The sequence below is a fragment of the Hephaestia sp. MAHUQ-44 genome, assembly GCF_023806085.1.
GTDB lineage: Bacteria > Pseudomonadota > Alphaproteobacteria > Sphingomonadales > Sphingomonadaceae > Sphingomonas.
The window spans coordinates 55,786-96,895 of record NZ_JAMSLX010000012.1; the positions used below are offsets into that span (position 1 = coordinate 55,786).

Consider the following 41,110-nt stretch of genomic DNA (forward strand, 5'->3'; position numbering starts at 1 on the left):
GCTTCGACGAGGAACTCGCCGCCGAGCTGCAGAGCCGCGCGGCCGAGGCGCTCGAACGCCGCGAGGCCGCCGCACGCGAGGAACGCAAAAGCCTCGGCGTCGAGGATGCGCTGATCGACATGCCGTATCTGACCGAGCCGATGCTCGTCACGCTCGGCAAGGCGGGCATCCGCACGCTCGACGACCTCGCCGATCTCGCGACCGACGAACTCGTCCAGAAAAAGCGCGTCGAGCCGCGCCGCCGCCAGGAAACGCGCGAGCGTACCGAGGACAAGGGCGGCGTGCTCGCCGAATACGGCCTGAGCGACGAGCAGGGCAACGAGATCATCATGGCCGCCCGCGCGCACTGGTTCGAGGACGAAGCCCCCGCCGCCGAGGCGGATGCACCGGCTGGCCCGGCATCCGACAATGGGGAGGACGCGAATGCGGAACCTTCCCAATGAGACGCTAAGGCGTAACGCGACCGCAATCGGGCCGTTTCCTACGCCTCCCTGCATCGGGAGGCGTGGATGAACGCCCCTGTCCGCAAGTGCATCCTCTCCGGCGATCGCGAGCCGCGCGGCGAGCTGATCCGACTAGCGCTCGGCCCTGACGGCCGGATATTGCCCGACGTCCGCGCCAAGGCGCCGGGGCGCGGCGCGTGGATCGGGGTGACCCGGCGCGAGCTTGAGCAAGCGATGGCCAAGGGGCGTCTGCGTGGCGCGCTGGCGCGCGCGTTCAAGACCGGCGCCCTCACCATCCCCGACGATCTGCCCGCGCGGATCGCCGATGCCCTGCACAAGACCACGCTCGATCGGCTGGGGCTCGAGGCACGCGCCGGCCATCTCGTGATCGGCAGCGAGCGGATCGAGGCCGCCGCCCGATCGGGCAAGCTCCACCTGCTGTTCCACGCCGCCGATGCGAGTGTCGACGGCAACCGCAAACTCGATTCCGCATGGCGGGTCGGCCGCGATGCCGAAGGAAGTGATTTGCGGGGGTTGGTTCTTCCGCTTGGACGCGCCATATTGTCTTTGGCCCTTGGCCGCGAAAATGTGGTACATGGCGGCCTGACCGACCCCGATGCCGCCCGGCGATTGCGCGCAACGCTCGACCGCTGGCTGTATTTTATCGGACCCGACGAACACGCGGTAACTTGCGAAACGATCTCGCAAGAGCCATCGGCGTTTGAAACAGGCGGGTCCGCACCGGCCGACGATACGACACGAGGATTTTGAGTGAGCGATACGGACAACGACAAGCCGAAACTGGGCGCCCGCGCGCCGCTGGGCCTCAAGCGCACGGTCGAGACAGGCAAGGTGAAGCAGAGCTTCAGCCATGGCCGCTCGAACACCGTGGTGGTTGAGGTCAAGCGTCGTCGCATCCTGGGCAAGCCCGGCGAGGCAGAGGCGCCGCGGGTCGAGGCCGAGGCCGAGGTCGCCCCACCGCCGCCGCCCGCTCCCAGGCCCGTACCGGTACGCCCCGCGCCATCGAACGAGACGCCGCGCGAGCGCCAGGAGCGGATGCTGCGCGAGGCCGAAGAACAGCGCATGACCGCGCTCGAGGAAGCCCGTCGTCGCGAAGATCGCGAAAAGGCCGAGGCGGCCGAGGAAGAGCAGCGCCGCATCGAGCGCAACAAGCGCGAGGCCGAAGCCAAATCGGCAGAACCCGAAGCGCCGGCCGAGCCGACGCCGCTGGCCGCGCCGGTCGCTGAAACGCCCAAGCCGACCCCCGCCCCCGCGCCGGCGCCCACCCCGGCGCCTGTCGTGCGGCGCGAGTTGCAGCTCGACGATTCGCTGCCGGCCCCGCGTCGGTTCACGCCCGTTCAGCGCCCCGAGCGCCCGCAGCCGGCCCCCGCGCGCCGGGCCGAACCCGACGTTTCGGGGCCGCCCTCGGCGAGCAAGCGGCAGGAACAACCCGCCAGCAAGCCTGCGCGGGATCAGCGCAAGGAACGTGACGATCAGCGTCGCTCCGGCAAGCTCACCGTCAACCGCGCGCTCGGTGGTGACGACGGCGCGCGCGCGCGCAGTCTCGCCGCGCTCAAGCGCGCGCGAGAGAAGGAACGCCGCAGCCATTCCGGCCCGCGCGAGGCGCAGGCCAAGCAGGTCCGCGACGTCGTCGTGCCCGAAGCGATCACCGTTCAGGAACTCGCCAATCGCATGGCCGAGAAGGGCGCCGACCTGGTGAAGGCGCTGTTCAAGATGGGCATGCCCGTCACGGTCAACCAGTCGATCGATCAGGACACCGCCGAACTGCTGGTGACCGAATTCGGCCACAACGTGAAGCGCGTGTCCGAATCGGATATCGATCTGTCGCTCGACACCGTCGATGACGCCGACGAGGCGCTCGAGCCGCGTGCCCCGGTCGTCACGATCATGGGCCATGTCGATCACGGCAAGACGAGCCTGCTCGATGCGCTGCGCGGCACCGGCGTCGCCTCGGGCGAGGCCGGCGGCATCACGCAGCATATCGGCGCCTATCAGGTGACGCTGAAGGACAAGTCGAAGATCACCTTCCTCGACACGCCGGGCCACGAGGCCTTTACCGAGATGCGCGCCCGCGGCGCGGGCATCACCGATATCGTCATCCTGGTGGTGGCGGCCGATGACGGGCTGATGCCGCAGACGATCGAGGCGATCAACCACACCAAGGCGGCCGGCGTGCCGATGATCGTGGCGATCAACAAGATCGACAAGGAAGAAGCCAATCCGCAGCGCGTGCGCGAACGTCTGCTCGAACACGAAGTGATCGTCGAGGCCATGTCGGGCGACGTGCAGGATGTCGAGGTTTCGGCGCTCAAGAAGACCGGGCTCGATCAGTTGATCGAGAAGATCCAGCTTCAGGCCGAATTGCTCGAACTCAAGGCCAATCCGAACCGCGACGCCGAAGGCACCGTGATCGAGGCCAAGCTCGACAAGGGCCGCGGGCCGGTGGCGACCGTGCTCGTCAACCGCGGCACGCTCAGGGTCGGCGACGTGTTCGTGGTCGGCGCCGAAAGCGGCAAGGTTCGCGCGCTGATCGACGACAAGGGGCGTCAGGTGAAGGAAGCCGGCCCCTCGGTGCCGGTCGAAGTGCTCGGGCTGTCGGGCGTGCCGTCGGCCGGCGATCCGCTCCAGGTCGTCGAAAACGAAGCGCGTGCCCGCGAGGTCGCCGAATATCGCCAGAGCGTGCTGCTGCAAAAGCGGACCGCGCAGGCGCCGGCGAGCCTCGAGACCATGTTCAGTGCGCTCAAGGACAAGAAGGCGATCGAATATCCGCTCGTCATCAAGGGCGATACGCAAGGCACGGTCGAGGCGATCGTGAGCAGCCTCAACAAGCTGTCGACCGACGATATCAAGGTGCGCATCCTGCACTCGGGTGTCGGCGGCATCACCGAGAGCGACGTGACGCTGGCCGGGGCCTCGGGCGCACCGATCATCGGCTTCAACGTCCGTGCCAACGCCAAGGCGCGCGAGATCGCCACGCGGCAAGGCGTCGCGCTCAAATATTACGACATCATCTACGATCTGATCGACGAGATCAGGGCCGGGATGGCGGGCGAACTCGGCCCCGAAGCGTTCGAGACGGTGGTCGGTCGCGCCGAAATCCGCGAGGTGTTCTCGGCCGGCAAGCACGGCAAGGCGGCGGGTCTGCTGGTCACCGAAGGCGCGATCCGCAAGGCCTTGAAGGCACGCATCACCCGTGAGGATGTCATCATCTATCAGGGCGAGATCGCGTCGCTCCGGCGCTTCAAGGATGATGTCGCCGAAGTCCGCGCCGGGCTCGAATGCGGTGTCACCTTCACGCAGAACTTCACCGACATCAAACCGGGCGACTTCCTCGAAACGTTCGAAGTCGAGCTGCGCGAACGGACGCTGTAGCAAACCATCGTCATGCCGGCGAACGCCGGCATCTCGCGCCGCGGGAGCGCTTTCACCATCGCTCCCGCGGCCTGAGGCTCCGGCCCGCGCCGGGGTGATGCCGTCTTGGAGGGCGCGCCATGCGAAACGAAACCCCCGAAACCCAATCGATCCGCACGCTGCGCGTCGGCGAACAGGTGCGCCACGTGCTGTCGGACATCCTCCAGCGCGGCGACGTGCATGACGAGACGCTGGCGAAGCATCTGGTGAGCATCACCGAGGTGCGCATGTCGCCCGATCTGCGCCATGCAACGGTGTTCGTAAAACCGCTGCTCGGCAAGGACGAAGCGATAGTGCTCAAGGCGCTGCGCACCAACACCGCCTATCTCCAGCGCGAGGTTGCCCACCGCGTGCAGCAGAAATACGCCGCCAGACTCAAATTCCTCGTCGACGACAGTTTCGACGAGGGCAGCCATATCGACGCGCTGCTGCGCTCGCCCAACATCGCCCGCGACCTCGGCGAGGACTGACACCCCCTCCCCCGGCGGCAATTGACCGGGGCGCGGCGCAGCGCCATGCCGATGCGCATGGCCAAGCTCTATTTCTACTACGCCTCGATGAACGCAGGGAAATCGACCACCTTGCTCCAGGCCGATTTCAACTATCGCGAGCGCGGCATGGCGACGATGCTGTTCACCGCCGCGGTCCACGATCGCGGTGGCGCAGGCGTGATCGATTCACGGATCGGCCTGTCGACTCCGGCCACGCCCTTCGCTCCCGATACCGACATCGCCGGGCTCGTCGCCGATCGTCACGCGCACGAGCGCATCGCCTGCGTGCTGATCGACGAGGCACAATTCCTCACCGCCGCGCAGGTCGCCCAGCTCGCGCACATCGCCGACGTGATGGGCATCCCCGTGCTCGCCTACGGCCTGCGCACCGATTTTCAGGGCGAGCTGTTCGAAGGCGCCGCCCGCCTGCTCGCGATCGCCGACGCGCTCATCGAACTCAAATCGGTGTGCGCGTGCGGACGCAAGGCGACGATGAACCTGCGCGTCGATGCCGAAGGGCGCGCGGTGCGCCAGGGCGCGCAGACCGAGATCGGCGGCAACGACCGGTACGTCGCGATGTGCCGGCGGCATTTCACCGAAGCGCTGGGCGCGGCCACAGCGCTCAGCACAGGTTCAGCCGAGCCCTGCTAAGAGGTGGCGCAAGGAGACCGGCAATGCGCATCCCTGCCATCGTCATCACACTCGCGGCCACCGTCGCCGCCGCCAGCGCGCTTGCTGCGCCGACGCCTGCGGAGCGCAAGATCGGCGTCGAGACCCGGATCACCTTCGCGAGCGGCGGCGGCATCCGCAACTGGCAGGCGGGCCCGCCCGAAAGCGGCATCCTCTACATGCAGGATCGCACGCTCAAATGGTACAAGGTCACGCTGTCGGGCCCGTGCATCGAGACGCGCGTCGGCCCGATGACGGTGGTCTACACCACCGACAGTACGGGCACGTTCGATACCTTTTCCCGGCTCACCTTCCCCGATTATCCCGGCCGCGTCTGCGGGGTGAAAAGCATCCGGACCAGCCTGCCCCCTGCCGGACAGCCCGGGGCCCCCAAGCCGGCGAAGTGATCGCGCTTGGGTTCGCAGGCGCGCGCCGCTAAGCCCCGCGCGATGCATGGCTGGATCATTCTCGACAAACCCGTGGGGCTGGGCTCCACCCAGGCGGTCGCCGCGGTCAAACGCGCGCTGCGCACGGGCGGCTACCCCAAGCGCAAGGTGGGGCACGGCGGCACGCTCGATCCGCTGGCGTCGGGGGTGCTCCCGATCGCGGTCGGCGAGGCCACCAAACTGGCCGGACGGATGCTCGTCAGCGACAAGATCTATGCCTTCACGATCACCTTCGGCGAAGAGACCGACTCGCTCGACGCCGAGGGCACGGTAGTCGAGACCAGTTCAATACGCCCCACGACCGCCGCGATCGAGCAGATCCTGCCGCGCTTCACCGGCGCGATCGAACAAGTGCCGCCCGCTTTCTCCGCGCTCAAGGTCGACGGCAAGCGGGCCTATGATCTGGCGCGCGCGGGCGAGGACGTGACGCTCGCGACGCGGGCGGTCACGATCCATGCCCTCACGCGCGAGGACGCCCCCGCGAGCGCGCCCGACGCGCCGGTCGATACCGTGACGCTGACCGCGCATGTCTCCAAGGGCACCTATATCCGCAGCCTCGCGCGTGACATCGCCCATGCGCTCGGAACGGTGGGTCATGTCACCATGTTGCGGCGCCTGAAGGCCGGCCCGTTCGCACTCGAACCGGCGATTTCGCTGGACAAATTGGACCAGGTCGCTATGGCCCGCGCGCTTGAGGACATCCTCCTGCCATTGAGCACGGCGCTGGACGACATCCCGGCTCTCGCGCTCACCCCCGACCAGGCAGGGTCGCTCCGTCAGGGGCGAGTCCTGGTCGGGATCGCCGCTCACGATGGCCAACACCTTGCGATTGAAGGCGGAATGCCGGTCGCTTTGGTCGAGGTTCTGAACCGCGAGGTTCGCGTCGTGCGCGGGTTCAACCTTACCCCCGATGTCGAAGGAAAGTGAATGTCGATCACGCAGGAGCGCAAGGATGCGCTCGTCAAGGAACATGGCCGCGCCGAAGGCGACACCGGCTCGACCGAAGTGCAGGTTGCGATCCTCACCGAGCGCATCCGCAACCTGACCGAGCATTTCAAGACCCATGCGAAGGACAACCATTCGCGCCGCGGCCTGCTGATGCTCGTCAACAAGCGCCGGTCGCTGCTGGATTACCTCCGTCACAAGGACGGCCAGCGCTACCTCGATCTGATCGCGAAGCTCGGGCTTCGCAAGTAACCGGGACGGCCCCTTTGAGGGGCCGTTTCATTTTTCGGGAGCGGGCAATTCGGCACCGCGCCCGATCAAAAGCTCTCCCGTTCGCCCTGAGCTTGTCGAAGGGCTGCACTTCTTCATTCGGAAGCAAGGAAGCGAGAACGGGGCTTCGACAAGCTCAGCCCGAACGGGTGTGGAGAGCATTTCGCAAGAGCCGTCAGGGCTCACACAGGCCCCGGTGGGATAGGCCCGCCGGTGTAAAGGAAATCAGATGTTCGATACGAAAACTGTAAGCATCGAGTGGGGCGGCAAGACCCTCACGCTCGAAACGGGCCGCGTTGCCCGCCAGGCCAACGGCGCGGTGCTCGCGACGCTCGGTGAAACCGTGGTGCTGTGCGCCGTCACGGCCGCCAAGTCGGTGAAGGAAGGCCAGGATTTCTTCCCGCTGACCGTGCACTATCAGGAAAAATTCTCGTCGGCCGGGCGCATCCCGGGCGGCTTCTTCAAGCGCGAGCGTGGGGCGACCGAAAAGGAGACGCTGACCAGCCGTCTGATCGACCGCCCGGTCCGCCCGCTCTTTCCCGAGGGCTTCTACAACGAGATCAACGTCATCGCCCAGGTGATGAGCTATGACGGCGAGAACGAGCCCGACATCCTGGCGATGATCGCCGCGTCGGCCGCGCTCACCATCTCGGGCGTGCCCTTCATGGGCCCGATCGCCGGCGCGCGCGTCGGCTATGTCGATGGCGAGTTCGTCCTCAACCCGACGATCGAAGAGACCAAAAGCGGCGATCTCGACCTCGTCGTCGCGGGCACCTCGAACGCCGTGATGATGGTCGAATCCGAAGCCGCCGAACTGTCGGAAGACACGATGCTCGGCGCCGTGATGTTCGCGCACCGCGCGTGCCAGCCGGTGATCGACGCGATCATCGATCTCGCCGAGCAGGCCGCCAAGGAGCCTTGGGAACTCGCGCCGCAAGCCGATGTGTCGGCGACGAAGAAGAAGCTGAAGAGCCTGATCGGCAAGGATATCGCCGCAGCCTATAAGCTGACCAACAAGTCGGCCCGTTCGGACGCGCTCAACGCGGCACGCGCCAAGGCGAAGGAGGCGTTCGCCGACGCCAGCCCGCAGGACCAGATGGCCGCGATCAAGCTCGTCAAGAAGCTCGAAGCGGAAATCGTGCGCGGCGCGATCCTCAAGGACGGCCACCGGATCGACGGGCGCAACACCAAGCAGATCCGCCCGATCGAAGGCATGGTCCGCTTCCTGCCGCGCACCCATGGTTCGGCGCTGTTCACCCGCGGCGAAACGCAGGCGATCTGCACCACCACGCTGGGCACCAAGGACAGCGAGCAGATGATCGACGGGCTGACCGGCCTGTCGTACGAGCGCTTCATGCTGCACTATAACTTCCCGCCCTATTCGGTCGGTGAAGTGGGCCGCTTCGGCGCGCCCGGCCGTCGCGAAATCGGCCATGGCAAGCTGGCGTGGCGCGCGCTGCACCGCGTGCTGCCGACGGTGGAAGAATTCCCGTATACGATCCGCGTCCTCTCCGACATCACCGAATCGAACGGCTCGTCGTCGATGGCGACGGTGTGCGGCGGTTCGCTGGCGATGATGGATGCCGGCGTGCCGCTCAAGCGGCCGGTGTCGGGCATTGCGATGGGCCTCATCCTCGAAGGCAAGGACTTTGCGGTCCTCTCCGACATCCTCGGCGACGAGGATCACCTCGGCGACATGGATTTCAAGGTCGCGGGCACCAGCGAGGGCATCACGTCCTTGCAGATGGACATCAAGATCGCCGGGATCACCGAGGAGATCATGAAGGTCGCGCTGGCGCAGGCGCATGAGGGCCGCGCGCACATCCTCGGCGAAATGGCCAAGGCGCTCGATCACACGCGCGAAGAACTCTCGGCGCACGCCCCGCGCATCGAGACGATGCAGATCGACAAGTCGAAGATTCGCGACGTCATCGGCACCGGCGGCAAGGTGATCCGCGAGATCGTCGCCACCACCGGCGCCAAGGTCGACATCGATGACGAGGGCGTGATCAAGATCTCGTCGTCCGACGTCAGCCAGATCGAGGCCGCGCGCGTCTGGATTCAGGGCATCGTCGAAGAGGCCGAAGTCGGCAAGATCTACACCGGCAAGGTCGTCAACATCGTCGATTTCGGCGCGTTCGTGAACTTCATGGGCGGCAAGGACGGCCTCGTCCACGTCTCCGAGATGAAGAACGAGCGGGTCGAAAAGCCCACCGATGTCGTCTCCGAAGGCCAGGAAGTGAAGGTCAAGGTGCTCGAGATCGATCCGCGCGGCAAGGTTCGCCTGTCGATGCGCGTCGTCGATCAGGAAACCGGCGCCGAGCTGGAAGACACCCGCCCGCCGCGCGAGCCGCGTGAGCGTGGTGACCGCGGCGATCGCGGTGGCCGGGGCGGTGATCGCGGCCCGCGCCGTGATCGCGGCCCGCGCCGCGACGACGATCGCGGCCCGCGTCGCGGTGGCGGCGGCGGACACAGCGACGGCGCCAAGGATGAGGGCGATGCCCCCGCCTTCGCGCCCGCTTTCCTGACCGGCGATCGCGACTGAGCGATCCCGACCAACCGATGAAACGGGGCCCGGCGAGCGATTGCCGGGCCCTTTTTCGTTACCCGGACCCCGCATGCTGACGGCTCGGGCAGGCGCGCTCGTGCCGCGAGCACCGGGGCGCCGACGCCGGCGTCCGGGGCTGTCCTACAGGCCGTGTTCTGGGATAGAATGCTGCCGCTCTTTCTCATCGGCAGCCGACAGTGGATCGATTCCGGCGTACCGGGCGGGACCGGCCGCGACAGGTGCCAGACTGTCAACTTTGTCAACTTCGCGGTCGGCAAGACCATGTTTTGCGGCGCGGCCTCGGGAATGGAGATGCCACGCTCTCTCGGGGTCCCGGCGCGCGATCATGTCATAAGTCCAGGGGGTTCTGTTGCCCGGCCCCCCTGGCGGCCGCTGGAATCGCTTCTGTTGCCCGGTGCGGTCCAACCGCGCTTTCGTCGTTCTAACCTAGACCGTGAGGTCTTGGGTTAGGCCGCAATTGCGAGCGCCTCGTTATCGTTGGCACTTGTGTTATGGGCCGTCGCGGTGGTCCCATTCCGGGTGAAAACAGCGCTTTTCAACACACGTCGATCCTGGTTCGGCCCCGTCAGGTGGCTCCGCGAGCAGGAGGAGCCATCTGGTGGAGCCGCCGGGTACTGCCCCCGGGTCCGCTGCGCCTATTGTACGCCGCAGTTTATCACCATAGCCGACCCGAAAGCCGACACGGCTCATATAGGCGGCCGACGCGCGAAAGAAAAGGCGTCCCGACTGGGCGTCACGCCCTTGAAGCGCCATAATGCGGGCGCATAGCCCGATCATGTTGACGCAGCGTTCCCGTTATGCGCTCCGCGCGATGCTCTATCTTGCCCAAGCACCCGTAGGCGGCCCACCGATCGCGATGCACCGCATCGCCACCCACGCCAATGTGCCGCGCAAGTTTCTCGAACTGATCCTTGCCGACCTGCGCGACGCCGGGCTGCTCGTCAGCCGGCGCGGCAAATTGGGCGGCTATTACCTGTCCAAGCCCACCCATCTGGTGTCGCTGGGCGAGATCATCCGCGTGATCGAAGGCCCGCTCGCGCTGGTACCGTGCGTCAGCCGCACCGCGTACAAGCGCTGCAAGGATTGCGAGGACGAAGCCACGTGCGCGATCCGCCATGCGATGATGCGCGTACGCGACGAAACCGCGCGCATCCTCGACGGCACCAGCCTTGCGGATGCCACCGCCGAGGATCTGGCGGCGGCCTGACGCGCAGGCCGTCGGCCACCCCCCTTATTTTTCCCCGCGCTGGGCCTTCAGCTCATCGCGGATTTCGCGCAACAGCACGATATCGGCGGCTTCCGCCTCGGGTGCGGGGTTCTGCGCGTCGAAGCGCGCCATCATCTTGTTCGCCGACCGGACGAGCATGAAGATGATGAACGCCAGGATCAGGAAGTTGATCACCACGGTGATGAACTCGCCATAACCGAGCAACGGCACCCCCGCTTCCTTGAGCGCGGCATAATTGGTGGCCGAACCGGCATAATTCTCGGGGATCGGCCCGAGGCGGATGAAATAGCTCGAAAAGTCGAACCCGCCGAACAACCAGCCGACCACCGGCATGATCAGATCGTCGGTCAACGACTTGGTGATGGTCGCAAAAGCGCCGCCGATAATCACCGCGATGGCGAGATCAAGCACGTTGCCGCGCATGACGAAGGCTTTGAATTCGTTAAACATCCCTGAAATCTCCCTGGGCGCGCACCGATTTCGGTTTCGCCTTCTATCCTGCTTCGCCTAGAATGAGGAGACAAGGGACTAGAGGAACAAAACGCATGAAATACCGTGCCCCGATCATGATCGCCGCCGCGATGACCGTGAGCGCCTGCGGAATCAATTCGGTCCCCACCGCCGAAGAGAATGTCAACGCGCGCTGGGCCGACGTCCAGGCCGATTACCAGCGCCGCGCCAACCTGATCCCCAACCTCGTCAACACGGTGAAAGCCTCGGTCGCCGCCGAGGACAAGATCCTGACCGACGTGATCAGCGCGCGCGCCAAGGCGACCGCAATCCAGGTCAATGCCGACGATCTCTCCGACCCCGCCAAGATGCAGCAATTCGCGGCCGCACAGGGCCAGTTGGGTGGCACGCTGAGCCGCCTGCTCGCGACCGTCGAGGCCTATCCCGAGATCAAGAGCCAGACCAATTTCCCGACGCTGATGAGCCAGCTCGAAGGCACCGAGAACCGCATCACGATCGCGATCCGCGACTATAACAGCGCGGTGCAGGAGTATAACACCCGCATCCGCACCTTCCCCGACGCGGTCGGCGCCAAGATCTTCTACGGCGCCAAGGCCAAGGTGCCCTATCAGGCGACGACGCCGGGCGCCGAAAACGCACCGACGGTCGATTTCGGGAACATGAACTGATCGCTATCGCGCCTTTCCTCGTTTCGGAGGCTCGTTGATGATCGCCCGCGAAATGAACCGCTTCAACCGCGCATGGATGCCCGCTTTGCTGCTGTTGCTGGCGATGGCGCTGGCGGTGCCCGCGTTCGCCCAGACCTTCCCCGCGCTCTCGGGCCGGGTGGTCGATGCCGCCGATCTGCTCGATCCCGCGCAGGAAGCGCAACTCACCCAGCTTTCCGAACAGATCGAACAGGCCTCGTCGCGGCAGTTCGTGGTCGCGACGGTGCTCGATCTCCAAGGCTATCCGATCGAGGATTACGGCTACAAGCTCGGCCGCGACTGGAAGATCGGGCAGGCGGGCGCCAATAACGGCATTCTCCTGCTGGTCGCGCCCAACGAGCGCAAGGTGCGGATCGAGGTCGGCTATGGGCTCGAACCGATCATGACCGACGCGCTGTCGAGCATCATCATCAACCAGACGATCCTGCCCCGATTCCGCGACGGCGACATGGCAGGGGGGATCATCGCCGGCGCCGGTGCGATCGGCGAACAGATGAAGCTGCCGCTCGAAGCCGCCGAGCAGCGTGCGCAGCAAGTGGCGAGCGAGAACAAGCAAAGCGATGACGGCGGCCTGTTCGTTGGAATCTTCTGGTTGTGCGTGCTGGGCTTCGTCATCCTGCGCCTGGTCGCGCGCCGTGGCCACGGACGGCGCTATCGCCGCGGGCTCGGCCCCGTGGTGCTGTGGGGGTCGGGATCGGGCGGCGACTGGGGCGGCGGCTCGAGTGGCGGGTCAGGCTGGGGCGGCTTTTCCGGTGGCGGCGGTGGCTTTTCGGGCGGCGGCGGCTCGTTTGGGGGCGGTGGCGCCTCGGGGGGCTGGTAGATGCGCATCTCCCGCCTGACCGAGGCCGAGCATAGCCGCGTCACCGATGCGGTACGCGACGCCGAACACGGTACCGATGGTGAGATCGTGACGATCGTGACCGCGCGGTCGGACGAGTATCACGATATCGCGCTCCATTATGCGGTCGGCGCCATGTTGCTGGTGGTCGCGGGCACGGCCTTGTGCCCCGGCGCGATCGACGCCGCCATCGCCCGGCTTTCGGGCGGCTGGGCGGGCGATCCCGTGCCGTGGCGCAGCTTCGTTGCGCTGATGGTGGCCGAGGCGATCGTTTTCCTCGTCGTGCGCTCTGCGCTGGTCTGGATGCCGCTGCGGATGGCGCTGACCCCCAAGGCCGTGCGCGCGCGGCGGGTGCGGCGGCGCGCGATCGACTATTTCAGGGTCGGTGCCGAGCGGCGGACGACCGCACGAGTCGGCATCCTGCTCTATCTGTCGCTCGACGAGCACAATGCCGAGATCATCGCCGACGAGGCGATCCACCGCCAAGTCCCCGCCGAGCGCTGGGGCGACGCGATGGCAGCGCTGGTCGATGAGGTCCGTGCCGGGCGGCCCGGCGAGGGCATGGCGGCAGCGGTAACCCAGATCGGCATGCTCCTCGCCGAGACCTTCCCCAAGACCGAGGCCGACACCAACGAACTTCCCGACCGGCTGATCGAATTGTGAGCGGCACGCCGACGGACATGGGGCCGGTCGAGACCGTCTGGCAGGGCCGGTTCATCGCCGCCAGGCGCCAGGGAAAGTGGGAATATGCGGCGCGGGCGCGGGGGATACAGGCGGCGGTGATCCTGGCGATCGACGCGGGCGACGTGATCCTGGTCGAGCAATATCGCGTGCCGCTGGGGCGCCAGTGCCTCGAACTGCCCGCCGGACTGGTGGGCGACGAAACCGCGGGGGAATCGGCTGAAACATCGGCGGCGCGCGAGTTGGAGGAAGAGACCGGTTACCGGGCGGCACGCATCGAGAAGCTCGGCTTCTTCTATGCCTCGCCGGGGATGGTCTCGGAAGGATTCACGCTGGTGCGCGCGCACGGGCTGACCAAGGTCGGCCCCGGCGGCGGCGATGGTGACGAGCAGATCATCGTCCATCGCGTGCCGCTGGCCACAATCGCCGATTTCGTGGCCACGAAGCGCGCCGAGGGGCTGGCGATCGACGTCAAGCTGCTGTTGCTGCTGGCGCCGTCGATCTTGGGATAGTGCCCACACGAACCCGATCCGTTCGCCCTGAGCTTGTCGAAGGGCCGCTCTTTTCTTCGCGACCGGGTGAAGAACGGTGCTTCGACAGGCTCAGCACGAACGGAAAGCCGTGGTCTGCTTACCGGAAATTGTCGGCATAGGCCTGGAGCTTGAGCGTCCTGGTGGGCGCGGGCGTCACCGTGAAGGGCAGCCCCTCGCGATCGGCATAGGCTTTGGCAGCCTCCAGACTCGCGAAGCTCATCAGCACCTGCTCGCGCGTATCGCCCGAGCCGGCCCAGCCGGTGAGCGGATCGGGGCGCTTGGCCTCGGCAGGCTCGAATTCGACCACCCAGCTATCGGTGCGAAATTTGCCCGACTGCATCGCATTCTTGGGACGCTGGTAAATCCGTACGCTCGGCATTGTAGCTCCTTGGTTCGGCCAAAGCCTTAGCGCGGTTGCTTGCCCCTTGCATCCGCCTTTTTGGTCCTGAGGGTTGCCGCAGCGGCGGCAGGGTCGTCGGGCCAGGGGTGCCGGGGGTAGCGCCCGCGCATCTCCTTGGCCACCGCGCCCCAGCTTCCGGCCCAGAAACCGGGCAGATCGCGTGTCGTCTGGATCGGGCGGCCCGCCGGCGAGGTGAGGCTGAGCACCAGCGGCACGCGCCCGCCCCCGACATTCGGATGTGTGGCCAACCCGAACAGCGCCTGCACGCGCAGATCGACGCGCGGGCCACCCTCGGCTCCATAATCGATCGCATGACTGCTGCCCGCGGGCGATTCGAAGCGCGGCGGCGCGAGCCGGTCGATCGCCTGCAACGCCTCCCAGCCGATGACCCCGCGCAGCGCATCGGTGAGCGCACCGGAATCGACCTGATCGAGCCGGCGCTTGCCGGTGAGGAGCGGCGTAAGCCATTGGTCGGCACGATCGAGCAGCGACGCGTCGTCGAGCCGGAGATCGGCGCCCCCGTGCTGCGCGGCGAACTGCGCGCGCGCACGCAACGCCAGCGCGGTATCGCTCCACGGGAGAAGATCGAGGCCGTGAGCGCGGACGCCGTCGAGCAGTGCGGCGGCGATCTCGTCGGATCTGGCGTCCGAATCGGGGCCGCTGGCCAGCCGGATCGCGCCGAGCCGGCGTTCGCGCAGCGCCTTTACCCCGCCTGTCGCCGGATCGAAGGTGACGCTGCGTCGGACCTCGATCCGGGCGCCGAACAACGCCTCGACCGTCGCGGCATCGATCGGTGCGGCCGAGAGAATGCGCGCGCCCGATGCCATCCCCTGCGTCTCGGCGACCGCGAGCCATTCGTGGCGGGCGAGCGATGCGGCGGGATCGAGCCGGAACCCCCGGCCGCCGACCGACGCCCAGGTCTCACCCGACGAATCGCGGCGGCGCGCGACGCGATCGGGGAAGGCGAGGGCAATGCAGGTGGCGACATCATCTCCCCTCCCTCGAAGGGAGGGGCTGGGGGTGGGTTGATCCTTGCGAAGGTCTCGTGGGCGGCCACCCACCCCCAACCCCTCCCTTCCAGGGAGGGGAGCCAGATGTGCCCACCGCTTGGCCAGTGCCCGCCCGGCCTCGGCGCGCTTGCCCTTTTCGGTGCGCCAGCGGCGCAGGCGGGTGTCGAGATCGGGGTCGGGGCCGCCCAACCCGCGCTCACCGAGCAGGACGGCGACCTCGGCGGCGGTACGCGTGAGGCCGAGGTCGGCGGTAGCGACGAGCATATGGCCGAGCCGCGGCGGCAGCGGCAGCGCAGCGATCGCGCGGCCGTGCGCGGTCGGGCGGCCATCGGTGTCGATCGCGCCCAAGCTCGCAAGGCGGGTTCGGGCCTCGGCGATCGCGGCCTCGGGCGGCGGATCGATCCAGTGGAGAACGCGCGGATCGGCGACGCCCCACAAGGCGCAATCGAGCGTCAGCGCCGACAGATCGGCTTCGAGGATCTGCGGCGGATCGAAGCGCGGCAACCCCGCCGTCGCGGCTTCTTCCCACAAGCGGTACGCGATCCCCGGCCCCTGTCGCGCGGCGCGGCCCGCGCGCTGGGTGACCGCGGCCTGGCTCGCGCGTTCGGTGACGAGCCGTGTCATCCCCGCCGCGCGATCGTAGCGCGGGCGCCGCGCGAGCCCCGAATCGACAACGATGCGGATACCGTCGAGCGTCAGGCTGGTCTCGGCGATCGCGGTCGCGAGCACGACCTTGCGGGTGCCGGGGGCGGGCGCGATCGCCGCGCGCTGGGCGGCGGGATCGAGGCTGCCGTGGAGCTTGTGGACGACCACGCCTTGTCCCAGCCCCTCAAGCCGTTCGGCGGTGCGCTCGATCTCGGCGACGCCCGGCAGGAACGCGAGCACCCCGCCCTCCCCCTCGGCCAGCGCGGTGCGCACGGCAGCGGCGACCGATTCCTCGATCCGGGCTTCGGCGCGGCGGCCGAGATAGCGGCATTCCAGCGGGTACGAGCGGCCCTCGCTCTCGACCACCGGACAATCGCCCATCAACGTGGCGAAGCGCGCGCCATCGAGCGTCGCCGACATCGCGACCAGCCGCAGATCGGGGCGCAATGCGGCCTGCGCGTCGAGCGCGAGCGCCAACCCGAAATCGCTGTCGAGGCTGCGTTCATGGACTTCATCGAACAGCACCGCCGAGACCCCGGCCAGTTCGGGATCGGCCTGGATACGGTTGACGAAAATGCCCTCGGTGACGACCGTGACGCGCGTTTTCGCCGAGCGCTTGCTATCCATCCGCGTCGCATAGCCGAAGGTCTCGCCGGCGCGCTCGCCCGCCTGGCCAGCCATCCGTTCGGCAGCGGCGCGCGCGGCGAGGCGGCGCGGGCTGAGCAGGAGGATCTCGCCGGTGCACCAGGGCTGACCGATCAAGACGGGGGCGACCGCGGTGGTCTTGCCCGCGCCCGGCGGCGCGACCAGCACCGCGTTCGCGCGCTGGGCGAGCGTCGCGAGCAGATCGGGCAAGACGGCCTGAATCGGCAGCATCGTCATCGGCTAAGTTGACAAAGTTGACGGTTGCGAAGGGGTAGCGCGGCCCCCGCCGCCAGCTGGCGATCAGGCAAGAGAAAGGGGGCGCACCACATGGACCCGCCTGTGCCACACATGGCCGCTTGTAGGACAGCGCGAATGATCCGGAATCGCACGCGACGACCGGAGAAGCGGCGACAGGATGGTATTTCCCTCGCCCCCATTCCGGTCTAGCGGTTCGCCCATGGCCACGCCCCTGCCCGCAACCGACGACACCGCCACAGCCGAACTCGAACGGCTGGCGATCGAGATCGCGCGTCACAGCGCGCTGTATCATACCGACGACGCGCCCGAGATTTCGGATGCCGATTATGACGCGCTCGTGCGCCGTAACAGCGCGATCGAACAGGCGTTCCCGCACCTGATCCGCGCCGATTCGCCAAGCCGTCTGGTGGGCGCGGCGCCCGCGGGGCATCTGACCAAGGTGGCGCATGCGCGGCCGATGATGAGCCTCGACAACGCCTTTTCCGACGCGGAGGTCGAGGATTTCGTCGCGCGCGTGCGCCGCTTCCTGCGGCTGGCGGACGATGCGACGGTGGCGCTGGTCGCCGAGCCCAAGATCGACGGGCTGTCGTGCTCGCTGCGCTACGAAGGCCGGCGGCTGGTGCAGGCGCTGACGCGCGGCGACGGTCAGGTCGGCGAGGACGTGACCGCCAACGTGCGCACGATCGGCGACATTCCCGCGCAACTTCCTGCCGATGCGCCCGAAACGTTCGAGGTGCGCGGCGAGGTCTATATGGGCAAGGCCGATTTCGCGGCGCTCAACGCGCGGCTGCTGGCCGAGGCCGAAGCAACAGGCGACACCGGCAAGGCGCGGCAATTCGCCAACCCGCGCAACGCCGCCGCCGGATCGCTGCGCCAGAAGGATGCGAGCGTCACCGCGGCACGGCCGCTGCGCTTCCTCGTCCATGGTTGGGGCGAGGCCAGCGCGCTGCCCGGCGACACGCAAGCGCAGGTGATCGGCACGATCGGGCGCTGGGGCTTTCCGATCGCGCAAGGGTTGCGCCGGGTCGAGAGCGTCGCGGACGCGCTGGACGTTTATCGGGCGATCGAGGCAGCGCGCGCCGATTTGCCGTTCGATATCGACGGCGTGGTCTACAAGGTCGATCGGCTCGACTGGCAGGCACGGCTGGGGCAGGTCGCCAAGGCGCCGCGCTGGGCGATCGCGCACAAATTCCCCGCCGAGCGCGCGCAGACCACGCTCGAGCGGATCGACATTCAGGTCGGCCGCACCGGCAAGCTCACCCCGGTCGCGCGGCTCGAGCCCGTCACCGTGGGCGGCGTGGTCGTCACCAACGCGACGCTCCATAATGCTGACGAGATCGGCCGGCTCGGCGTGCGGCCCGGCGACCGCGTCGTCATCCAGCGCGCGGGCGACGTGATCCCGCAGATCGTCGAGAATCTGACGCGCGACATCGCGCGGCCAGCCTGGCATTTCCCGACGCACTGCCCCGAATGCGGATCGGCCGCCGAACGCGAGGTGGACGAGGTCGACTGGCGGTGCTCGGGCGGGTTGATCTGCCCCGCGCAGCGCGTCGAACGGCTGCGGCATTTCGCGTCGCGCAACGCGCTCGATATTCGCGGGCTCGGCGCGCAGCAGATCGAGGATTTCTATCGCGACGGGCTGATCCACAGCCCGGCCGACATCTTCCGCCTGTCCGAGGACGCCTTGCGCGCACGCAAGAAGAGCGGCGAGGTGTGGGCCGAGAATTTGCTCCAGGCGATCGACGAGCGGCGCACCCCGCCACTCGACCGGTTTCTGTTCGCCCTGGGCATTCGCCACGTCGGTGAAGTGACCGCGCGCGATCTCGCCCGACGCTACGGAAGCTGGGGGTCGTTTCGGTCGATGATCGATCGCGCCCTTCGCAAGTGCACAACGATTGTTCCCGCGCTTGGGGAGAGCGACGACAAGCTGGCGGCGCGCCTCGCCAAGGAACTGGTCGCGATCGTCGAAACCCCCGGCGTGGGCCCCGAAGTGGCCCGTGCGCTGGTCGATTTTTTCGCCGAGCCGCACAACGATGCGGTGGTGGCGGATCTGCTCGGCCAACTGACCCCCGCCGATGTTATCCATGAGACTCGCGCATCCGAAGTATCAGGGAAGATTCTAGTTTTTACCGGCAGCCTCGAGTCGCTGAGTCGCGACGAGGCGAAGGCCCAAGCCGAAAAGCTGGGCGCACGCATCGCCGGATCGGTCTCTGCCAGGACCGATCTGGTGATCGCCGGACCGGGCGCCGGATCGAAGCTGAAAAAGGCTGCAGAGCTTGGGATTCGCGTGATCGACGAGGCCGAATGGGCCGCGATCGTGGCCGCTGCACAGTGATGCAATTTTGCAACGCAACATAACTATGGGACGAACCGACCCCGGGGTGGATTGACTGTCACCCAAAGGAAATATTTCGAAGGCAGGGGCTCATCCGTGATGTCGGGTGACGAGGGCCCGCCACGAAAAACAACTCCTTACTCCTCGGGGGATTTGACCAAGATGCGTATGACCTTTCTCACCGGTGTGGCGTTTGCCGCGCTGACCGTTCCGGGCGCGGCCCTGGCCCAGTCGACCGGATCGGTGGATTTCGACAATGAGATCGTCGTGACCGGCGAGCGCGCCAGCGATGTCGGCGGCGTCAAGGTTCCCGACACCACCAAGGCCAAGGCGGTGCTGACGCAGGAATTCATCGAGCGTCAGGTGCCCGGCCAGACCGTCAACGACATCATCAACATGGTGCCCGGCGTCAGCTTCCAGAACAACGATCCGTTCGGATCGGCGGGCGGCAAGATGTACATCCGCGGTTTCGACAACAGCCGCATCAACCAGACGTTCGACGGCGTGCCGCTCAACGATTCGGGCAATTACGCGCTCTATTCGAACCAGCAGCTCGACCCCGAACTGATCGAGCAGGTCAACGTCAATCTGGGCTCGACCGATGTCGACAGCCCGACCGCCGCCGCGTCGGGCTCGACCGTCAACTACCGCACGCGCAACCCGAGCGAGGAATTCGGCGCCAAGCTGGTCGGCTCGGTCGGCGATTTCAGCTTCTTCCGCATTTTCGGCATGGTCGATACCGGCGTCTTCACCCCCTGGGGCACGCGCGCTTTCTTCTCGGCGAGCAGCGCCACCAACGACACGGTTTACGGCAATGTCGATCAGCCGACCTTCAAATCGCGTAAGGGCGGGATCAACAAGCAGCAATATAACGCCAAAATCTATCAGCCGCTGGGCAACAATGGCGACTTCGTGTCGGTGGCGGGCCATTATAACGAGAACCGCAACAATTTCTTCGGTTCGGTATCGCTGCGCACCGATCGTGCCGTGCCCGGCGGCTTCCCGCAGACCCGCGACGCGCGCGATTACGGCATCGCGCGCTGCCAGATCAACAATACCGCCACCCCCGGCGTCGCCGACGCGGCGAATAGCTGCGGCTCGGCGTTCGACGAGCGGTTCAACCCGTCCAACACCGGCAATATCCGCATCAATTCGCGCTTCACGCTGACCGACGGGCTCGTGCTGACGGTCGACCCGAGCTATCAATATACCAAGGCCAATGGCGGCGGCACCGTGGTGGCGCAGGAAGGTTTCCGCGACGTCGATCCGGGCGCCGGCACCTCGCTGCAAACCGGCTATATGAGCGGCGCCCCCTATTTCGGGCGCGACCTCAACCGCGACGGCGATATCCTCGACACGGTGCGTCTGCTCGCGCCGAGCCAGACCCAGACCCACCGTTACGGGCTGATCGCGGGGCTTCGCTACGAGATCAACGCCGATCACACGCTGCGCGCTTTCTACAGCTACGAACGCGCGCGCCACCGGCAGACCGGCCAGGTCGGCCGGCTCAAGGCCGATGGCTCGCCGGTCGATGTCTTCCCGGTCAACGATCCGATGGTTGATGTGAACGGCAACGTCCTGCAGAAGCGCGACCGCAAGTCGATCGCCAGCCTGAACATGTTCGGCGGCGAATATCGCGGCGAATTCGGGGCGCTGACGGTGCAGGTCGGCGGCGCGTACAAGATGTTCAAGCGCGACCTGAACAATTATTGCGCGACCTCGAGTGTGACCGGCTTCGTCGAATGTTTCGGCACCAACGACGCGGGCCTTGCCGCGTGGCTGGCTGCCAACCCGACGGTGACGACCGGCCCCGGCGTCATCTCGCCGGTGCAGGGCCCGCAGCAGCGCATCCGCAAGTACAACAAGTTCACGCCCAACGCCGGCGTGACCTTCGATTTCACCAACGCGCTCAGCATGTTCGCCAATTATTCGAAGGGCGTGCAGGTGCCGGGCACCGACAATCTCTACAACGCCTTCTATTTCCCGGCGAACACACCGTCGGCCAACCCGGTTCCCGAGACGACCGACAATTTCGACGGCGGCCTGCGCTATCGCAGCAGCAAGGTGCAGGCGCAGCTCGGGCTGTGGTACACGATCTTCAAGAACCGGCTGGCGTCGTCCTTCGACCCCGAAACCGAGCGCAACGTCTATCGCAACCTCGGCCGCGTCGACAAATACGGGATCGATGCCAGCATCGCGTATCAGCCGATCCCCGAATTCCAGATCTACGTCTTCGGTTCGTACCTGAAGTCGAAGATCAAGGACGACGTGCTCAACGGGACCGACGCCAATGGCGATCCGATCTTCGCGCTGACCGAGGGCAAGCGTGAATCGGGCTCGCCGGTCTATACGATCGGCGGCCGCGCGCAGGGGCGGCTCGGCCCGATCGAACTGGGCGCGCAGGTCAAGCGCACCGGCCAGCGCTACGTCAACGACCAGAACCTGCCGCTGACGATCGGCGGCGTCGAGGTCTACGGGGCCAAGGCACCGGCCTATACGCTGGTCGATCTCGACGCGCGCGTCGGGCTCGACTGGGCCGGGCTGGGCGACAAGACCTATCTCCAGCTCAACGTCGTCAACCTGTTCGACAAATTGTACGTCGGCGGTTTCGACGGCCAGCTTGCCGTCAATACCGCGCCCAACGTGCAGATCGGGTCGCCGCGGACGTTCATCGGATCGATCGTCGTCAGCTTCTGATCGCCGCGCACCAGCACAAGAGAGCCGCCTCCGGAACCATCTGGGGGCGGCTTTTCTTTTGAGGCGATCAGGCGGCGCCGAGCCCGAGCCAGCGGCGCGGACCGGGGACGCGGCGCAGCAGCGTCCGTTCGACGACCAGCACCGCGATCAGCGTCACGCCGAACAGCGGCAGCGCGATGCCGAGCAGGCCGATGCCGCCCACCAGCGCCCAGCCGAAGCGCGGGCGGGACAGCGGCAGCGGCGCGCCGAGCAGCCCGGCGGGGCGGCGCCGCCACCACATCACCGCGCCCGACACCGCGAGCGTGACGAGCAGCAGCGCGGTGAGCGTGCCCGCGATCTGGTTGGCGATCCCGAAATACGCGCCTTCGTGGATCGCGATGCCATAGCCGACCAGCCGATCGATCCAATGGCGCTCGGCGAAATCCTTGCGCGCGAGCACCGCCCCGGTGGTGCCGTCGACGATCACCTGCGCGCGCAGCGGGCGGTTGGCGGCATCGGACGACACCGTCCAGCCGGGCTTGCCCGCAAGCGGCGGCGCGATCAGCACCGGCGGCGCGAGCGCGAGCGGACGCGCGGTGTGGATGACGCGCGCGAGATCGCCGGGCGCGGGCGCGCGGTGCGCCATCGCCATGCCCATATGCTCGGCATGATCGCCGAGCATCGGATCACTCGCCGGGGTTTCGGGGGCCTTGCCGCCGATCGTCCAGTCGATCGGACCATCGGTGGCGCCCGCCATCGTGCGGATTTCGCCGAGATAGCTGCCCCATGCCTGCGCCCAGGGCAGCCCCGTCACGATCAGGAAGCACGCCGCGACCGCGACCCAGATCCCGGCGACGGCGTGAAGATCGCGCCAGAATACCCGGCCACCGCGCTTGAGCCGCGGATAGACCACCCCGGCGAGCCCGCGCCGTCCGCGCGGCCACCACAGATAGAGGCCGGTGAGCAGCATCACGATCGCCCAGCACGCCGCGATTTCGACCAATACACTCCCGAGCGGCCCTGCAAGCAATTCGCCGTGGAGGTGGAAGACGAGCCTGAGCGGGCGCTGCTCCTCAACCGCGACCTTGAGCACCTGTGCATTGGCGGGGTGCACATAGACGCGGCGCTCGATGCCCTGCTTGCCGACCAATATCTGCACGGCCTGATCGGGGGTGTCGGGAAGCTGGTATTTGTGCAGGCTCGCCCCCGGCACCGCCCCCAATGCGGCGGCGATCTGCGCATCGGGTGTGACCGAGGGCGCACCGGCGGCGACATGCGCATAGGGCCGATCGAGCCACGCCTCGATCTGCGGCCCCCAGGTATAGATCGTGCCCGTCAGCGCGAGCCAGATCACGAACGGAATGCAGAACAGCCCGGCATAGAAATGCCAGCGCCACACCGCATTGTACCAGCGCGTGCCGGGGGCATGGACGCTCATAATTTCACCCCCGCTTCGACGAAGAAGGTGCGCTGCGGATAAGGGTGGAACACCCAGGCACGATCGTTGGTGAGATTGTTGACCCCGCCCGAGAAGCGCAGCCGCTCGGTCACGTCGAGATTGGCCTTGAGATCGAGCGCGAACAGTTCCGAGGTATAGCCATAGGTGTCGCCGCGCAGCAGCCCGTCGAGATCAGTATTGGGGCGGCTCGCATAGCGCGCGCCGACCACGGCCTGCACATTCGGCAGCAGCCGCCAGCGCAGATTGCCGTTCAGCCGCCAGCGCGGGATGCGCGGGAACTGGACCCCGACCGAGGCGGGATCGGCGCGGTTCTTCGCGGTGATCGCATCGATCCACGCCGCATTGGCATCCACATCGAGCCCATCGAGCGGCCAGTTGCGCGCCTCGGCGATCAGTTCGACACCGATCTGGCGGGTGGCGTCGATATTCTTGAAGCTCGCGGTCGAGACGCCGTTCTGGTTGAAGCCGATGAAACTGAAGATCGCATCGCGCACCCGCTGGTAGAACAGGCTCGCGGTCAGCGTGACCGGGCCGATCGGGTGGCGGACGAGCAGATTGGCGTCGCGGCTCTTCTCGGGCTTCAGATCGGGATCGAAGCTGTTCTGGTTGAAGCTGCCGTCGCCGTTGAGCGAGCCCTGAAACAGTTCGCCCACGGTCGGGAAACGGGTCGCGGTCGCAAGGCTCAATTCGGCCACCCAATCGGGCGTAAAAGCGTGGCGCAGCGACAGCTTGGGGCTGAACGCCGATTGCGCGCGCGTGGCATACAGGCGGGTGGCATAATCGGCCCCTGCCCTTCCGGTGAGCCCGCCATCGAAGGCGCGCCACCAATCCACGCGGGCCCCCAGCGTGAGCAGCGTATCCGCGCCGAGTTGGATCGCATCCTCACCGAACATTCCGATCATGCGCGTGCGGCCGAAGGTACGGGTGCGCAGCACGCGCCCGGTCGCGGCGCGCCAATCGTCGGTGGCGAACACGCTCTGGTCGGTTTCGTAGCGATTGGCGTTGAGCCCGACCGCGATATCGTGCGCACCAAGGCGGCGCGCCGCGACCAGATCGCCGGTCAACCAGCCGGTCGGCCCCTGATCGGTGAGTTGCCCCGCGCCGTTGGTGACGCCCGCCTGCCAGCCGTTCGACGTCCGGCTCGACTGGTTGGCAAAACGCAATGTCGAGAGATTGGCGCGCACCGTGAAGCCCGCGACCGGCGCCTCGATCCGCACGCCCGCGAGCCATTCATCCTTGTCGGCAATGCCGAGCCGGAAGGTCGTGGCGGGATCGAACGTCCAGCTATGGCCGCCGGTGCTGACGACACGCACGGCGTCGCCGTAAAAGGGCGCCCCGGTCGCATCGCGCAGATAGGTTTGCGGATCGAGCATGGTTTCGCGGTTCCACCAATAAGCGACCAGCGCCTCGGCATGGAAGCCGCCGCGATCGTAACGCAGTTGCGCACGCGCCTGATCGTGCCGTGCCGTGACGGGCGAATAATCGCCCGCGACAGGCGCGACGATGGCCCCCGTGCCGCTGATCGGCACGCCCGCGGGATCAGCGATCGCGCCGGTGATCGGGGTGCCCGCAGCGGGATCGCCGTAGAGCGCCGCCGCATAGCCGAGCTGATAGAATTGCTGCGGCTGGCCGGTATTCTCTAGCTGGCGCACCGACACGCGCAGCCCCCACGGGCTGTCCGCCGGTTTGAGCACGAACCCCGCCTCGGCCGCATAACCGTAATAGGTGTCGCGGGTGGCATATTGGCGATAGGGCTGTGCGAAGCCCTGCACCGTGCCGAAGGCCGAGGTTTCGGTGGGCGCGCGGGTGGTGATGTTGACGATGCCGCCCATCGAATTGCCCGCATAGCGCGCCGAATAGGGGCCGTAGACGACATCGAACTGCGCGACCTCGGTGGGCGAGACGATTCCCCAGGCCGGCGGATAGCTGAACGAATTGCCGAGGAAGTTCGACACTACGAAACCGTCGACCATCACCAGGCTGCGCGCCGATTGGGTCGAATGCGTGCCGCGAAAGCCCGGCACCGCATTGTTGTCGCCAATGAAGCGCGTGCGCACGAAGAAATCGGGCGCGTATTTGATCAGATCCTCGGTGTTGGCGGCGTTGACTCCGGCGAACTGGGCGTCGCCAAGGCTGACCGACAGCCCACGCGGGACAATCGTGATCGGCATGTTCTTCTGCCCGACGACGAGGATGTCGCGGCCGGGATCGGCGGGCGCATCCTGCGCGTGGACGGGTGCCGCGGCGAGCGCCGACAGCAGGACGAGCGCGCTGAAGTGCGCGCGGTAACGAATATTCATGAGGACTCCTTGCTCAACCAGCAACGGACGCGCGGGAGGCGCGCCCGGACGGTCAGGCGAGAAGCGGTGGCCCGGTGGGCGGCGGGGGCGGCGCGGCGAGCCCGTGGCCAACGGTCGTGACCGCCCGCACCGGCGCGCGGGGTTGTACCATCGCCGGGACAACAGCGGGAGCAAGCACCAGATCGGGGAGCGACGCGGCAAGCCCAAGCCCGGCAAAGGTGCACGGATGGCTGCCGTGATCGTAGAGCGATGCGTGATCGTGCGATGCGTCGACGGTGGCGGCGCCAGCGTGATCGCCATGCGTCACCGCCGGTTCGGTGTGGGCGGTCGCGTGATCGCCATGGCCGGTGGCATGGTGTGCGCCATCATGATCGTGCCCGGCCGGCGCGGCGACCGGATCGAGCGGCCCGGTGCCCGAGCAGAGCGTGAGCCGCACCGTGCCCGCGGTATCGGTGATCGGCATCCAGCCTTCGGGCACGCCCATGCGCACCAGCACCGCGCAGGCGAACAGCACGATCATCAGGTGGCGCTGGAACGCCGTTACGGGCCGAAACGCCTGCATGTCCGCGCCATGCCATTGTGGCGGCGCCACCGCAATCGGCCCGATTGTCCCGCCCCGCGCGGCGCGTGCCCCTTCCCGCCGCGCGGCGAGCCGTTATATGCAAGCGTTACCATGCGCGCGCCCCGCCCCATCCTTCCCGAGTTGAAGCCCGGCACGACGCCGGGGATCTTCTCGCGGCCGTTCTTCGAGGACAAGAACCGCGCGTTTTGGATCCTCCAGGGCGCGGGGTGGCTGGGCTATCTGCTGCTGCGCACCGTCGTGAGCATTTCCAACGGCTTCGACCTCAAGATCATCGTCAATGCGGTGATCGAGGCGATCATCGGTTATTGCATCACATTGCTGCTTTCGACGCTGTTCGGTTTCTATCGTCGTCGGCTGCCGCAGATCACGGGCATTTTGCTCTCGCTGGCGACGCTGGCGGCGGCGACAATGCTGTTCGCGGTGCTCGACGCGTTCAATTTCTCGCTGTCGAGCGACCAGCCCGGCGTGACGCTGACGCGCGCGATCGGGGCAACCTATATCGCCTTCATTTCGCTGACCGGCTGGTCGGCACTCTATTTCGGGATCAATTACTATCTGATCGTCGAGGATCAGATCGACCAGCTTTCCAAGCTCGAGACGCAGGCCTCGACCGCGCAGCTCGCGATGTTGCGCTATCAGCTCAACCCGCATTTCCTGTTCAACACGCTCAATTCGATCTCGACGCTGGTGCTGCTCAAGCAGACCGAGCGGGCGAACGCGATGCTGAGCCGGTTATCGTCGTTCCTGCGTTATACCCTGGCCAACGAACCGACCGCGAACGTGACGCTGGCGCAGGAGGTGGAGACGCTCAAACTCTATCTCGAGATCGAAAAGATGCGGTTCGAGGAACGATTGCGCCCGCAATTCGATATCGACCCCAAGGTAGAGAAAGCACGGCTGCCGTCGCTGCTGCTCCAGCCGCTGGTGGAGAATGCGATCAAATATGCGGTAACCCCCAAGGAAGAAGGCGCCGAAATCGTCGTCAAGGCGCGGCTGGCCGGAGACAGAGTGCAGATCACCGTGACCGACACCGGTCCGGGGTTGCGCGAAACGAAAACACGCCCAAGCCTTTCGACCGGGGTTGGGCTGACCAATATCAGGGACAGGCTGGCGCAGGCATTCGGGCCTGACCACCGATTTGAGACGAGATCGAACCGCGGGGGAGGGTTCGGGGTGGACATTGAAATTCCGTTCCAGCTCGAGGAACCGACAAGAGAGGCCGCATGACGATCAGAACGATTTTAGTGGATGACGAGTCACTGGCGATCCAGGGGCTGCAATTACGGCTTGAGAGCCACGATGATGTCGACATCATCGACACCTGCACCAACGGCCGCGAAGCGATCCGGTCGATCAAGACCAACAAGCCCGACCTCGTCTTTCTCGACATCCAGATGCCCGGTTTCGACGGCTTTTCGGTGGTCCAGGGGTTGATGGAGATCGAACCGCCGCTGTTCGTGTTCGTGACCGCTTATTCGGATCACGCGATCCGCGCCTTCGAAGCGCAGGCGGTCGATTACCTGATGAAGCCGGTCGAGGAAGCGCGGCTAGCCGATACGCTCGACCGCGTCCGGCTGCGGCTGGCCGAGAAGCGCAACGTCGAGGAAATCGAGAAGCTCAAGGAAGTGCTCGCCGAGGTCGCCCCCGAGGCAGCCGAGCATATGGGCGACGGCGGCGAACTCGCGGCAAACCGGTTCGAGAAACTGATCAACATCAAGGATCGCGGCCAGATTTTCCGCGTCGACGTCGATACGATCGAAAGCGTCGAGGCGGCGGGCGATTATATGTGCATCAAGACCGGCGACAATACGCTGATCCTGCGCGAAACGATGAAGGATCTGGAAAAGCGCCTCGATCCGCGCCGCTTCCAGCGCGTCCACCGCTCGACGATCGTCAATCTCGACCTCGTCCGGCAGGTCAAGCCGCACACCAATGGCGAATGCTTCCTGGTGCTCGATTCGGGCGCGCAGGTGAAAGTCAGCCGCTCGTATCGCGACGTGGTCGCACGGTTCGTTCACTAAGTCGGTCTGGCTCTAACAAAACCGGACCGACTCTGGATGATCTTTCGTTTGCCGCGATTTCCGAGTCGCCAGATGATTCCATCTGGCTCGACATCACTCTAGGCACCGGCCCCCAACGCCAAAAGAATGCCGCGCCCGCCCGCCGGATAAAGGGGGCGACGGGCGCGGCAGGTTGGGGGTTCCGCCACGGCGCGGCACATGGCGCCGATGGCGGAAATCTGACGGACGAAGCGCAAGGGGGCCGCGCCCGCCTCCCGGTTATTTCCTGGCGACGATCTTCACACCGTGTTCAGCCCATTCCGCCTGAGTCAGGCATGGATCCTTGGGCAGATCGGCACGCTTGTCCTTGGGCGCGGTGCTGCGCGGAAGGCAGACTTTGGTTATTTCGGGCGTGAAATACTTGGCCGATACCTCGATGATGCGGTCCTTCGCCATCGCCGTGGCGGGCAGCAGGCCGGTGCCGAGCAGGGTTGCAGCGCCGGCGAGGACGATCAGGCGGGCGGGAACCGAAAGCTTGGACATCAGAATTCTCCTTGGACGCGGTGACATCTGAGACAGGCCAGGGCCCGCCTACAGCCGTGGCACTGCATTAATGATGCCAAACACCAAAAGCCGCGGACAAGCACCACCACGCCGTCACGAAAGCACAAGAAAACGCCGAATTGTGGGACCAGGTGCGAAAATCTGGCCATGTGGCCAATCGCCAGTGTCGGCGCCACCGTTCGGAACCGGACACAATCGCGCGCTTATGGTCAATCGCGTCGCCCGCCCCTCCCGATCATGACTTTAGCAACCGGGCCGATCGCGAATCCTGTATCGTCGCACGGGCACGACTCGACGCGGAGGCTGCATGACCGACCTTTTCCAGCGCTTCGCGGCGCTCCACCTTCCCGGAACGCCGCTGATCCTGTTCAACATCTGGGATGCCGGCAGCGCCGCGGCGGCCGAGCGCGCAGGTGCCAAAGCCATCGCCACCGGCAGCGTCTCGGTGGCGACCGCGCAAGGCTTCAGCGATGGCGAGAATTTGCCGATCGACGCGGCGCTCGCCAATGCGCACCGGATCGTCGAGACCGTGACGCTACCGGTCACGGTCGATTTCGAGGGCGGCTACGCGGCCGATCCCGAGGGCGTGGGGAGAAACCTCGCCCGGCTCGCCGCGACCGGGGCGATCGGCGCCAATGTCGAGGATCAAATGGTCGGCGGCGTTGGCCTGTACACCGTGGCCGCGCAGGCCAAGCGGATCGCCGCCGCCCGCGCGGCTGTGGGGGCCAGTTTCTTCATCAACGCGCGCACCGACATTTTCCTCAAGGCCAAGCGCGAAACGCACGACGCGGCGATGGTCGATAGCGCGATCGAACGCGCGCATGCCTATGCCGGAGCGGGTGCGAGCGGTTTCTTCGTACCGGGGCTCGGCGATCTCGCGCTGCTCGAACGCGTCTGCCGCGAATCGCCGCTGCCGGTGAATTTCATGGCCTATCCCGGCGCGCCCTCAGCAGCCGAGGTCGCGCGGACGGGCGTCGCGCGGATCAGCCACGGGCCGTTTCCTTATTATCTGGCGATCGAAGCGTTCGAAACCGCTGCCCGCACCGCGCTGACCCCGTGAAAGCCGTTTGCGCAGCGCGGGCAAGGCGGCCTCGTCAGATCGCCATGCCGAGCCGGTCGATATTCCGGCGCAGGCGCATCAACGCCGCCACCGAGGCGGTGGGGATCAGCCCGTGGCGATCGGGCGGCACATCGAGCAACAGATTGGTGCCGCGCGAGCGCGCCGTCAGATACATGCCGAGCAGTTCGGGGTCGCTGCGCGGCATATCGCCATCGACGAAAAACCATTGCTTGCCGATCGGATCGCACACCTCACCCGGCATGTAATAGCGCCTGTTTTCAATGCTCTGCCACGCGACATGGCCGGTGTGGCTATTGGGCAGAAAGCGTTCGATCGCGATCAGATCCGACGGCCAGGCATAGCTGATATTATAGTTCGACCCATCGCCGACGCCGCTGTTCATCATGACCACGGCATCGGGCTGAAGCTCGGCGATCCGGCCGTAGAGTTGATTGCGGAAACCGCGCGGCAGGACGCCCGGAATATCGATCCAGACCTCACCGATCCGGCCGTATTGCGTCAACAATTCCTCGATCTGGCGCATCTGGAAATCCTGATACGCCCGCGTGGTATGCGCGCGCAGATACCAAGCGTCATATTGGCCTTGGGCCGCCTTGAATTCCTTGCCGTCCGACGGCGTGATCGAACCGAAGCGGTTGTGATTGTCCCACGAGCAATAATAGAAGCCGGGCATCACCCCGCGGCGATCGCACGCACGCACGAACGCCTCGACCACATCGGTCCGGTTACCGCTGGTCGCGACGCTGTAATCGGTGTGTTTGCTCGGCCACAGGCAGTGGCCGGCGACGTGTTTTACGGTCAGCACCGCATATTTCATGCCCGCATCGCGCGCGACGCCGACCCATTGATCGACATCGAGGCGATCCGGTGCGTAGCGCGCCGAAGGGGTATTGCCGCTCGACAATTCGGCACCATCGAAGGTGCTCATCCCGAAGTGGATGAACATGCCGTAGCCGAGCTTTTCCCAGGCGCGCAGTTTCTCGATCGGCAGCCGCTGCGCACCGCGCTCATCCACCGTGCCGGGAGCGGGCGATGCGCCGGGACCGGCCAGCGCCGGTACCGTCTGCTGGGTCGCCAGTGCCGCGCGCGGCGCCGAGGCCGCGACACCGCCGAGCGCCCCCGCGCCCAGCACAGATCGTCTCGAAAACCCCTCGGTCACCAACCCCTCCCCAATAATCATATTTTATGAATTATCAGTCAGGCGCTGGGGAACAAGCCAGATTCGGCGATCCCGACGATCGGGCGATCGCAAATCCGGCGAACGCAGATGGCAAGGCGACGCACCGAGCAGGCGCATGCGTCGCCACACTTCGGCACGGGCTCCGTCCCGAGCGCGTTACGCCGGCGAGGTCTCGCTCGCCTTGTCGGCATCGAGGAACCACGCCTCGACCGCGCCGGTCAGCTTGATCGTCAGCGGCCGGCCGTGACGATCGACCTTCTTGCCCAGCGCGACGCGGACCCAGCCTTCGGACATCGAATATTCCTCGACATCGGTGCGCTCGACACCCTTGAAGCGGATGCCGATGCCGCGCTCAAGCACGGCCTGGTCGAAATGCGGGCTGGCGGGATCGATCGCGAGCCGGTCGGGGGGCGAATCAGTGGTCATGACTGCGCTTTTGACGCGAAAACGCCGCCGATACCAGAGCCCGTATCGGCGGCGCGCGCGTGACGCGGGATGCGCTTCACCCCCACATCCCCGATCGGATGCTTAGAGTCGGCCCGGTTCTCATGGACCGGGCCAACTCTGAATTATCTTTTGTTTGCCGTAACTTCCGATTTGCCAGATGATGATTCCATCTGGCTCGAAATCACTCTAGCGGCAGACACGCACCCGGACGTGGCGGCCGTAATAGGGATCCCAGCGGCGCTGCGTGTAGCAACGCGGACGATAATCACGGTAGCGATACGAATAATAACGCGGCGGCGGCGCGTAATAATCGCGGTCATAATAACCGCGATCGTCGTAATAGCGGTCGTCATAGTAACGATTGTCGTAGCGATCATTGTCGCTCGACGCGATCGCGGCGCCGACGCCGAGACCGATGATGCCGCCAACGATGGCCGCTGCGGCGGCGTCGCCGCCATGATGATGGCGATCGCGATGCCAACGCTGCGCCTCGGCAGGGGCCGCCACCGTCAACGCGGTGGCGCCGAGCGCGATGGCAAGACCGGCCTTCTTCAAAAAGGATTGCATGGATGACCTCCGGGTAACGCTGCCAAGCGGGGAATATGCAAAAACAACGCGCATTCCCGTTCGGTGTTTCCTTCTGTATCGAGTGGCTGCTGAACTCGCGCGGAACGCGCCGTTAAGCGCCGGTTTAACCGGCCCCACCCCGAATTGAGGCACGAATGGCGTATTGGCTGATGAAATCCGAACCCGACGCATATAGTTGGGACGATCTGGTGCGCGATCATGGCACCGAATGGGACGGCGTGCGCAACAACGCCGCCGCGCTCAACCTGCGCAAGATGGCCATCGGCGATCGCGCCTTTTTCTACCACAGCATGACCGACAAGGCCGCCGTCGGCGTGATGGAAATCGCGCGCACCGCGCAGCCGGATGGCGATGAAGGCCGGTGGGTGTCGGTCGCGGTCAAGCCCGTCGCGCCGCTCGCGCGGCCGGTGACGCTCGCCGAGATGAAGGCGACGCCCGCGCTCAAGGACATGGCGACGATCCGCCAGTCGCGGCTGTCGGTATCGCCCGTGACCGACGCCGAATGGGCGACGATCATGGCGCTGGCGGCGCGGGCCGCGCCGCTCAGGAAATAGGTTCAGGCCGCGCCGAAAGGGGTGGTTTCTCGCGATCCGGAGCGCAGCGTGCATCAGTACGCGCGCACCGGAAGCGCAAGAAACGGTCATTTGCAGGCGCGCATGGCCTGAAGATCGGTCGTCCCTGGAGTGATTCCGAGCCAGATCACATCATCTGGCGACTCGGAAACCACGGCACACAAAAGCTATTCCAGGGTCGGTCCGGTTCAATCAGAACCGGCCCCGCCGCTAGGCAGCGTCCTTCTGGCGCGACGCCTTCTTGCGCTCGTGCGGATCGAGGTGGCGCTTGCGCAGGCGGATCGACTTGGGGGTCACCTCGACCAGTTCGTCGTCGTCGATATAGGCGATCGCCTGTTCGAGCGTCATCCGCCAGGGCGGGGTCAGCCGGATCGCATCGTCCTTGCCGCCCGAGGCGCGGAAGTTGGTAAGCTGCTTGGCCTTCATCGGGTTGACTTCGAGATCGTCGGTCTTGGCGTTCTCGCCGATGATCATGCCTTCGTAGAGCGGGTCACCCGGCGCGACCATCAGCACGCCGCGTTCTTCAAGGAAACCAAGCGCATAGGCATTGGCCTCACCGCTGCCGTTGGAGATCAGCACGCCGTTCTTGCGGCCGATGATATTGCCCTTGTACGGCCCGTATTTCTCGAACAGCCGGTTCATGATCCCGGTGCCGCGCGTGTCGGACAGAAATTCGCCATGATAGCCGATCAGGCCGCGCGAGGGCGCGGAGAAGGTGATCCGGATCTTGCCGCCGCCCGAGGGCCGCATGTCGGTCATCTCGGCCTTGCGGGTCGCCATCTTCTCGACGACGGTGCCCGAATATTCGTCATCGACGTCGATCACGACGGTCTCATACGGCTCCTCGCGGCCGGCCTCGCCATCGCGGAACAGCACGCGCGGGCGGCTGATGCCGAGTTCGAAGCCTTCGCGGCGCATCGTTTCGATCAGCACGCCCAACTGAAGCTCGCCGCGCCCGGCGACCTCGAACGAATCCTTGTCGGCGGCCTCGGTGATATGGATCGCGACGTTCGATTCGGCTTCGCGGAACAGGCGGTCGCGGATCATGCGCGACGTGACCTTGGTGCCCTCGCGCCCGGCCATCGGCGAATCGTTAACCGCAAAGCGCATCGACAGCGTCGGCGGGTCGATCGGCTGCGCGTGGAGCGGCTCGCTGACGCTGACGTCGGCGATCGTGTTCGCCACGGTGGCCACCGTCAGCCCGGCGAGGCTGATGATGTCGCCGGCCCTGGCTTCCTCGACGGGAACGCGATCGAGCCCGCGAAAGCTCATCAGCTTCGAGGCGCGGCCGGTCTCGATGATCTTGCCGTCATTATCGAGCGCGTGGATCGGCTGGTTGAGCTTCACCGTCCCGGTCGCGACGCGGCCGGTCAGGATGCGGCCGAGGAAATTGTCGCGATCGAGCAGCGTCACCAGAAAGGTGAACGGCGCATCGGGATCAACTTCGGGCGCGGGCACATGCTCGACGATCTTGTCGAACAGCGGCGCCAGCGTGCCTTCGCGCACACTGGCATCGGTGCCCGCATAGCCGTTGCGGCCCGATGCAAAGAGCACAGGAAAATCAAGCTGCTCGTCGGTCGCATCGAGGCTGACGAACAGGTCGAATACCTCGTCGAGCACTTCCTGCGCGCGCCCGTCGGCACGATCGATCTTGTTGACGACGACGATCGGCTTGAGCCCGAGCGCCAGCGCCTTGCCGGTGACGAACTTGGTCTGCGGCATCGCGCCTTCGGCCGAATCGACGAGCAGGATTACGCCATCGACCATCGACAGAATCCGTTCGACCTCACCACCGAAATCGGCGTGGCCCGGAGTATCGACGATGTTGATGCGAGTGGTGCCGTGCGCCCCTTCCCATTCGATCGAGGTGCATTTGGCGAGGATCGTGATCCCGCGTTCGCGTTCGAGATCGCCCGAATCCATCACGCGCTCGTCGACGCGCTGGTTGTCACGGAAGGTGCCGGACTGGCGAAAGAGTTGATCGACGAGCGTGGTCTTGCCGTGATCGACGTGGGCAATGATCGCCACGTTGCGTAGGGGCATGGGCATTTCCTGGAAAGAGGTGCGTGCGCCATATCGCAATTGCTGCGTTGCGGGAAGTGCGCATGAAAAGCTGGCGTCTCATCGCCCGCGGCGCTAGCTAATACCCAAGAAAACAAGAAAATATTCTGCCCGGGGGCAACATGAGGGGACGAACGACAGGCGAATTGTGCCTGGGCGCGGTGATAGCGATGATCGCGGCCCTGCCCGCGACGGCGCAAAACCGTTCGGGCGACAACGCCGTAACGCAAGCCGAGGACGCCTTTGGCGTGTCGATCGGCCGCGAGACGCTGGGTATCTATTCGGCCGGCAATGCGCGCGGCTTCTCGCCCTCTGCGGCCGGAAACGTGCGGATCGAGGGGCTTTATTTCGACCCGGTCTATCTGCCCACCAGCCTGCTGGCCGAATCGGCGAGCGTCAAAGTGGGGCTTTCCGCGCAAAGCTATCCGTTCGCCGCGCCGAGCGGGATCGTCGATTTCTCGCTGCGGCGCCCGGCGGCGAAAGCGGGGCAATCGTTCCTGGTCGATAGCGACAGTTTCGGCAGTTACGGGCTTGAACTCGATGGGTCGCTGCCGGTATCCACCACGCTCGGCATCGGTTACGGCGCCAATTTCGGCCGCAGCGAATATCCCGACGGCACCGACGGGCAGCACGTATCGGCCGCGCTCTACGCGCGCTGGCGCCCGTCCGACGCCATCGAACTGGTGCCGTTCTGGACCGCCTCAAAATCGTACCACGACGAAGCGGGACCTTATTACATCCCGGCGGGCAATTATCTGCCGCCGCAACCCGAGCAGCGCCGCTTCGACGGGCCCGGTTGGGCCGACACCCGCTTTGTCGCGGGCAATCACGGGCTGATCGCACGCTACACCCCCGCGCAGGATTGGGAGATCCGCGCGGGCGCGTTCCGATCGGTTTACGATGCGCAGGCGGGTTACACCAATTTGCTGCTCGACGTGACGCCCGAGGGCGCGGCCGACCGGCTGATCATCGTCGATCCGCGCGCGCGCCAGGAGTCGGTGAGCGGCGAACTGCGCGTCACGCGGCTGATCGCTGATGGACCGCGGCTGCACACGATCCATCTCAGCGTGCGCGGGCGCCGATCGAGCGGGGAATATGGCGGATCGGACGAGATCGACCTCGGGCCAACGCGGATCGGCGTGCCGGTGATCGCCGACAAGCCCGATTTCGCCTTTGGCGACGTGAGCACCGACAAGGTGCGCCAGCTCAATTACGGTATTTCCTACGAAGGGCGCTGGAAGGGCGTGGGCGAACTGGGCTTCGGCATGTCGAAGGCAGATTACCGCAAGCGCACGCTTTACCCCGCGACCGCGCCGATCGTCGCACAATCGCATCCGTGGATCTACAACGCCACCGCCGCGGGCTATCTGACGGGCAAGCTCGCGCTTTATGCGGGCTATGCGCGCGGGCTCGAGGAAAGCGGCGTCGCGCCGCCCAACGCGACCAACCGCAACCAGCCATTGCCCGCGATCCTGACCACCCAGCGCGACGCGGGGCTGCGCTATGCGCTGACCGAACGCATCAAGCTGGTGGCGGGCGTGTTCGATCTGCGCCGCCCCTATTTCGGCTATGACGCCAGCGGCCGCTATGCGCGGATCGGGACCACGCGCAATCAGGGCATCGAAATGTCGGTTTCGGGCGCGATCACGCCGCGGCTGAACATGGTCGCGGGCGGCGTGTTCCTCAAACCGCGCGTGATCGAGGACGCCACCGCCGCGGCGGCGGTCGGCAAGCGGCCGGTGGGGCTGCCCGACCATTTCATCAATTTCAACCTCAACTGGCGGACGCCGATCGCCAAGGGGCTGTCGTTCGATCTGGCGGGCGTGCATCGCGGCAAAACCCCGGCCACCACCGACAATGCGCTCTATGTGCCGCCGCGCGCGACGGTGAACCTCGGCGCGCGTTATCTGTTCAAGCTCGACGGCAAGGACGCGCTGTTCCGGGTGCAGATCGTCAACCTGTTCGACGAACAGGGGTTCAGCATCGCCGGGCCGGGCATCTATGCCGCCAATGCGGGGCGCTATCTCAGCGGCTATTTCGCGATGGACTTTTGACGCGGAACTGCGCCTGTACATGGTTGAATTGCACCGGTGCTATAGATAGATGATACACTTGCGGCGCGGTGCAAAGCGGATCATCTATCGAACCGCGCGAGCATGGAGACGATGATGGCGACGACTGCGACCGAAACGGCCGAACAGGATCTGAAGCTGACCCCGCCCGATCCGGTGCCCGTGGTGGCGCCCGAAAAGGCCGTGGGGCTGGTGCCCGTCGACGATGCGACCAAGACCAAGCTCGAGGAACGCGTCGACGCGTTCGTCAACGATCTGGTCGCGCAGGATGCCAACAGCCCCGAATTCGGCAAGCGCGTCGATGCGATCAGCGCGATGGGGCAGCGCGAGATCCGCGAGGCGGCGGGGCAATCGAACCGCTTCCTCGACCGGCCCGTGCGCGCGATGGACAAGGACAACGGCGTCGGCGCCGATCTCGCGCAGCTCCGCCGCACGATCGAGGAACTCGATCCCGGCCGGCAGGGCAGCCTGACGGGGCCGCGCAAGCTGCTGGGGATCATCCCCTTCGGCAACAAGATGAAGAATTATTTCGACAGCTATCGCTCGTCGCAGACGCATATCGCGGCGATCCTCAAGAGCCTCGGCTCGGGCAAGGACGAGCTGTTGATGGACAATGCCGCGATCGATACCGAGCGCGCCAATCTGTGGACCGCGATGGGACGGCTCGAACAGATGATCGTGCTGTCCAAGACGATGGACCAGCGCCTTGAGGACAAGGCCAACGACCTCGATCATAGCGACCCCGCCAAGGCCAAGGCGATCCGCGAGACGGCGCTCTTCTATGCCCGCCAGCGCACGCAGGACCTGCTGACGCAGATGGCGGTGACGGTGCAGGGCTATCTCGCGCTCGATCTGGTCAAGAAGAACAATGTCGAACTGGTGAAGGGCGTCGATCGCGCCTCGACCACCACGGTCGCGGCGCTGCGTACCGCGGTTACCGTCGCGCAGGCGCTGACCAGCCAGAAACTGGTGCTCGACCAGATCACCGCGCTCAACACGACGACCGCGGGGATCATCGATTCGACCGGCAAGCTGCTCAAAAGCCAGACCGCGACGATCCATGAACAGGCCGCCGCCTCGACGATTCCGGTCGAGACGCTCCAGCGCGCGTTCCAGAATATCTACGATACGATGGACGCGATCGACACCTTCAAGCTCAAGGCGCTCGATTCGATGAAGACGACAGTCGATACGCTGTCGAGCGAGGTCGAGAAATCGCGCGGCTATATCGCGCGGGCCGAAGGGGCGGCGCAGAATGCGGGCGCGTCGGCCAACGAGCAGTTCAAGCTCGAGGCGCTGTGAGGATGAGCGAGGTCGACGAGCAGATCGCACGCTCGAACGAGCTGCTCAACCGCACCTCGGAGCGTTACCGCTCGCTCTCGACGCGGCGGCGCGACCGGCAGAAACAGACGCTGGTGAGCCGGTTGGGGCGGATCGCGGCGGCGGACATCGCGATCCTGCTGGGCGCGATGGTGCTCGGCTGGTTCGTGCCGCTGGGGATCGGCGGCGCGATGCTGGTGATGCTGTTGCTGCTCGTCGCCACGGTGGGCTTCGCGATCTTCCCGAGCGAGCCGATGATCACGACCGAGAAGCTCGACCAGACGCCGCTCAAATATCTGCCGATGCGCACCGAACAATGGCTCGAACGCCAGCGCAGCACGCTCCCGCCCTCGGCACAGCGGCTGCTCGACGGGATCGGCCAGCGGCTCGAGACGCTGGGGCCGCAGCTCGTCAACCTCGACGACAACAGCCCGGCGGCGTCCGAGGTCCGCAAGCTGGTGGGCGACAACCTGCCCGAACTGGTCAAGGGCTATGGCCGCGTTCCCGAGCCGCTGCGCCGCGTCGAGCGCAACGGCAAGACCCCCGACCAGCAATTGCTCGACGGGCTCGACGTCATCGACCGCGAGATCGCGCAGATGACGCGGCAACTGGCCGAAGGCGATCTCGATCTGCTCGCGACGCGCGGACGCTATCTCGAAATCAAATATCAGGGCGACGGCACGATCGAGGGGTAATCTTCCTCAGAGCCCGTTGGGAAATGCGCCTTTCGGCGCATTGCGGGCCGGGGCCGCTTCGGAAATCGCTCTTTCGCGATTTCTCAAACAGCCTCTCAGCACCGGGGAGGATCAGCGCTCGGCGTATTTTGCGGCACGGTCGCGCAGCCGCGCGACCGCGGCGGCGTGCAGGCCCGTCGCGGTCGCCAGCACGCCGAACGCCTCGGCGCTGGGGGTGTTGAACGCAAGCGGCTGGCCGAATGCATCCGACATCTCCGCACCCGCCTCACGCGCGATCAGCGTGGCGGCGGCGATGTCCCATTCATGGCCCCAGCGCAGCGTCGCGACGAGATCGGCCTCGGCGGCGGCGACCATCGCGATGCGAAGCGCGATCGAATTGGGGCGATAGACCGCGACCAGATCGCGATCGACCTTGGGCAGCGCCTCGGTCGGCACGCGCGCACCGGCAAGCCTTGTGCGGCGCGCAGCGCGGATCGGCGCGCCGTTGAGTGTGGCGCCTTGCCCCGCTTCGGCGCGGAACACCGCGGCACGCGGCGGACAATCGAGCAAGCCGATCACCGGCTGGCCTTGTTCGACCAAGGCAATCGACACCGCCCAGCCCTCGCGCCCGCGAATGTAATCGCGCGTGCCGTCGATCGGATCGACCACCCACAGGCGGTCCTTCGCCAGACGATCCTGATTGTCGACGGTCTCTTCGGAGAGCCAGCCCGCATCGGGGAGCAGCGCGGTCAACCGCGCGCGCAGCAGTGCATCGACCTCCAGATCGACCTCGCAGACCGGGTTGCCGGGGCTCTTTTCCCAGCGGCGGAAATCGGTGCGCCAGCGGGTGAAGGCACGCTGCCCCGCCTCACGCGCGATCGCCGCGACGGCATCGGCGAGGTCACGGTTCACCATCGCTGAACCGACCGCCGGCACCGCTCAGCAAACGCGTCAGCCACTCGCCACCGTCATCCCCTCAAGCCTGACCGTCGGTGCATCCACGCCGTACCGATACGCGAGATCGCTGGCGGGCGTAAGGCTGGCGAACATATCCTTCAGATTGCCCGCGATGGTGAATTCGGCGACCGGCGCGACGATCTCGCCGCCCTCGATCAGAAAGCCCGAGGCGCCGCGGCTATAATCGCCCGTCGTCAGATTGACCCCCTGCCCGATCAGCTCGGTGACGAGCACGCCGTGCTCGATCTCGCCGATCAGCGTGTCGCGAGGGATCTTGCCCGCCGCCATCGCGAGGTTGCTCGCCGCCACCCCGCCGCCGCGCACGGCATGGCCGGTGGCCTCTAGCCCCAATTGCCGCGCGGCGGCGCTATCGAGCAGCCATGTTTCGAGCATCCCGTCGGCAACGATCACCGTCGGCGAGACGGGGAGGCCCTCGCCGTCATACGGACGCGAGCGCAGCCCACGCGGGCGGTGCGGATCGTCGGCGATATCGACGCCGCGCGCGAACACCCGGCTGCCGAGGCGATCGAGCAGGAAGCTCGTCCTGCGGGTGATCGCGCCCCCCGAAATCGCGCCGAGCAAATGGCCGAGCAGGTTACCGCTGATCCGCCTATCGAACACCACCGGCATCGCCCCGCTCTTGAGACGCCCCGGATTGAGGCGCGCGACCGCGCGTTCGCCCGCGCGCGCACCGATCGCGGCCGGACTTTCCAGCGCGGCGGCATGGCGCGCCGAATGGTGTGCCGAATCGCGTTCCATCGCACCGCTGGTGCCCGCGAGCACGCTCGCATGGAGGCCGTAGCGCGTCAGTTCATACGCGCCCGAAAAGCCGTGACTGGTCGCAATCGCCGAGACAGCGCGTGCGGCACCCGCCCCCGCGCCCTCGCTGTTGGTGACACCCGCGACCGCGCGCGCGGCATCCTCGGCCTCGAGCGCGAGCGCCTTGAGCGCTTCGGGGGTCGGATCGACCCGATCGGCGAGGTCGAGCTGCGGGGGCGCGCCGCGGAGCAGCCGGTCGGCGGGCGCGAGACCGGCCCACTGGTCCTCGGGCGCCTCGCGTGCCATGCGGATCGCGCGATCGACCAGAGCGTCGAGCGCGGCGCTGGCGAGATCCGAACTCGAGACGCTGGCGTTGCGACGCCCGCAAAACACGCGCAGCCCCAGATCCGACGTTTCCGACCGGCCGACATCCTCTAACGCGCCGAGGCGCACCGATACATCGAGCGCGGCATGGGTCGAGAAACCGGCATCGGCGGCATCGGCGCCGGCACGGTGCGCGCGGGCGACAACATCTTCGACGAGCGCACGGGCTTGATCAGCTGATTTCATGCGTTGCCACTTAGGTGCGGCAGCGGCGGAATCAAAGCGGTGCGCTATGCTGTTTCAGTGTGACTGAAACAGAGGCGGCACCGGCCCGCTCCCCACGGGGCTGATCTGCCCCCCGCTGAGTGGCCCAGAGACTATGATAGTCTGGACCACGAAAGGGACGACGAATGCCGAGCAAGAAGCATAAGCCGGAAGAGATTATCGGCAAGCTGCGTGAAGTTGAGATTGTGCTGG

General features: G+C 66.2%; 36 protein-coding genes and 1 other RNA gene (1 of these 37 cut by a window edge). 23 read left to right on the forward strand and 14 right to left on the reverse strand.

Going from position 1 to position 41,110, the window contains the following annotated elements; genetic code table 11:
• The 9 genes from nusA to pnp form a co-directional block, all read left to right on the forward strand.
• A protein-coding gene (gene nusA, locus NFE57_RS12910; protein WP_252135998.1) for a transcription termination factor NusA crosses the window boundary here: on the forward strand, nucleotides 1-443 show its end. Its footprint begins 1,207 nt before the window's first position; 443 of the gene's 1,650 nt are visible here — the last part of the coding sequence; its start codon lies off the left edge, out of view; the stop codon is at nucleotides 441-443.
• Between the two features lie 66 nt (nucleotides 444-509).
• Nucleotides 510-1,214, forward strand: coding sequence for a DUF448 domain-containing protein (locus tag NFE57_RS12915; protein ID WP_252135999.1), 705 nt, complete (start codon nucleotides 510-512; stop codon nucleotides 1,212-1,214).
• Nucleotides 1,215-3,836, forward strand: a complete 2,622-nt coding sequence (gene infB, locus NFE57_RS12920) for a translation initiation factor IF-2 (RefSeq protein WP_252136000.1) — start codon at nucleotides 1,215-1,217, stop codon at nucleotides 3,834-3,836.
• A 119-nt stretch (nucleotides 3,837-3,955) separates the two neighbouring features.
• Nucleotides 3,956-4,345, forward strand: coding sequence for a 30S ribosome-binding factor RbfA (gene rbfA, locus NFE57_RS12925; RefSeq protein ID WP_252136001.1), 390 nt, complete (start codon nucleotides 3,956-3,958; stop codon nucleotides 4,343-4,345).
• Nucleotides 4,346-4,402: 57 nt separating this feature from the next.
• Nucleotides 4,403-5,017: a thymidine kinase gene (locus NFE57_RS12930; protein ID WP_252136033.1), complete on the forward strand. Its 615-nt coding sequence runs from the start codon at nucleotides 4,403-4,405 to the stop codon at nucleotides 5,015-5,017.
• 23 nt (nucleotides 5,018-5,040) lie between these two features.
• Nucleotides 5,041-5,442, forward strand: coding sequence for a hypothetical protein (locus NFE57_RS12935; protein WP_252136002.1), 402 nt, complete (start codon nucleotides 5,041-5,043; stop codon nucleotides 5,440-5,442).
• A 42-nt stretch (nucleotides 5,443-5,484) separates the two neighbouring features.
• On the forward strand, nucleotides 5,485-6,408 hold the full coding sequence (gene truB, locus NFE57_RS12940) for a tRNA pseudouridine(55) synthase TruB (RefSeq protein WP_252136003.1): 924 nt from the start codon (nucleotides 5,485-5,487) through the stop codon (nucleotides 6,406-6,408).
• On the forward strand, nucleotides 6,409-6,678 hold the full coding sequence (rpsO, locus tag NFE57_RS12945; RefSeq protein ID WP_252136004.1) for a 30S ribosomal protein S15: 270 nt from the start codon (nucleotides 6,409-6,411) through the stop codon (nucleotides 6,676-6,678).
• Nucleotides 6,679-6,925: 247 nt separating this feature from the next.
• Nucleotides 6,926-9,241 (forward strand): polyribonucleotide nucleotidyltransferase, encoded by a 2,316-nt coding sequence (pnp, locus tag NFE57_RS12950; RefSeq protein ID WP_252136005.1) that lies wholly within the window; start codon nucleotides 6,926-6,928, stop codon nucleotides 9,239-9,241.
• Between the two features lie 397 nt (nucleotides 9,242-9,638).
• On the opposite strand, the gene ssrA is transcribed toward pnp, so the two are convergent.
• Nucleotides 9,639-9,985, reverse strand: a transfer-messenger RNA (tmRNA) gene (gene ssrA, locus NFE57_RS12955).
• Between the two features lie 55 nt (nucleotides 9,986-10,040).
• On the opposite strand from ssrA, the gene NFE57_RS12960 reads away from it, so the two are divergent.
• Entirely contained in the window at nucleotides 10,041-10,472 is a 432-nt protein-coding gene (locus NFE57_RS12960) for an RrF2 family transcriptional regulator (RefSeq protein WP_252136034.1), read from the forward strand.
• A 24-nt stretch (nucleotides 10,473-10,496) separates the two neighbouring features.
• Here the strand turns inward: NFE57_RS12960 and mscL are convergent, their stop codons facing one another.
• Nucleotides 10,497-10,943 carry a large conductance mechanosensitive channel protein MscL gene (gene mscL, locus NFE57_RS12965; protein WP_252136006.1) on the reverse strand — a complete coding sequence of 149 codons (447 nt, stop codon included), beginning with the start codon at nucleotides 10,941-10,943 and terminating at the stop codon, nucleotides 10,497-10,499.
• A 95-nt stretch (nucleotides 10,944-11,038) separates the two neighbouring features.
• Here mscL and NFE57_RS12970 point away from each other — a divergent pair, with 95 nt between their 5' ends.
• Genes NFE57_RS12970 through NFE57_RS12985 form a run of 4 tightly spaced genes read left to right on the forward strand, consistent with a single transcriptional unit; the run spans nucleotide 11,039 to nucleotide 13,702 of the window.
• The gene (locus tag NFE57_RS12970; RefSeq protein WP_252136007.1) at nucleotides 11,039-11,632 is read left to right on the forward strand and encodes a LemA family protein; all 594 of its coding nucleotides are present in this window, start codon (nucleotides 11,039-11,041) and stop codon (nucleotides 11,630-11,632) included.
• 37 nt (nucleotides 11,633-11,669) lie between these two features.
• Nucleotides 11,670-12,491, forward strand: coding sequence for a TPM domain-containing protein (locus NFE57_RS12975; protein WP_382280616.1), 822 nt, complete (start codon nucleotides 11,670-11,672; stop codon nucleotides 12,489-12,491).
• Nucleotides 12,492-13,172, forward strand: coding sequence for a TPM domain-containing protein (locus tag NFE57_RS12980; RefSeq protein WP_252136008.1), 681 nt, complete (start codon nucleotides 12,492-12,494; stop codon nucleotides 13,170-13,172).
• 17 nt (nucleotides 13,173-13,189) lie between these two features.
• Complete coding sequence (locus tag NFE57_RS12985; RefSeq protein WP_252136036.1) at nucleotides 13,190-13,702, forward strand: NUDIX hydrolase; 513 nt, start codon at nucleotides 13,190-13,192, stop codon at nucleotides 13,700-13,702.
• A gap of 118 nt (nucleotides 13,703-13,820) precedes the next feature.
• On the opposite strand, the gene NFE57_RS12990 is transcribed toward NFE57_RS12985, so the two are convergent.
• Nucleotides 13,821-14,102 (reverse strand): ETC complex I subunit, encoded by a 282-nt coding sequence (locus NFE57_RS12990; RefSeq protein ID WP_252136009.1) that lies wholly within the window; start codon nucleotides 14,100-14,102, stop codon nucleotides 13,821-13,823.
• Nucleotides 14,103-14,128: 26 nt separating this feature from the next.
• Nucleotides 14,129-16,660, reverse strand: a complete 2,532-nt coding sequence (gene hrpB / locus NFE57_RS12995) for an ATP-dependent helicase HrpB (RefSeq protein WP_252136010.1) — start codon at nucleotides 16,658-16,660, stop codon at nucleotides 14,129-14,131.
• A gap of 220 nt (nucleotides 16,661-16,880) precedes the next feature.
• Here hrpB and ligA point away from each other — a divergent pair, with 220 nt between their 5' ends.
• Together ligA and NFE57_RS13005 are read left to right on the forward strand one after the other, a co-directional pair.
• Nucleotides 16,881-19,016, forward strand: a complete 2,136-nt coding sequence (gene ligA / locus NFE57_RS13000; RefSeq protein WP_252136011.1) for an NAD-dependent DNA ligase LigA — start codon at nucleotides 16,881-16,883, stop codon at nucleotides 19,014-19,016.
• 162 nt (nucleotides 19,017-19,178) lie between these two features.
• Nucleotides 19,179-21,713, forward strand: coding sequence for a TonB-dependent receptor (locus NFE57_RS13005; RefSeq protein ID WP_382280621.1), 2,535 nt, complete (start codon nucleotides 19,179-19,181; stop codon nucleotides 21,711-21,713).
• A 67-nt stretch (nucleotides 21,714-21,780) separates the two neighbouring features.
• On the opposite strand, the gene NFE57_RS13010 is transcribed toward NFE57_RS13005, so the two are convergent.
• Genes NFE57_RS13010 through NFE57_RS13020 form a run of 3 tightly spaced genes read right to left on the reverse strand, consistent with a single transcriptional unit; the run spans nucleotide 21,781 to nucleotide 26,013 of the window.
• Entirely contained in the window at nucleotides 21,781-23,130 is a 1,350-nt protein-coding gene (locus NFE57_RS13010; protein ID WP_252136012.1) for a PepSY-associated TM helix domain-containing protein, read from the reverse strand.
• Nucleotides 23,127-25,451, reverse strand: coding sequence for a TonB-dependent receptor (locus tag NFE57_RS13015; protein ID WP_252136013.1), 2,325 nt, complete (start codon nucleotides 25,449-25,451; stop codon nucleotides 23,127-23,129). The genes NFE57_RS13010 and NFE57_RS13015 overlap by 4 nt, the downstream gene beginning before the upstream one ends.
• A gap of 52 nt (nucleotides 25,452-25,503) precedes the next feature.
• Entirely contained in the window at nucleotides 25,504-26,013 is a 510-nt protein-coding gene (locus tag NFE57_RS13020; RefSeq protein WP_252136014.1) for a hypothetical protein, read from the reverse strand.
• A gap of 111 nt (nucleotides 26,014-26,124) precedes the next feature.
• Here NFE57_RS13020 and NFE57_RS13025 point away from each other — a divergent pair, with 111 nt between their 5' ends.
• Together NFE57_RS13025 and NFE57_RS13030 are read left to right on the forward strand one after the other, a co-directional pair.
• Entirely contained in the window at nucleotides 26,125-27,261 is a 1,137-nt protein-coding gene (locus tag NFE57_RS13025; protein WP_252136015.1) for a sensor histidine kinase, read from the forward strand.
• A complete protein-coding gene (locus NFE57_RS13030) occupies nucleotides 27,258-28,055 on the forward strand; it encodes a LytR/AlgR family response regulator transcription factor (RefSeq protein ID WP_252136016.1) in 798 nt (265 codons plus the stop codon). Before NFE57_RS13025 ends, NFE57_RS13030 begins: the two co-directional genes overlap by 4 nt.
• A 258-nt stretch (nucleotides 28,056-28,313) precedes the next feature.
• Here NFE57_RS13030 and NFE57_RS13035 read toward each other — a convergent pair whose 3' ends face one another.
• Complete coding sequence (locus tag NFE57_RS13035; RefSeq protein WP_252136017.1) at nucleotides 28,314-28,577, reverse strand: hypothetical protein; 264 nt, start codon at nucleotides 28,575-28,577, stop codon at nucleotides 28,314-28,316.
• A 328-nt stretch (nucleotides 28,578-28,905) separates the two neighbouring features.
• On the opposite strand from NFE57_RS13035, the gene NFE57_RS13040 reads away from it, so the two are divergent.
• Complete coding sequence (locus NFE57_RS13040; protein ID WP_252136018.1) at nucleotides 28,906-29,658, forward strand: isocitrate lyase/PEP mutase family protein; 753 nt, start codon at nucleotides 28,906-28,908, stop codon at nucleotides 29,656-29,658.
• A 34-nt stretch (nucleotides 29,659-29,692) separates the two neighbouring features.
• On the opposite strand, the gene NFE57_RS13045 is transcribed toward NFE57_RS13040, so the two are convergent.
• The 3 genes from NFE57_RS13045 to NFE57_RS13055 form a co-directional block, all read right to left on the reverse strand.
• A complete protein-coding gene (locus NFE57_RS13045; RefSeq protein ID WP_252136019.1) occupies nucleotides 29,693-30,838 on the reverse strand; it encodes an alpha-L-fucosidase in 1,146 nt (381 codons plus the stop codon).
• A gap of 177 nt (nucleotides 30,839-31,015) precedes the next feature.
• Nucleotides 31,016-31,285 (reverse strand): DUF3297 family protein, encoded by a 270-nt coding sequence (locus NFE57_RS13050; RefSeq protein ID WP_252136020.1) that lies wholly within the window; start codon nucleotides 31,283-31,285, stop codon nucleotides 31,016-31,018.
• A 207-nt stretch (nucleotides 31,286-31,492) separates the two neighbouring features.
• Entirely contained in the window at nucleotides 31,493-31,873 is a 381-nt protein-coding gene (locus NFE57_RS13055) for a hypothetical protein (protein WP_252136021.1), read from the reverse strand.
• Nucleotides 31,874-32,028: 155 nt separating this feature from the next.
• Between NFE57_RS13055 and NFE57_RS13060 the strand changes: the two genes are divergently transcribed.
• A complete protein-coding gene (locus tag NFE57_RS13060) occupies nucleotides 32,029-32,448 on the forward strand; it encodes an EVE domain-containing protein (RefSeq protein WP_252136022.1) in 420 nt (139 codons plus the stop codon).
• A 228-nt stretch (nucleotides 32,449-32,676) separates the two neighbouring features.
• Here the strand turns inward: NFE57_RS13060 and typA are convergent, their stop codons facing one another.
• Entirely contained in the window at nucleotides 32,677-34,509 is a 1,833-nt protein-coding gene (gene typA, locus NFE57_RS13065; protein ID WP_252136023.1) for a translational GTPase TypA, read from the reverse strand.
• A 188-nt stretch (nucleotides 34,510-34,697) separates the two neighbouring features.
• On the opposite strand from typA, the gene NFE57_RS13070 reads away from it, so the two are divergent.
• From NFE57_RS13070 to NFE57_RS13080, 3 genes are all read left to right on the forward strand, one after another.
• Entirely contained in the window at nucleotides 34,698-36,581 is a 1,884-nt protein-coding gene (locus NFE57_RS13070) for a TonB-dependent siderophore receptor (RefSeq protein WP_252136024.1), read from the forward strand.
• Nucleotides 36,582-36,695: 114 nt separating this feature from the next.
• Nucleotides 36,696-37,901 carry a toxic anion resistance protein gene (locus tag NFE57_RS13075; RefSeq protein ID WP_252136025.1) on the forward strand — a complete coding sequence of 402 codons (1,206 nt, stop codon included), beginning with the start codon at nucleotides 36,696-36,698 and terminating at the stop codon, nucleotides 37,899-37,901.
• Between the two features lie 2 nt (nucleotides 37,902-37,903).
• The gene (locus NFE57_RS13080; protein ID WP_252136026.1) at nucleotides 37,904-38,614 is read left to right on the forward strand and encodes a hypothetical protein; all 711 of its coding nucleotides are present in this window, start codon (nucleotides 37,904-37,906) and stop codon (nucleotides 38,612-38,614) included.
• Nucleotides 38,615-38,725: 111 nt separating this feature from the next.
• On the opposite strand, the gene NFE57_RS13085 is transcribed toward NFE57_RS13080, so the two are convergent.
• Nucleotides 38,726-39,508: a 3'(2'),5'-bisphosphate nucleotidase CysQ gene (locus NFE57_RS13085; RefSeq protein ID WP_252136027.1), complete on the reverse strand. Its 783-nt coding sequence runs from the start codon at nucleotides 39,506-39,508 to the stop codon at nucleotides 38,726-38,728.
• 36 nt (nucleotides 39,509-39,544) lie between these two features.
• Nucleotides 39,545-40,879, reverse strand: a complete 1,335-nt coding sequence (locus tag NFE57_RS13090) for a TldD/PmbA family protein (protein ID WP_252136028.1) — start codon at nucleotides 40,877-40,879, stop codon at nucleotides 39,545-39,547.
• Nucleotides 40,880-41,110 lie beyond the last annotated feature (231 nt).

Excerpts from the sequence above, each read along its gene's own strand:
- NFE57_RS12935 (WP_252136002.1), top strand. The coding sequence starts at position 5,041 with ATGCGCATCCCTGCCATCGTCATCACACTCGCGGCCACCGTCGCCGCC.
- pnp (WP_252136005.1), top strand. The coding sequence starts at position 6,926 with ATGTTCGATACGAAAACTGTAAGCATCGAGTGGGGCGGCAAGACCCTC.
- NFE57_RS12960 (WP_252136034.1), top strand. The coding sequence starts at position 10,041 with ATGTTGACGCAGCGTTCCCGTTATGCGCTCCGCGCGATGCTCTATCTT.
- NFE57_RS13055 (WP_252136021.1), bottom strand. The coding sequence starts at position 31,873 with ATGCAATCCTTTTTGAAGAAGGCCGGTCTTGCCATCGCGCTCGGCGCC.
- NFE57_RS13050 (WP_252136020.1), bottom strand. The coding sequence starts at position 31,285 with ATGACCACTGATTCGCCCCCCGACCGGCTCGCGATCGATCCCGCCAGC.
- ligA (WP_252136011.1), top strand. The coding sequence starts at position 16,881 with ATGGCCACGCCCCTGCCCGCAACCGACGACACCGCCACAGCCGAACTC.
- NFE57_RS13015 (WP_252136013.1), bottom strand. The coding sequence starts at position 25,451 with ATGAATATTCGTTACCGCGCGCACTTCAGCGCGCTCGTCCTGCTGTCG.
- NFE57_RS13020 (WP_252136014.1), bottom strand. The coding sequence starts at position 26,013 with ATGCAGGCGTTTCGGCCCGTAACGGCGTTCCAGCGCCACCTGATGATC.
- NFE57_RS12930 (WP_252136033.1), top strand. The coding sequence starts at position 4,403 with ATGGCCAAGCTCTATTTCTACTACGCCTCGATGAACGCAGGGAAATCG.
- NFE57_RS13085 (WP_252136027.1), bottom strand. The coding sequence starts at position 39,508 with ATGGTGAACCGTGACCTCGCCGATGCCGTCGCGGCGATCGCGCGTGAG.
- NFE57_RS13010 (WP_252136012.1), bottom strand. The coding sequence starts at position 23,130 with ATGAGCGTCCATGCCCCCGGCACGCGCTGGTACAATGCGGTGTGGCGC.
- NFE57_RS13040 (WP_252136018.1), top strand. The coding sequence starts at position 28,906 with ATGACCGACCTTTTCCAGCGCTTCGCGGCGCTCCACCTTCCCGGAACG.
- typA (WP_252136023.1), bottom strand. The coding sequence starts at position 34,509 with ATGCCCCTACGCAACGTGGCGATCATTGCCCACGTCGATCACGGCAAG.
- truB (WP_252136003.1), top strand. The coding sequence starts at position 5,485 with ATGCATGGCTGGATCATTCTCGACAAACCCGTGGGGCTGGGCTCCACC.
- rpsO (WP_252136004.1), top strand. The coding sequence starts at position 6,409 with ATGTCGATCACGCAGGAGCGCAAGGATGCGCTCGTCAAGGAACATGGC.
- NFE57_RS13035 (WP_252136017.1), bottom strand. The coding sequence starts at position 28,577 with ATGTCCAAGCTTTCGGTTCCCGCCCGCCTGATCGTCCTCGCCGGCGCT.
- NFE57_RS12985 (WP_252136036.1), top strand. The coding sequence starts at position 13,190 with ATGGGGCCGGTCGAGACCGTCTGGCAGGGCCGGTTCATCGCCGCCAGG.
- NFE57_RS13080 (WP_252136026.1), top strand. The coding sequence starts at position 37,904 with ATGAGCGAGGTCGACGAGCAGATCGCACGCTCGAACGAGCTGCTCAAC.
- NFE57_RS13060 (WP_252136022.1), top strand. The coding sequence starts at position 32,029 with ATGGCGTATTGGCTGATGAAATCCGAACCCGACGCATATAGTTGGGAC.
- NFE57_RS12970 (WP_252136007.1), top strand. The coding sequence starts at position 11,039 with ATGAAATACCGTGCCCCGATCATGATCGCCGCCGCGATGACCGTGAGC.
- NFE57_RS12975 (WP_382280616.1), top strand. The coding sequence starts at position 11,670 with ATGATCGCCCGCGAAATGAACCGCTTCAACCGCGCATGGATGCCCGCT.
- NFE57_RS13070 (WP_252136024.1), top strand. The coding sequence starts at position 34,698 with ATGATCGCGGCCCTGCCCGCGACGGCGCAAAACCGTTCGGGCGACAAC.
- NFE57_RS13005 (WP_382280621.1), top strand. The coding sequence starts at position 19,179 with ATGCGTATGACCTTTCTCACCGGTGTGGCGTTTGCCGCGCTGACCGTT.
- rbfA (WP_252136001.1), top strand. The coding sequence starts at position 3,956 with ATGCGAAACGAAACCCCCGAAACCCAATCGATCCGCACGCTGCGCGTC.
- NFE57_RS12990 (WP_252136009.1), bottom strand. The coding sequence starts at position 14,102 with ATGCCGAGCGTACGGATTTACCAGCGTCCCAAGAATGCGATGCAGTCG.
- hrpB (WP_252136010.1), bottom strand. The coding sequence starts at position 16,660 with ATGACGATGCTGCCGATTCAGGCCGTCTTGCCCGATCTGCTCGCGACG.
- NFE57_RS13090 (WP_252136028.1), bottom strand. The coding sequence starts at position 40,879 with ATGAAATCAGCTGATCAAGCCCGTGCGCTCGTCGAAGATGTTGTCGCC.
- NFE57_RS13030 (WP_252136016.1), top strand. The coding sequence starts at position 27,258 with ATGACGATCAGAACGATTTTAGTGGATGACGAGTCACTGGCGATCCAG.
- NFE57_RS13025 (WP_252136015.1), top strand. The coding sequence starts at position 26,125 with ATGCGCGCGCCCCGCCCCATCCTTCCCGAGTTGAAGCCCGGCACGACG.
- NFE57_RS12980 (WP_252136008.1), top strand. The coding sequence starts at position 12,492 with ATGCGCATCTCCCGCCTGACCGAGGCCGAGCATAGCCGCGTCACCGAT.
- mscL (WP_252136006.1), bottom strand. The coding sequence starts at position 10,943 with ATGTTTAACGAATTCAAAGCCTTCGTCATGCGCGGCAACGTGCTTGAT.
- NFE57_RS13075 (WP_252136025.1), top strand. The coding sequence starts at position 36,696 with ATGGCGACGACTGCGACCGAAACGGCCGAACAGGATCTGAAGCTGACC.
- NFE57_RS12915 (WP_252135999.1), top strand. The coding sequence starts at position 510 with ATGAACGCCCCTGTCCGCAAGTGCATCCTCTCCGGCGATCGCGAGCCG.